General features: G+C 60.2%; 29 protein-coding genes. 23 read left to right on the top strand and 6 right to left on the bottom strand.

Going from position 1 to position 42,074, the window contains the following annotated elements; genetic code table 11:
* Positions 1 to 304: 304 nt before the first annotated feature.
* From yaaA to KGB28_RS21400, 13 genes are all read left to right on the top strand, one after another.
* Positions 305 to 1,084 (top strand): peroxide stress protein YaaA, encoded by a 780-nt coding sequence (gene yaaA / locus KGB28_RS21465; RefSeq protein ID WP_057713390.1) that lies wholly within the window; start codon positions 305 to 307, stop codon positions 1,082 to 1,084.
* A gap of 803 nt (positions 1,085 to 1,887) precedes the next feature.
* Positions 1,888 to 3,204, top strand: coding sequence for a nucleotide sugar dehydrogenase (locus KGB28_RS21460; protein ID WP_046041959.1), 1,317 nt, complete (start codon positions 1,888 to 1,890; stop codon positions 3,202 to 3,204).
* Positions 3,205 to 3,299: 95 nt separating this feature from the next.
* Positions 3,300 to 4,781 carry a mannuronan synthase gene (gene alg8 / locus KGB28_RS21455; protein ID WP_150726835.1) on the top strand — a complete coding sequence of 494 codons (1,482 nt, stop codon included), beginning with the start codon at positions 3,300 to 3,302 and terminating at the stop codon, positions 4,779 to 4,781.
* Positions 4,782 to 4,817: 36 nt separating this feature from the next.
* On the top strand, positions 4,818 to 5,987 hold the full coding sequence (locus KGB28_RS21450) for an alginate biosynthesis protein Alg44 (RefSeq protein WP_223447783.1): 1,170 nt from the start codon (positions 4,818 to 4,820) through the stop codon (positions 5,985 to 5,987).
* Positions 5,988 to 5,996: 9 nt separating this feature from the next.
* Positions 5,997 to 7,508 (top strand): alginate biosynthesis TPR repeat lipoprotein AlgK, encoded by a 1,512-nt coding sequence (gene algK, locus KGB28_RS21445; RefSeq protein WP_411740595.1) that lies wholly within the window; start codon positions 5,997 to 5,999, stop codon positions 7,506 to 7,508.
* A complete protein-coding gene (locus tag KGB28_RS21440; protein ID WP_223447781.1) occupies positions 7,505 to 8,989 on the top strand; it encodes an alginate export family protein in 1,485 nt (494 codons plus the stop codon). Before algK ends, KGB28_RS21440 begins: the two co-directional genes overlap by 4 nt.
* A gap of 26 nt (positions 8,990 to 9,015) precedes the next feature.
* Positions 9,016 to 10,605: a mannuronan 5-epimerase AlgG gene (gene algG, locus KGB28_RS21435; protein WP_223447780.1), complete on the top strand. Its 1,590-nt coding sequence runs from the start codon at positions 9,016 to 9,018 to the stop codon at positions 10,603 to 10,605.
* Positions 10,606 to 10,615: 10 nt separating this feature from the next.
* Complete coding sequence (locus tag KGB28_RS21430) at positions 10,616 to 12,067, top strand: alginate O-acetyltransferase (protein WP_223447779.1); 1,452 nt, start codon at positions 10,616 to 10,618, stop codon at positions 12,065 to 12,067.
* Between the two features lie 8 nt (positions 12,068 to 12,075).
* Positions 12,076 to 13,200 (top strand): mannuronate-specific alginate lyase, encoded by a 1,125-nt coding sequence (locus KGB28_RS21425; RefSeq protein WP_223447778.1) that lies wholly within the window; start codon positions 12,076 to 12,078, stop codon positions 13,198 to 13,200.
* Between the two features lie 215 nt (positions 13,201 to 13,415).
* Positions 13,416 to 14,981, top strand: coding sequence for an MBOAT family O-acyltransferase (locus KGB28_RS21420; RefSeq protein WP_223447777.1), 1,566 nt, complete (start codon positions 13,416 to 13,418; stop codon positions 14,979 to 14,981).
* An 11-nt stretch (positions 14,982 to 14,992) separates the two neighbouring features.
* Positions 14,993 to 16,168 (top strand): alginate O-acetyltransferase, encoded by a 1,176-nt coding sequence (locus KGB28_RS21415; protein WP_223447776.1) that lies wholly within the window; start codon positions 14,993 to 14,995, stop codon positions 16,166 to 16,168.
* Positions 16,169 to 16,182: 14 nt separating this feature from the next.
* Positions 16,183 to 16,839, top strand: a complete 657-nt coding sequence (locus KGB28_RS21410) for an alginate O-acetyltransferase AlgF (protein WP_150726844.1) — start codon at positions 16,183 to 16,185, stop codon at positions 16,837 to 16,839.
* A 214-nt stretch (positions 16,840 to 17,053) separates the two neighbouring features.
* Entirely contained in the window at positions 17,054 to 18,505 is a 1,452-nt protein-coding gene (locus KGB28_RS21400; RefSeq protein ID WP_223447775.1) for a mannose-1-phosphate guanylyltransferase/mannose-6-phosphate isomerase, read from the top strand.
* 83 nt (positions 18,506 to 18,588) lie between these two features.
* On the opposite strand, the gene KGB28_RS21395 is transcribed toward KGB28_RS21400, so the two are convergent.
* A complete protein-coding gene (locus tag KGB28_RS21395) occupies positions 18,589 to 21,354 on the bottom strand; it encodes an RHS repeat-associated core domain-containing protein (protein ID WP_223447774.1) in 2,766 nt (921 codons plus the stop codon).
* Positions 21,355 to 21,369: 15 nt separating this feature from the next.
* Positions 21,370 to 24,126: an RHS repeat-associated core domain-containing protein gene (locus tag KGB28_RS21390; protein WP_223447773.1), complete on the bottom strand. Its 2,757-nt coding sequence runs from the start codon at positions 24,124 to 24,126 to the stop codon at positions 21,370 to 21,372.
* Positions 24,127 to 24,377: 251 nt separating this feature from the next.
* Here KGB28_RS21390 and KGB28_RS21385 point away from each other — a divergent pair, with 251 nt between their 5' ends.
* The 3 genes from KGB28_RS21385 (at position 24,378) to KGB28_RS21375 (ending at position 26,263) form a co-directional block, all read left to right on the top strand.
* Entirely contained in the window at positions 24,378 to 24,842 is a 465-nt protein-coding gene (locus tag KGB28_RS21385; protein ID WP_150754563.1) for a multidrug transporter, read from the top strand.
* Positions 24,843 to 24,875: 33 nt separating this feature from the next.
* Positions 24,876 to 25,700 (top strand): SDR family oxidoreductase, encoded by an 825-nt coding sequence (locus KGB28_RS21380; protein ID WP_223447772.1) that lies wholly within the window; start codon positions 24,876 to 24,878, stop codon positions 25,698 to 25,700.
* A gap of 164 nt (positions 25,701 to 25,864) precedes the next feature.
* Positions 25,865 to 26,263: a DUF4440 domain-containing protein gene (locus KGB28_RS21375; protein WP_223447771.1), complete on the top strand. Its 399-nt coding sequence runs from the start codon at positions 25,865 to 25,867 to the stop codon at positions 26,261 to 26,263.
* A gap of 165 nt (positions 26,264 to 26,428) precedes the next feature.
* Here KGB28_RS21375 and KGB28_RS21370 read toward each other — a convergent pair whose 3' ends face one another.
* From KGB28_RS21370 to KGB28_RS21355, 4 genes are all read right to left on the bottom strand, one after another.
* Entirely contained in the window at positions 26,429 to 27,292 is an 864-nt protein-coding gene (locus KGB28_RS21370; protein ID WP_057395860.1) for an HlyD family secretion protein, read from the bottom strand.
* Positions 27,293 to 27,331: 39 nt separating this feature from the next.
* Positions 27,332 to 27,532, bottom strand: a complete 201-nt coding sequence (locus KGB28_RS21365) for a DUF1656 domain-containing protein (RefSeq protein WP_007896379.1) — start codon at positions 27,530 to 27,532, stop codon at positions 27,332 to 27,334.
* The gene (locus tag KGB28_RS21360; RefSeq protein WP_223447770.1) at positions 27,522 to 29,714 is read right to left on the bottom strand and encodes an FUSC family protein; all 2,193 of its coding nucleotides are present in this window, start codon (positions 29,712 to 29,714) and stop codon (positions 27,522 to 27,524) included. The genes KGB28_RS21365 and KGB28_RS21360 overlap by 11 nt, the downstream gene beginning before the upstream one ends.
* 138 nt (positions 29,715 to 29,852) lie before the next feature.
* On the bottom strand, positions 29,853 to 31,352 hold the full coding sequence (locus KGB28_RS21355; protein WP_223447769.1) for an efflux transporter outer membrane subunit: 1,500 nt from the start codon (positions 31,350 to 31,352) through the stop codon (positions 29,853 to 29,855).
* A 345-nt stretch (positions 31,353 to 31,697) separates the two neighbouring features.
* Between KGB28_RS21355 and KGB28_RS21350 the strand changes: the two genes are divergently transcribed.
* The 7 genes from KGB28_RS21350 (at position 31,698) to KGB28_RS21320 (ending at position 41,829) form a co-directional block, all read left to right on the top strand.
* Positions 31,698 to 32,666, top strand: a complete 969-nt coding sequence (locus KGB28_RS21350) for a LysR family transcriptional regulator (protein ID WP_008050110.1) — start codon at positions 31,698 to 31,700, stop codon at positions 32,664 to 32,666.
* Between the two features lie 638 nt (positions 32,667 to 33,304).
* Complete coding sequence (locus tag KGB28_RS21345; protein WP_223447768.1) at positions 33,305 to 34,465, top strand: efflux RND transporter periplasmic adaptor subunit; 1,161 nt, start codon at positions 33,305 to 33,307, stop codon at positions 34,463 to 34,465.
* A complete protein-coding gene (locus tag KGB28_RS21340; protein WP_223447767.1) occupies positions 34,462 to 37,563 on the top strand; it encodes a multidrug efflux RND transporter permease subunit in 3,102 nt (1,033 codons plus the stop codon). The genes KGB28_RS21345 and KGB28_RS21340 overlap by 4 nt, the downstream gene beginning before the upstream one ends.
* Positions 37,564 to 37,572: 9 nt before the next feature.
* Positions 37,573 to 38,250 (top strand): heavy metal response regulator transcription factor, encoded by a 678-nt coding sequence (locus KGB28_RS21335; protein ID WP_223447766.1) that lies wholly within the window; start codon positions 37,573 to 37,575, stop codon positions 38,248 to 38,250.
* Positions 38,240 to 39,604 carry a heavy metal sensor histidine kinase gene (locus KGB28_RS21330; RefSeq protein WP_223447765.1) on the top strand — a complete coding sequence of 455 codons (1,365 nt, stop codon included), beginning with the start codon at positions 38,240 to 38,242 and terminating at the stop codon, positions 39,602 to 39,604. The genes KGB28_RS21335 and KGB28_RS21330 overlap by 11 nt, the downstream gene beginning before the upstream one ends.
* A gap of 250 nt (positions 39,605 to 39,854) precedes the next feature.
* The gene (locus tag KGB28_RS21325; RefSeq protein ID WP_150727948.1) at positions 39,855 to 40,079 is read left to right on the top strand and encodes a hypothetical protein; all 225 of its coding nucleotides are present in this window, start codon (positions 39,855 to 39,857) and stop codon (positions 40,077 to 40,079) included.
* Between the two features lie 247 nt (positions 40,080 to 40,326).
* On the top strand, positions 40,327 to 41,829 hold the full coding sequence (locus tag KGB28_RS21320; RefSeq protein WP_223447760.1) for a sensor domain-containing diguanylate cyclase: 1,503 nt from the start codon (positions 40,327 to 40,329) through the stop codon (positions 41,827 to 41,829).
* The last annotated feature ends 245 nt before the right edge of the window (positions 41,830 to 42,074 follow it).

Genomic DNA, 42,074 nt, shown 5'->3' with positions numbered 1-42,074 from the left:
TGGGCATCGATTCTCATCGAGGCGCGGGGCGACAACCCCAACTCAGACGCCGGATAGATGAAAGCAAGCCAAACACGACATCAACAACAGTATTGCAGAAAAGGGGGTAACCATAGATGTGGGAGCGGGCTTGCTCGCGAATGCGGTATGACATTCACCGAAAATGTCGACTGATACACCGCCTTCGCGAGCAAGCCCGCTCCCACAGGTTTGTGGCGAACCGCTGATCACCTATGCCCCTGATAGCTGGAGTCAACACCGACAACCCCCTAGAATCGCCGCCACGATTAAAGGAGACGACTTCATGCTGATGGTGATTTCACCCGCCAAGACCCTCGACTATGAAACACCGCCGGCGACCCAGCGCTTCACCCAGCCGCAGTACCTCGACCATTCCCAGGAGTTGATCCTGCAATTGCGCGAGCTGACGCCCGCACAAATCAGCGAGTTGATGCACGTCTCCGACAAGATCGGCGGGCTCAACGCCGCGCGTTTCGGCAGCTGGACGCCTGCGTTCACCCCGGAAAACGCCAAGCAGGCGCTGCTGGCCTTCAAGGGCGATGTGTACACCGGCATGAATGCGCAAACCCTCAGCGAAGCCGATTTCGATTACGCCCAAAAACACCTGCGCATGCTCTCGGGCCTCTATGGCCTGCTGCGCCCGCTGGACCTGATGCAACCCTACCGCCTGGAAATGGGCACCAAACTGGCCAACGCCCGGGGCAAGGATTTGTATGCCTTCTGGGGCACGCGCATCAGCGAATGGCTGAACGAAGCCCTGGTCGATCAAGGCGATGACGTGCTGCTCAACCTGGCGTCCAACGAGTACTTCTCGGCGGTCAAGCGCAACGCCTTGAACGCGCGCATCATCAATACCGAATTCAAGGACCTGAAGAACGGCCAGTACAAGATCATCAGCTTCTACGCGAAAAAGGCCCGCGGCCTGATGAGCCGCTTCGTCATCGAAGAACGCATCAACGACCCGGCCACCCTCAAGCAGTTCGACGTTCAAGGCTATCGCTACAGCGCCGAACAATCCAAACCGGACAATCTGGTGTTTCTGCGCGATCACGCACCAGAGTGATGCATCCGGTCGGCGCACGACCTCCACAACCCTCGTGCGCCGACCCTAGATTCACTTCAGCCTTCCCCGCCTTTTCGCCATATTTATGGCGCCAAAAATTCATCACCAAATTTTCTAACTTTAGTTTCACTCGACTTCGAACATTTTTTTGCGTAGTGGCACTGACTTTTTTTTAACAGTAGTGGCAAAAAAATATCCCGCCCAATGATCCGCCTATATATAAAGGGCGAAACGGCAAGTGCTATCAATTTGAGAGCAGTGCCATCTTTCTCAATATTTCAAGAAATTTCAGATTTGACGATGAGCGGACTGGAACTATGTCCAAACGCGCCGCTCATACCACCGGTAACGATTCTCGCCGAGCGTGTACGAGATAACTTACGCCGATAAGCGATTCATGTAGCGAAGTTGTAACACTCACCTGATCGCTGATTTGGACAACACCAGACTGACAGGAGATAACGCAATATGACTATCCCCTACAAGGCCACGACAGCGCCCCTATAAACGTGCTCACCCGAGCACCCAACCGCTTGATCCACGGGCTTTCGGCCTGACATCAAGCGTGCAAGGCCGTTGCACCTGCATCTTTCTGAAAGGAGGATCGGCTGCATAACAGGGCAAATCATAACAACAAGGCCTAGTTGCGCACACCTTGAGTGCATTTATTTAGACACTCGTAACTTATATGCCAGCACACGGCATTGTTGCGCCTGTAAGGCGCACTTGCGAGTGCACTAAAACACGCTGAACACCATTAACTCCGGCCATCTAATGGCCTGATCAATACAGAGGTAATTGCGATGCGCATCAGCATTTTTGGTTTGGGTTACGTCGGCGCAGTATGTGCCGGTTGCCTGTCTGCACGGGGCCATGACGTCGTTGGCGTCGATGTGGCCAAAGACAAGATCGATATGATCAATGCCGGCAAATCGCCGATCGTTGAACCAGGCCTGGGCGAACTTCTGGCACAGGGCATCCAGACCGGTCGTCTGCGTGGCACCACCAACTTCGCCGAGGCGATTCGCGACACCGACCTGTCGATGATCTGCGTGGGCACGCCGAGCAAGAAGAACGGCGATCTGGAACTGAACTACATCGAGGCAGTGTGCCGCGAAATCGGTTTTGTCCTGCGTGACAAGACCACCCGCCACACCATCGTCGTGCGCAGCACCGTGCTGCCGGGTACCGTGGCCAACGTAGTCATCCCGATTCTCGAAGACTGCTCCGGCAAGAAGGCCGGCGTTGATTTCGGCGTGGCCGTGAACCCTGAGTTCCTGCGCGAAAGCACCGCGATCGCCGACTACGACCAGCCGCCAATGACCGTCATCGGCGAATTCGACAAGGCTTCCGGCGACGTTCTGCAATCGCTGTACGAAGAGCTCGACGCACCGATCATCCGCAAGGACATCGCGGTCGCCGAGATGATCAAGTACACCTGCAACGTGTGGCACGCCACCAAGGTCACCTTCGCCAACGAAATCGGCAACATCGCCAAGGCGGTCGGCGTCGACGGTCGCGAAGTGATGGACGTGGTCTGCCAGGACAAGACCCTCAACCTGTCCCAGTACTACATGCGCCCAGGCTTCGCTTTCGGCGGCTCGTGCCTGCCAAAAGACGTGCGTGCCCTGACCTATCGCGCCGGTTCCCTGGACGTGGAAGCGCCGTTGCTCAACTCGCTGATGCGCAGCAACGAATCCCAGGTGCAGAACGCTTTCGATATCGTTTCCAGCCACGACAAACGCAAAGTCGCCCTGCTGGGCTTGAGCTTCAAGGCCGGCACCGACGACCTGCGCGAAAGCCCGCTGGTCGACCTGGCGGAAATGCTGATCGGCAAGGGTTACGACCTGAGCATCTACGACAGCAACGTCGAGTACGCCCGCGTTCACGGTGCGAACAAGGACTACATCGAGTCGAAGATCCCTCACGTCTCGTCCTTGCTCAACTCCGATTTCGACGCGGTGATCAACAACTCCGACGTGATCATCCTCGGCAACCGTGACGAGAAATTCCGCGCCCTGGTGCAGGACGTTCCACACGGCAAGCAGGTGATCGACCTGGTTGGTTTCATGTCCAAGGCCACCAGCACGAATAGCCGGGCCGAAGGTATCTGCTGGTAAAGCAGCCGCAAGCTTCAAGCTCCAAGCCGCAAGTTCAAAGCTCCTCGCTTGGGGCTTGAAGCTTGGGGCTTGCAACTGACTTTAGGATTCCGATTATGCACAGGCTAAAGCACGGCCTACTCCAGGCCGCCGGTTGGCTGTTCTACCTGAGTTTACTGATGGGCCTCGCCATGGCGTTGCCCGTGTCCACGTTCGACTCCGAGTCGAAGGACTTCATTTTCCTGATCGGTATCGTCGGTATCTGGCGCTACTCGATGGGTGCCACGCACTTTGTGCGCGGCATGATTTTTCTGTACATCGTCTACCCGTACCTGCGGCGCAAAGTGCGCAAGCTGGGCAAAGCGGCTGACCCGTCCCACGTGTTCCTGATGGTCACCAGCTTCCGCATCGATGCCCTGACCACCGCGCAGGTCTACAGCTCGGTGATCCGCGAAGCCATCGACTGTGGCCTGCCGACCACCGTGGTCTGCTCCATCGTGGAAATGTCCGATGAGCTGCTGGTCAAAAGCCTGTGGAACCGGATGAACCCGCCGTCCCGGGTCAAGCTCGACTTCGTGCGCATTCCCGGCACCGGCAAGCGCGATGGCCTGGCCTACGGCTTCCGCGCCATCTCCCGACACCTGCCGGATGACCGCGCCGTGGTGGCCGTGATCGATGGCGACACCGTGCTCGGCGAAGGCGTGGTGCGCAAGACCGTGCCGTGGTTCCAGCTGTTCGGCAACGTCGGCGGCCTGACCACCAACGAGTTCTGCGAAGTGCGCGGCGGCTACATCATGAGCGAATGGCACAAGCTGCGTTTCGCCCAGCGTCACATCAACATGTGCTCGATGGCTCTGTCCAAGCGCGTGCTGACCATGACCGGGCGGATGTCGGTGTTCCGTGCCACCGTGGTCACCAACCCGGAATTCATCGCCGACGTGGAAAGCGACTCGCTGCAACACTGGCGCCTGGGTCGTTTCAAGTTCCTTACCGGCGACGACAAGTCGAGCTGGTTCAGCCTGATGCGCCTGGGCTACGACACCTTCTACGTGCCCGACGCCGCGATCAACACCGTGGAGCATCCGCCGGAAAAGAGCTTCATCAAGGCCAGTCGCAAGCTGATGTTCCGCTGGTACGGCAACAACCTGCGGCAGAACTCCCGCGCCTTGGGCCTGGGAATCAAACGCCTCGGTGCGTTCACTTCGGTGGTGCTGTTCGACCAGCGCGTGTCGATGTGGACCTCGCTGCTGGGCCTGACCGTGGCGCTGATCGCCAGCTTCAAGTACGGCACCGCGTTCATCCTGGTGTACCTGCTGTGGATCGGCATCACCCGGTTCATCCTGACCTTGTTGCTGTCGTGCTCCGGACACCGGATCGGCCCGGCCTACCCGGCGATTCTCTATTACAACCAGATCGTCGGCGCGCTGGTGAAGATCTACGTGTTCTTCCGCCTCGACCAACAGTCCTGGACTCGCCAACCCACGTCTCTGACCCGTGATCTCGCCAGCTTTCAACGTTGGTTCAACACCTGGTCGTCTCGGACCATGACCTTCTCTGCCGGCAGCATTTTTGTCGCCGTGCTGCTGTTGATGGTCTGACCGAACTCGCCTGAATTAACTAGGAAAACGCCCCCTATGAATACCGCCGTCAACGCCAACGTAGTGCATGAATCCGAAGCCCAGCGCCAACACGCCCGAGTGAAAATCCCGGCCAAGTTGCGTTTCTTCGGCCCTGACCGGACGCCGGTCGAAGCCCGGGTGATCGACCTGTCCGCCGGTGGCCTGGCGTTCAACGCCGGTCAATTGCCACTGAAGATCGGTGACGTGTACAAGGCCCGCCTGCAATTCCTCATCGACAACCTCGGCCTGGCCATGGACGTCGAGTTGCAGGTCCGCTCCTTCGACCGCGAGACTGGACGCGCCGGCTGCCAGTTCCAGAACCTGGAACCACGGGACATCTCGACCCTGCGCCACCTGATCACTTCGCACCTGGCTGGCGACATCGTCAGCGTGGGTGAAATGCTGGCGACCCTGCAGCGCGACAACTTCACCAAGGCGCGCAAGATGAAGGACGGCGGCCACGGCATGACCGCGTTCGGCCGCATGAAAGCCGTGACCTTCAGCCTGGGGGTCTTCGTTGTCGGCGTGGCTGCATTCGGCTTTGTTTTCAAATCGGTGTACGGCATGTACTTCGTCAGCCACGCCCAGGCCGGTCTGGTCAGCGTGCCGGGCGTGAACATCACCATGCCCCGCGACGGCACCGTGCAGAGCCTGGTGAAAGCCGACGGCGTGGCCACCAAGGGCGCACCGCTGGCGACCTTCAGCACTAGCATGCTCGACGTGCTCAAGGGCCATCTGGACGAAGACCAACTGCAACCGGCCAAGGTTGCAGAACTGTTCGGCAAGCAGATGACCGGCACCCTGACCTCGCCTTGCGACTGCACCGTGGCCCAGCAAATGGTTGCCAACGGTCAGTACGCCAGCAAGGGCGACGTGATCTTCCAACTGGTCCCGCGGGGCAGCGAAGCCAATGTTGAAGCGCGCTTCTCCTATCGCCAGTTCGGCGACGTGCGCCCGGGTACTTCGGTGCGCTTCCAGATCGCCGGCGAGGACAAGAGCCGCACCGGCAAGATCGTCAGCAGCACTAGCCTGAAAAGCGCCGATCTGTCTTCGGACATCCGCGTGCTGATCCAGCCGGACGAATCCCTGGACAGCTCCCTCGCCGGCCGCCCGGTGGAAGTGAACAGCGACCGTGGCCCGAACCTGAACTGGCTGATCGACAAAGCCATGGCTGTCGGTCTTTAAGTCGAGGACATGCCTGTGACTATCACAAAAACTCAAAACACGCCGCAGCCCCTGTGGGAGCGGGCTTGCTCGCGAATGCGGTTTAATATTCAACATCAATGTGGGATGACACACCGCTTTCGCGAGCAAGCCCGCTCCCACATGGGGTCTCTGTGTGCAGTGGCATTGGCGGTGAGCCTGGCCGGTTGCGCCGGCCTGCCTGACCAGCGTCTGGCCAACGAAGCGCTCAAGCGCGGTGATACCACCACTGCCGCGGCGAACTACCGGCAACTGGCAGACCTGGGCTACAGCGAAGCGCAGGTCGGCCTGGCCGATATCCAGGTCGACAGCCGTGACCCGGCGCAGATGAAACAGGCCGAGGCGACTTACCGCGCCGCGGCCAGCGTTTCGCCGCGTGCCCAGGCACGCCTCGGTCGTCTGCTGGTGGCCAAGCCCGGTTCCACCGAAGCGGAACAACACGAAGCCGAAACCCTGTTGAAAAAAGCCGCTGCGGCAGGCGAAGGCAACACGCTGATCCCGTTGGCGATGCTGTACCTGCAATACCCGCACAGCTTCCCCAACGTGAACGCGCAGCAGCAGATCAGCCAATGGCGTGCCGAGAACAAACCGGAAGCAGGTCTGGCGCAGGTGCTGCTCTATCGCACCCAGGGCACCTACGACCAGCATCTGGATGACGTGGAAAAAATCTGCAAGGCCGCGCTCAACATCAGCGATATCTGCTACGTAGAACTGGCCACGGTCTATCAGAAACAGGCCAAGCCAGAGCAACAGGCCGAGCTGATCAAGCAGATGCAGGCGGCTCATGCCCAAGGCAGCGTTTCGGCGCAGCGCGTCGACAGCGTCGCCCGCGTGCTTGCCGATGCGTCCCTGGGCAAGACCGACGAGAAGACCGCACAGTCGCTGCTCGAACCGATCGCACCGGGCTACCCGGCGTCGTGGGTCACCCTGGCGCAATTGCTCTACGACTTCCCGGAACTGGGCGACGTCGACCAGATGATGAAGTACCTGGACAACGGTCGCGCCGCCGACCAGCCCCGCGCCGAGCTGTTGCTGGGCAAGCTCTACTTCGAAGGCAAGCTGGTACCGGCCGACGCCAAGGTCGCCGAAGCGCATTTCCAGAAAGCCGTCGGCCGTGAAGTCGCTGCCGATTACTACCTCGGCCAGATCTATCGCCGTGGCTATTTGGGCAAGGTCTATCCACAGAAGGCCCTCGACCATCTGTTGACCGCTGCGCGTAACGGCCAGAACAGCGCCGACTTCGCCATTGCCCAACTGTTTTCCCAAGGCAAGGGCACCAAGCCTGATCCGCTGAACGCCTACGTTTTCAGCCAACTGGCCCTGGCCCAGAACACTCCGCAAGCCACCGAGCTTGCGCAAACAATCCAAACGCAACTGCCGCCCGACCGGTTGGCTGAAGCCCAACGCCTGTTGAAACAAGAACAGGCCGTGCGCGGTGCCCTGAGCCCGAACACGCCGGAACTGCATGCCCTGCAAGAAGAAGATGGCGAGGAATCCCAATGAAGTTGAATCCATTCATGAAGGCCGGCATTGGCCTGACATTCGCGCTGATCTGGTCTTGCCCGACGCTTGCTGCGATGACTGAAGAAACCAAGAACTTCGGCCTGGACGTGAAAATCACCGGCCAGTCCGAAGACGACCGTGACCTCGGCACCGCCGACGGCGGCGACGTCAACGGCGTCGGCCTCGACCTGCGTCCGTGGGTCTACGGCGAAAGCGGCGCGTGGAGCGCCTACGCCATGGGTCAGGCGGTGACGTCCACCGACATCATCGAGACCGACACCCTGCAACAATCCGATGGCGCCGAGAACACCGATAACGGTGATCGCGAAACCAAGAAGAACTACCTGGCCATGCGTGAGTTCTGGGTCGGCTACAGCGGCTTCACGCCTTACCCCGGCGAGATCCTGAAGTTCGGTCGCCAGCGCCTGCGCAATGACGACGGCCAATGGCGCGACACCAACATCGAAGCCCTGAACTGGACCTTCGATACCACCCTGCTGCGCGCCAACGTCGGTATCGCCGAACGCTTCAGCGAGTACCGCACCGACCTCAAGGAACTCGCGCCAGAGGATAAGGATCGCCTGCACGCTTACGCCGATGCTGCGTACCAGTGGACACCGGGCAACTGGGTCGGCATTCGCGGCCACCACACCCACGACGACGGCAAACTCGACTACCCACAACCGGGCGTGCCGAGCGATTCGCTGGACAAGAAACAGAACGGCGACATCAGCTGGCTCGGCCTCACCGCCGACAGTGACGCCTACAACTGGCGCAACACCAACACCGTCAACTACTGGGGCAGCATCACCGGCATGAGCGGCGACCGCGACACGGTCAACCCGCTGAACGCCGATGGCACCGCTCCCGCACAAGCCAAGCGCAGCGGCGATGTCGATGGCTGGGCCACCGACCTGGGTGTTCGCCTGCGCCTCGATCCACAATGGCAAGTCGGTGCGGCCTACGCCCGCGCCAGCGAAGACTATGAACAGAACGGCCTGGAAAGTAACCGCTCGAACTACACCGGTACCCGCTCGCGCGTGCACCGTTTCGGCGAGGCCTTCCGTGGCGAAATGAACAACCTGCAGAGCGCCACCCTGTTCGGTTCGTGGATGCTCAACGACGAATACGACGCCAGCCTGATCTACCACAAATTCTGGCGCGTCGACGGCAACAAGCCGGTCGGCAGCAACGGCATCGACGCCGTGCAGAACAACACCGACGACGTGACCGGTGCGATCCTCTCCAGCACTTCCTTGCCACTGAACGATGGCGAGAAAGACCTCGGTCAGGAAATGGACCTGGTGGTCACCAAGTACTTCAAGCAAGGCTTGTTGCCGGCGTCGATGAGTCAGGCGATCGATGAGCCTTCGGCCCTGGTGCGCTTGCGTGGCGGCGTGTTCAAGCCGGGCGATGCGTACGGCAAGGAAGTCGATTCGTACATGCACCGCGCGTTCGTAGACGTGATCTGGCGCTTCTGATGCAAACCGCGAAGGGAGTCTCCCAGATGAATCATCCAGCCCGAAAAGGCTCGATCAGCCTGTTGGCCGGCGCGATGCTGCTGGCCAGTGCGACTGGCTTCGCCAATGTAGAGCCGGCCAATGTGGAACCGGCGAAGCCGGCAACCGTGGCCAAGGAACTGCAACAGGCCAAGACCTATACCGTCAGCAGCGCACCGACCGCGCCGCTGGAACTGGCCAAGCCGAAACTGCCGGACGTTTCCGGCTACACAGCCGAGGCTATCGCCGCGAAAATCGTGCGCAGCAAGGCCGGCAAGATCAGCGTGCGCCGGATGATGCAGGAAGACGCCCTCAAGGACTTCATCGGTGGCGACAACAAGATGGCCGAGTGGGTGGTGCGTCAGCACGGCATCCCCCAGGCGATCTTCGTCGACGACGGCTACATGAACCTCAAGGATCTGGCGAAGAAGCTGCCCAAGCAGTACTTCAGCGAAACCTCGCCAGGTGTGTTCCTCTCCCGGTTGCCGATCGTGGTCGGTCGTCACGGCATCCTGGAAATCGACAAGCAGACCCAGGAACTGCGCCTGTCCCAGGAGGCCGGTGCGTTCCTGGTCAACGACGGCCAGCTGTTCGTTCGCGATACCAAAATCACTGGCTGGCGCGAGAAGGACAACGGCCCGGCGACGTTCACTTCGCCCAAGGAATTCCGTCCGTTCCTGCTGTCCTGGGGCGGCACCGAGACCTACATCGCCAACAGCAAGATCGCCAGCTTCGGCTACGCCAACAGTAAGTCCTACGGCGTGAGTATTTCCCAGTACACGCCGAACATGGCCAAGGTGCTCAAGCGTCCTGAGCCGACCGGCTGGATCGTCGGCTCCGAATTCTCGGACATGTGGTACGGCTTCTACTGCTATGAAACCCGCGACTTCGTGGTCAAGGGCAACACCTACAAAGACAACATCGTCTACGGCATCGACCCACACGACCGTTCCCACGGTCTGATCATTGCCGACAACACGGTGTTTGGTACGAAGAAGAAGCACGGGATCATTATTTCCCGTGAGGTCAACGACAGCTTCATCTTCAACAACCGCAGCTACGACAACAAGTTGTCGGGCCTGGTGATCGACCGTAACAGCGTCAACAACCTGATCGCCCACAACGAGATCTACCAGAACCACACCGACGGCATCACCCTCTACGAGAGTGCCGACAACCTGCTGTGGGGCAACAAAGTCGTCAGCAACCGCCGCCACGGCATCCGCATTCGTAACAGCGTGAACATTCGCCTGTACGAAAACGTTTCCATGGCCAACGGCCTGACCGGTGTCTACGGGCACATCAAGGACCTGAGCAACACCGACCGTGACATCAAGCTCGACCCGTTCGACGCCCAGGTGTCGCTGATCGTGGTCGGCGGTGAGCTGGCGGCCAACGGCAGTGGCCCGCTGTCCATCGACTCGCCGCTGAGTGTCGAGTTGTATCGCGTGTCCATGCTCGCACCGACCAAATCCAGCGGCATCAGCTTCACCGGCATTCTTGGCGAGCGCCAGGATGAAATTCTCGACCTGCTGGTGCGCCAGCAGAAAGCCGTGCTGATCGACCCCGTCGAACGCCAGACCGAAATGCGGGACTGAGGATAATCTTATGCACCCACACTTGATCAAATTACTCAGCCTGTCGGCCCTGACCGCCGGCATTCTCGCGGCCAGCGGTGGCGCGCGTGCCGATGCAGTCCAGGCTCCAAAATTCACCGCCGAACCGTGCTGCAGCCTGTGCCCGGCCGCCCACGACGCGAAGAACTACACCACCCGTTATCAGCAGAACTTCACCACGCTGGTACAGGCTCAAGGCGACTGGCTGTTCCGTACGCAAGAAGACTTGCGCACCGAATTCGACACCACGCCCGCCGGCTACAAACGCATGAAACAACTGCACGATGCGTTCAAGAGTAAAGGTGTGGAACTGGTTGTCGTGTACCAGCCGACCCGTGGCCTGGTGAACCGCAACAAGCTCAACCCGGCGGAGAAAGCCAGCTTCGACTTCGACAAGGCGCTGAGGAACTACAAGTCCATGCTCGGTCGTTTCGCGCAGATGGGCTACGTCGTTCCGGACCTGTCGCCGCTGACCAACGAGTCGTTGCCCGACACCCTGCCCGCCCACGATTTCTACTTCCGTGGCGACCAGCACTGGACTCCGTATGGTGCCCAACGTACGGCGAAAATCGTCGCCGAGAAGGTCAAGCAATTGCCTGAATTCGCCGACATTCCCAAGCGCGAATTCGAGACCAAAAAGTCGGGTCGCATGGGCAAGACCGGAACATTGCACAACATGGCCGGTCAACTCTGTGGCACCAGCTACGCGATCCAGTACATGGATCAGTTCACCACCGAGCCGAAGGGCGAAGCGGGCGATGGCGATTTGTTCGGCGATTCCGGCAACCCGCAAATCACCCTCGTGGGTACTTCCCACAGCGGCAAGAACTACAACTTCTCCGGTTTCCTCGAAGAGGCCATCGGCGCCGACATTCTCAACGTGGCGTTCCCCGGCGGCGGCCTGGAAGGTTCGATGCTGCAGTACCTGGGCAGCGACGAGTTCCAGAAGAACCCGCCGAAGATTCTCATCTGGGAATTCTCGCCGCTGTACCGCCTCGACCAGGAAACCATCTACCGCCAGATGATGGCGCTGCTGGACAACGGTTGCGAAGGCAAGGATGCACAGATGTCCGGCAGCGCCACGCTCAAGCCGGGCAAAAACGAGTTGATGGTCAACAGCAAGAACATGGACCTGCGCAACGGCAGCCACCAGGTCGACATCCGTTTCGCCGACACTTCGGTGAAAACCCTGCAAGCCACCCTCTGGTACATGAACGGTCGCCACGAGGACATCAAGATCGACAAACCGGAAACCTCCGACACCGACGGGCGTTTCGCCTTCGAGTTGCGCACGGACGAAGACTGGGCCTCGCAGAACCTGCTGGCCGTTGAAGTCCAGGGCCCGGAACAAGCGGGTGCCGCGCCACAGAAAGTCGAAGCGAAAATCTGCAAACGCAACGTATTCCCGGGCGCTGAGCAACGTACCGCTTCAGCCGGGCAATGAGGTCTGCTATGCGAAATCCGAAACTGAAGCATCTGTTGGCACCGACGCTGTTGAGCCTGGCGATGTTTGCTGGCGCCACACAAGCGGCGGCGCCATTGCGTCCGCCACAGGGCTATTTTGCGCCGATCGAGAAAGTGAAAACCGGCGACAAGAGCGAAGGCTGCGATGCAATGCCGACGCCCTACACCGGCTCGTTGCAGTTTCGCAGCAAGTACGAAGGCTCGGACAAGGCCCGCGCGACCCTGAACGAGCAGTCGGAGAAAGCCTTCCGCGAAAGTACCGCCGACATCACCAAGATCGAGCGCGGCATCAGCAAGCACGTAATGCAGTTCATGCGTGACGGCCGCCCGGAACAGCTTGACTGTACGTTGAGTTGGCTGACGGCCTGGGCCCAGGCTGACGCGCTGATGTCCAAGGACTTCAACCACACCGGCAAGTCGATGCGTAAATGGGCGTTGGGCAGCATGGCGTCTTCATACATTCGCCTGAAGTTTTCCGACTCCCGTCCGCTGGCCAACCATCAGCAAGAGTCGCAGCTGATCGAAGCCTGGTTCAGCAAGATGGCCGACCAGGTGGTCAGCGACTGGGACAACCTGCCGCTCGAGCAAACCAACAACCACTCGTACTGGGCCGCCTGGTCGGTGATGGCCACCTCCATCGCCACCAACCGCCGCGACCTGTTCGACTGGGCCGTGAAGGAATACAAGGTCGGCGCCAACCAGGTCGATGCCGACGGTTATCTGCCCAACGAACTCAAGCGTGAACAACGGGCGCTGGCCTACCACAACTACGCCCTGCCGCCGCTGGCCATGATCGCCAGTTTCGCCCAGGTCAACGGCGTGGACTTGCGCAAGGAAAACAATGGCGCATTGAAACGCCTCGGTGATCGCGTGCTCGCCGGGGTGAAAGACCCGGATGAGTTCGAGGAAAAGAACGGCAAGGAACAGGACATGACCGACTTGAAGGTCGACTCGAAATTCGCCTGGCTCGAACCGTTCTGTTCGCTCTACACCTGCTCGCCGGATGTGCTGAAGAAGAAACATGACATGCAACCGTTCAAGACCTTCCGCCTCGGCGGCGACCTGACCAGGGTCTACGACCCGGCCAATGAAAAGGGCAGCAAGGGTTCCTAGGACAAACTCAGATCCCCTGTGGGAGCGGGCTTGCTCGCGAATGCGGTCTGACATCCACCAAAGATGTCGACTGGCGCACCGCTTTCGCGAGCAAGCCCGCTCCCACACTGGGTCAGTGCAAGACGTTAGTTATGTGTGATACCCCCCGGTTTTCCATGGGGGGTTTGGGGGGGCCGTTGGCCCTTGACTGTTGATTCAAACAAGGAGAGATCGGGATGGTTTTTTCGTCCAACGTGTTCCTGTTTTTGTTCTTGCCGATCTTTCTCGGCTTGTACTACCTGAGCGGGCAACGCTATCGCAATCTGCTGCTGCTGATTGCCAGTTACGTGTTCTACGCCTGGTGGCGTGTGGACTTCCTCGCGCTGTTCGCCGGCGTCACGCTGTGGAACTACTGGATCGGCCTGAAAGTCGGGGCCGCCGGGGTCAGGACCAAACCGGCGCAGCGCTGGCTGCTGCTCGGCGTGGCCGTCGACCTGTGCATCCTCGGCTACTTCAAGTACGCCAACTTCGGCGTCGACAGCATCAACGCAATGATGACGTCGGTGGGCCTGGAGCCGTTCATCCTGACCCACGTGCTGCTGCCGATCGGGATCTCGTTCTACGTCTTCGAGTCCATCAGCTACATCATCGACGTCTACCGTGGTGACACCCCGGCGACCCGCAACCTGATCGACTTCGCGGCGTTCGTGGCGATCTTCCCGCACTTGATCGCCGGCCCCGTGTTGCGTTTCCGCGACCTGGCCGACCAGTTCAATAACCGCACCCACACCCTCGACAAGTTCTCCGAGGGCTGCACGCGGTTCATGCAGGGTTTCATCAAGAAAGTCTTCATCGCCGATACCCTGGCGGTGGTGGCCGACCATTGCTTCGCCCTGCAAAACCCGACCACGGGCGATGCCTGGCTCGGCGCCCTGGCGTACACCGCGCAGCTGTATTTCGACTTCTCCGGTTACAGCGACATGGCCATCGGCCTGGGCCTGATGATGGGTTTCCGCTTCATGGAAAACTTCAAGCAGCCGTATGTCAGCCAGTCGATCACCGAGTTCTGGCGGCGCTGGCACATCAGCCTGTCGACCTGGCTGCGTGACTATCTGTACATCACCCTCGGCGGTAACCGCAAAGGCACGCTGATGACCTATCGCAACCTGTTCCTGACCATGCTGCTCGGTGGTCTGTGGCACGGCGCGAACATCACCTACATCGTCTGGGGTGCGTGGCACGGCATGTGGCTGGCGATTGAAAAAGCCATCGGCCTGAACACTTCTCCACGCAGCTTCAACCCGATCCGCTGGGTACTGACCTTCCTGCTGGTGGTGATGGGCTGGGTGATCTTCCGCGCGGAAAACCTGCACGTCGCCGGGCGCATGTACGGCGCGATGTTCAGCTTCAGCGACTGGTCGCTGTCAGAACTCAACCAGGCCAGCCTCACAGGCCTGCAAGTGGCAACGCTGATCGTGGCTTACGTGACCCTGGCGTTCTTCGGCCTGCGGGATTTCTACACCAATCAGCCTCCGGTCAAGACCAAGCCTGCCGTGAACGTCGATGCCGACGGCCCGGCCGCTGCGACACCGGGAACGATCAAGGCCGTGCCTGGGGATAACCCGGCAAGCATCCACCAGCCTGGCTACACCGTCGGCGTCGAAGCCCAGGTGCAACCGGCCTACTGGACCGCTGACTGGTCGCGTTACGTGATGCGCGCGCTGGTGCTGCTGCTGTTCATCGCCTCGATTCTCAAACTCTCGGCGCAAAGCTTCTCGCCGTTCCTTTACTTCCAGTTCTGAGGGATCTGACCATGACCCGCTCATTACGTATCTTCTACATCGCGCTGTTCCTGGTGACCCTGCTGGTGCTCGGCCTGTGGTCGGTGCGCAGCTTCTTCGGCTTCAGCACCAACGCCGATGCGACGGTGCTCAACGGTCGCTGGACCAAGGCCGTGGAAACGCACTACGACGACGAGTTCCCGATCAAGCGCCTGGGCACCAACCTCTGGGCCGCTCTGGATTTCAAACTGTTCAACGAAGGTCGTCCGGGCGTGGTGCTCGGTCGCGACCAGTGGTTGTACAGCGATGAAGAATTCCACCCGGTGGTCAACGAAGAGCTGAACCTGCAAGGCAACTACGCGCTGGTCGAAGGCGTGCGCCAGACCTTGAAGGAAAAAGGCGTGCAACTGGTGATGGCAGTGGTGCCGGCCAAGGTGCGCCTGTACCCGGAACACCTCGGTGAAGTGAAACCTTCGAGCATCCACGCCAACCTCTACAAGGACTTCCACCAGCGCCTGGCCGCCGACCGGATTCCGGCCCCTGACCTGCTCGGCCCGCTGCAACAGGCCAAGCAGGATGGCCAGCAAGTGTTCCTGCGCACCGACACCCACTGGACGCCGCAAGGCGCCGAGATCGCCGCCAACCGTCTGGCCAGGACCATTGCCGACAAGTACCCGCTGAGCGGCGAGCCGCAGCGTTTTGTCACTGAACCTGCGGAGACCATTACGCACAAGGGCGACCTGCGTCTGTTCCTGCCACTGGATCCGCTGTTCGAAAACCTGATGCCTAAACAGGAGCAATTGCAAAAGCGCAATACGGTCGCGGCGCAAGATCAGCCCGCCGGTGACGACGCGCTGTTCGCCAACACCGAAGTGCCAGTGGCCCTGATCGGCACCAGCTACAGCGCCAACCCCAGCTGGAATTTTGTGGGTGCGCTCAAGCAAGCGCTGAACAGCGACGTGGTCAATTACGCCGAAGACGGCCACGGCCCGATTCTGCCGATGCTCAGCTACCTCAAAAGCGATGCCTTCAAGAACAGCCCGCCACAGGTGCTGATCTGGGAGTTCCCTGAACGATATCTGCCTGTTAACAACGAAATCGGCGACGCCGACCCGCAGTGGGTCGCAGAGCTTAAACAAGCCGGCGCCCGCCAACAAAACGTAGCTGCAAACACTAAATCCGAGACGCCCGACCGGGCGCAAAACTGAAAGAGAGGTACACCATGACTTTCACTACAACTCCTCGTCGTCTCGCTAAAAGCTTTGCCCTGGTTGCCGGCCTCAGCGTGCTGTCGGTACAGGCTTTCGCCGCTGGCGACGCCGCCCTGTACGGCCCGGTCGCGCCGAAAGGCTCGACCTTCGTGCGCATCTACAACGCGAGCAATGCCGAAGTCAGCGCCACTGTTGGCAGTACCAACCTGAGCGACGTCGCGCCACTGGCGAGCAGTGATTTCAGCTTCATGCCGGGCGGCGACTACAGCGCCAAGGTCGGCAGCCAGAGCCTGCCGGTGAAACTGGCCGGCGACCACTATTACACCCTGGTCAACAACGCCAGCGGCGCACCGCAACTGATCGAAGAGCCGCCGTTCAAGAACAAGCAGAAGTCCCTGGTACGCGTGCAAAACCTCAGCGACAAGGCGCTGACCCTGAAGACCGCCGACGGCAAGACCGACGTAGTCCCGAACGTTGCGCCCAAGGGTCGCGGCGAGCGTGAAATCAACCCGGTGAAGGTCAGCCTGGCCTTGTACGACGGCACCACCAAAGTCGGCGACGTGAAACCGGTCGCCCTGGAACGCGGTGAAGCCGCGGTGCTGTACGTCACCGGCAGCGGCAGCAGCCTGTCGCCGGTCTGGGTTAAACGCCCGGTATCGACGCGCTAATGAATTTGCCGGATTGACCCCGATCCCCTTGTGGGAGCGGGCTTGCTCGCGAATACGGATTCACATTCAACGATGATGTTGACTGACCCACCGCTTTCGCGAGCAAGCCCGCTCCCACACTGGACCGAGGCGCCAATCCGGACACGAGACAAAAACAAGAGTGAAACGACAGAACGCAGTAGCTCTAACCAATCGATATTCAAGGAGTAACAACATGATTCCGGTGATCTTGTCAGGTGGTAGTGGCTCACGTCTTTGGCCGCTTTCCCGTAAACAATTCCCTAAGCAGTTCCTGGCCCTGACCGGCGAACACACCCTGTTCCAGCAAACCCTGGAACGCCTGGTGTTCGAAGGCATGGACTCGCCAATCGTGGTCTGCAACAAGGACCACCGCTTCATCGTCAACGAGCAATTGGCGGCGCGCAAGCTGGAGTCCCAGCGCATCCTGATGGAACCATTCGGCCGTAACACCGCGCCGGCCGTGGCCCTGACTGCGATGATGCTGGTCAGTGAAGGTCGCGACGAGCTGATGCTGGTGCTGCCGGCCGACCACGTGCTGGAAGACCAGAAAGCCCTGCAACGCGCCCTGGCCCTGGCCACTGTCGCCGCCGAAAACGGTGAAATGGTGCTGTTCGGCGTGCCGGCCACCAAGCCGGAAACCGGTTATGGCTACATCAAGTCGACCAACGACTCGCTGCTGCCTGAAGGCGTCAGCCGTGTCTCGCACTTCGTCGAAAAACCCGACGTGAAGCGCGCCACCGAGTTCGTCCAGTCCGGCGGTTACTTCTGGAACAGCGGCATGTTCCTGTTCCGCGCCAGCCGCTTCCTCGAAGAGCTGAAGAAGCACGATCCGGACATCTACGACACCTGCCTGCTGACCCTGGAACGCAGCCATCAGGATGCCGACACCATCACCTTCGACGAAGCCACCTTCGCCTGCTGCCCGGACAATTCCATCGACTACTCGGTGATGGAAAAAACCCAACGCGCCTGCGTCGTGCCGCTGACCGCGGGCTGGAGCGATGTCGGCTGCTGGTCGTCGCTGTGGGAAGTCAATGCAAAGGACGCCAACGGCAACGTCACCAAAGGCGACGTGGTGATCCAGGACAGCAAAAACTGCATGATCCACGGCAACGGCAAGCTGGTGTCGGTGATCGGCCTGGAAAACATCGTCGTGGTCGAAACCAAGGACGCCATGATGATCGCCCACAAGGACAAGGTCCAAGGCGTGAAACAGATGGTCAACACCCTCAACGAACAGGGCCGCACTGAAACCCAGAACCACTGTGAGGTCTACCGTCCGTGGGGCTCCTACGACTCGGTGGACATGGGCGGGCGTTTCCAGGTCAAGCACATCTCGGTCAAACCGGGCGCGTGCCTGTCGCTGCAGATGCACCACCACCGCGCCGAGCACTGGATCGTGGTCAGCGGCACCGCTGAGGTAACCTGTGATGAAAACGTGTTCCTGCTGACCGAGAACCAGTCGACCTACATTCCGATCGCTTCGGTACATCGCCTGCGTAACCCGGGGAAGATCCCGTTGGAGATCATCGAGGTGCAGTCGGGGAGCTATCTCGGTGAGGACGATATCGAGCGGTTTGAGGATATCTACGGGCGCTCGACGCCGGTTGAGCGTGGGGTTGCGGTGAAGACTATCGCGCAATGATCGACCGATAAAAACGCCCCCCTCACTCGGTTCACTGCGTTCCCTATCCGTAGTGAGTTGAGTGAGGGACCTTCTTCTGGTTGCTATGTCATCACCTGTCTCCCAGGCAGCAAAGCATTACTGGACACGCTTTTGGGGGTGTATCGACTCCACCCTGCCCGGTCCGTGCGCCAAGGCGCATCTACCAGCATATTGTTTCTATAAAACAAAACTTTATCTGCGAGCTTTTCACGATTTCTAAACAGATAACGCAATTCCGACGAAGTAGCAGACGGGCGTGTTTTCATCACGACTTGCTCCATGTCCAACCCGTCAAGGGTGAAATGAATAACATCAGTGCGCCCAGAATTCAGTATCGTTGACAACCCTGCCTTACTCGCTCGAGCAATAAGTTTTTGACCAAACTTGTCATCGGCATCGACATATTTTTCAAAGGTTTTTCGTACAGAGTAATGACCACTGGAAAGCTCATCCGCATAACTTTCTGAAAACTGTTTGTTGGCGGCGGTCGATGCCCGCCCCTCGTAACGCGCTTTTATATTTGCGTAATATTTTTCCTCCTTCCTGAAAACCAATGCTTCGACCGATGAATATTGCCCCTCCCAGAACCGATTGTTGATGCCTACTTTCGCCACCGGAGAGTACAAAGCCAACCTTCTGGTCGAATCTCGGATTGAGCTATAGCTATGGCGTAATGGATCCAGGTCTTTTTCCAAGCGGGCGATATCATCTCCGTTTAAATACTTCGCCAGATAATCACCACGACCGGTCAGCGCTGCCCACCAACTCAGGTATCCCTGATCCAGTACTTTCGCCAAACCAAAAATCAGATCACCCTGCTCAGGTTTATAAAATTTACTAAAGTCACTTTGTCTTCCGTCGTCATCCTTAAAACTGACTGGATTGTTTTGGACCATGCAGTAAAAATTCAAACCATCAACATCCCCCGCCGGATCCGGATTCAACCACCGCTGCCACCCCGCCACGTAATACCTGAACCCGTAGTAATACAGCCCCGTCGCATCCCGTTCCTTCCCCGAATAACGCACCGTCCGGTAACTCGCCTCCACCTCCCCGCGCCCGGCGAACCACGCGGTGGTGCCAAACGGGTGATAACGCTCCTGGCTGATCACTTCACCGGCGTCGTCGAGTTCCAGGGTGCAGGAACCCAGATGGTCATTCAGATGGTAGCGATACTGGTCATTGGCGCTGTCCTTCGGCGGCGCCGATTCCCAGTGCAACACCCGCACACTGCTGCGCCCGGTCTGCACGTTGATCACCTGCAACACTTCGCCCGTGCCACTGTGGTTACGCAGCTCCAGGTTCGGCAGATAGCGGGTTTCGGCGATCAGTGTCCGGGCATTGATGTGGGCCTCGTGGACTTTGCGCAGGCGCATCCCGTCGGCGCCGTAGACATAATGTTCACGGTCGTTGAGACCCGAATCGCGTACCACCGGCCGTACTTCACCCAACTGGTTGCGCAGGTCCCATGCCAAGGTCTGCCCCGGTTGCAGGTTGAGCAGGTTGCCGTTGCCGTCGAAGCCTCGGCGGAAGTCCTCTTCATCCGGTTCCACGCCTTCCAGCACCGGCAGGCAACGGTTGCTGTGTGTCGCCGCGACCAGTCGATGGCCATGACTTTGCGGACCTTCGTGGGTCAGTTCCAGCAGATTACTGCCCGCGTCGTAGCGGTAGGTCTGGCGGTAATTGGCGCGGGGCGCGGGGTCGTCGAGAGTGGAAAACTGCGGCCCTTTGTTGGCGCCTCCTGCTTCCCAGCCGGTGGCTTCGATCAATTGCGACAGGCTGTCGTAGACGTAGCGATTGACTGGTTCAATGCGCTGGTTGGCGAAGTAGCGAATCGGCTGCGCGGCATCCTCGGTGCTCAGCACATTGCCTACCGGATCGTAGGCGTAGCGCAGGTCTTGCCGGGATTCGTTGCCGCGTTGCGCCAGGAGGCGAGTCAGTCGGCCATTTTGAGCGTCGTACTCCAGCGTGGTGATCACGCCATTGCAGGCGACCTCCCGTTCGGTCTGGCCATGGGCGTTGTAGGTGATGGCGCTGACCAGCGTTTTCGGAGTGGATGCGCCGTTGAGTTGCAGGCTGACCGCGCGCAATTGGCCGTCGAGGGTCTGGCTGAATAACTGACGGTGACCCTTGGCATCGGTTTGATTGATCGTTTCACCCAATGCGTTGATGTGCGATCGGGTGATCGCACCCTCATCCGGTTCCAGCAGCAACTCACGCTCCGCTACCGGCTCGGGCCAGTCCGGTAATGACAACGCTTGCAGAAAATGCCGCGCCTGCGCCAATGCCGCGCCGTGCAAGCCGAACTCGGTAAACCGCTGCGTGCCCGCCGGGTCATCATGGCGAATCAGTTGGCCGCATTGGTTGTGCTCGGCAAAAGTCGGACCGCTCGCGCCGTAACTCAAGCGCTCCGTGCAGAACGCGTCGCCGTCCAGCGCCTGCTCGAACACCGCTAGCGGACGTTGCTGGGTGTCGTATTGCACCCAACGCTCAGAACCACGGCCATCCCAGTGATGGAGCGGTTGCCCCGCCTCACCCGACAGCGCCACACGCCACCCGGCATCGACGCTGCTGGTACTCAACACCGCACCAGACAAGGCGTAAATCGTTTGCAGATTGGCCGGTGCCGAAGCGTCCAGAAACAACCGCGGGTCCCACTGCGCAGTCGCGCGCCCTGCCCAATCATGGACGGTGTGATTGGTCCGTGGTGCTGCTGCATTTTTTTCTTCGGCGCAGTAGTAATCCACTGAGCGTACTACCAAGCCATTCGGGTCAGTGGCAATTAGCTTAGGGGTGAAACGGTCAATCGTGGGCATGGACGACTGCATATTGATCTCCGACACTCACTTTCCCCCTGCTTTCAGGTATTGCTGGTAATGTCCAAGTCGCTCTTTCACAAAACTTTCTGACAAAGTGGAAAACACCCCTTTGGATTGTGCTTTGTAATCTATACCCACCACGTGATCCTTTAAAGAGAACCATTCTGTATGAGCAAGATCATCTTCACGGACATATTTTAACAACTTACCCAGCTGTTTTTTGTCGCCAAACTCCAATGGAAAACTTATTTGGCTAGCGCGTTCAAGGAGCCGATCATCCACGACATAATCTGGTAATGCGGGGCCCGGGCCGAGGCTTTCAAGAACATCACCTACTCGATAACTGCCATGAAACGCCAAATGCGCTTGCGGAAAGGTTGGCCATGCGTCCGCGAATACCACCTCACTCCGAATGCGGCTATCACCAATAACAACAAAGGCATGATCTTCCCCTTCGGCAGCAACCCGAAATATCGGATCATTACGTGACGTGCTCGCCAACAAGCTAAAATTCAACATGGAAAACTCTCCACAATTACCGGAGCCAGCGTGAAGAGCATGTGGAAGACTTAACTCTCCAGTTGGACGGGCCAAATTTATTTGGGCATAAGCATGCCCTCGAGTGCGCCATAAATCGGCTTTTTGATTTCTAGACCCAAAAGGTAGTAATGCCTTGCTAAACCTATTGGCTACATCAGCGAGAACCAGATTATTCCAGATACGCTGATCGATACTCTCTACATATGCGACAGGTGCCGAGGGCGGACCATTGCTTTTCCAAGAAATGCCCATCTCGTACATTGCTTGGGCAGGAGATAGCTGTGGGCCATTGAGCCCCAAAATCTCCTTCTGTCGTGGAGTAATGTTCAGAATATCTATGCCGTTCAAGCCTTGTAAGTCTTTGAAGGAAACAGGGTTGCCATTCACAAACGTAAAAATATTCAGCCCATCTTGCGTACCCGCCGGATCCGGATTCAACCACCGCTGCCATCCCGCCACGTAATACCTGAACCCGTAGTAATAAAGCCCCGTCGCATCCCGCTCCTTCCCCGAATAACGCACCGTTCTGTAACTCGCCTCCACCTCCCCGCGTCCGGCGAACCACGCGGTGGTGCCAAACGGGTGATAACGCTCCTGGCTGATCACTTCACCGTCGTCGTCGAGTTCCAGGGTGCAGGAACCCAGATGATCATTCAGGTAGTAACGGTATTGATCATTGGCGCTGTCCTTCGGCGGCGCCGATTGCCAATGCAACACCCGCACACTGCTGCGCCCGGTCTGCACGCTGATCACCTGCAGCACTTCGCCCGTGCCGCTGTCATTGCGCAGTTCCAGGTTCGGCAGATAACGGGTTTCGGCGATCAGTGTCCGGGCATTGGTGTGGGCCTCACGGACTTTGCGCAGGCGCATGCCGTCGGCGCCGTAGACATAGCGCTCGCGGTCGCTGAGACCTGAGTCACGTTCCACTGGCCGCACTTCGCCCAACTGGTTGTGCAGGTCCCATGCCAAGGCCTGCCCCGGTTGCAGGTTGAGCAGGTTGCCGTTGCCGTCGAAGCCTCGGCGGAAGTCCTCTTCGTCCGGTTCCACGCCTTCCAGCACCGGCAGGCAACGGTTGCTGTGCGCCGCCGCAACCAGTCGATGTCCATGACTTTGCGGACCTTCGTGGGTCAGCTCCAACAGGTTACTGCCCGTATCGTAGCGATAGGTCTGGCGGTAGTTCGCGCGGGGTGCGGGATCATCAAACGTCGAAAACTGTGGACCTTTGTTGGCACTACCCGCCTCCCAACCCGTGGCTTCGATCAGTTGAGAGAGTGTGTCGTAACCATAACGATTAACTGGCTCAATGCGCTGGTTGGCGAAGTAGCGAATCGGCAGCGCGCCATCCTCGATACTCAACACATTGCCCACCGGATCGTAGGCGTAGCGCAGGTCTTGCAGGGTTTCGTTGCCGCGTTGCGCCAGGAGGCGAGTCAGTCGGCCATTTTGCGCGTCGTATTCCAACGTGGTGATCACGCCATTGCCGGCGACCTCCCGTTTGGTCTGGCCATGGGCGTTGTAGGTGATGTCGCTGACCAGCGTTTTCGGAGTTGATGCGCCGTTGAGTTGCAGGCGAACCGCGCGCCATTGGCCGTCGAGGGTCTGACTGAATAACTGGCGGTGACCCTTGGCATCGGTTTGATAGATCGTTTCGCCCAATGCGTTGAAGCGCAAACGGGTGATCGCACCTTCGCCCGGCTCCAGCAGCAACTCACGCTCCGCTTCCGGCTCGGGCCAGTCCGGCAGCGTCAACGCTTGCAGAAAATGCCGCGTCTGCTCCAGCACCGCGCCGTGCAAGCCGAACTCGGTAAACCGCTGCGTGCCCGCCGGGTCATCATGGCGAATCAGTTGGCCGCATTGGTTGTGCTCGGCAGCGACCGGATCGCTCGCGCCGTAACTCAAGCGCTCCATGCAAAACGCTTCGCCGTCCACGGCTTGCTCGAACACCGATTCCGGGCGCAGCTGAGTGTCGTACCGCAGCCAGCGTTGCGAGCCCCGCCCATCCCAGTGATGGAGCGGCTGCCCCGCCTCACCCGACAGCGCCACACGCCAGCCGGCATCGACGCTGCTGGTACTCAACACCGCACCGGACAGGGCGTAATCCGTTTGCAGATTAGGCGGCGCCGAAGCGTCCAGAAACAACCGCGGGTCCCACTGCGCAGTCGCGCGCCCCGCCCCATCATGGGCCGTGCGGTTGACCCGTGCCTGAGGAGGCACGCCGTCAATGTCACGCCAGTAACCCACGGCGCGTACCGGCAACCCCCGAGGGTCACCTATAGTCAGGCTCGGGGTGTGGCGGTGGATTGAAAGGGATGCTGTCACTGTAGCCGCTCCGGAATCACTCCCCTCATCTAAGCCTGTCGATCAAGTGCCTGGCTACTGTCAGAAATTACAGGGTCGACAGACGGCCTTCTGTACCATCGCCACGCCCCGCCCATCGCCAACCCCACCTGCGCTTAGGTAGGATGACCCTCTCTATTCCCGAGATTTACGTCATGTTCATCGGCGCCCTGCTGGTCATCACCTGGCTGATCCTGTTGCTGCGCTATCCAGCCAAGGCCTTGCCCGTATCCCTGGCGGCTGCCGTGGGGCTGGGTATCGTCGCCACCTGGGTCATCTGGATGGACCAGCACGAGCTCAAGCAACTGCAACGCCTGGAGTTGCGCATCAGTTACGCACCACAACAATGTCCTGCTGACCGCCCATTGCAATTGACCCTGAACAACGGCAATGACGTGCCGCTGACGGAATTGCGCTGGCGGGTCGCGGCTTATGCACCGGGCGATACGGTGAACCTGGCCGACAATCAATATTCCGCCCCGCGTTATCGTGGCCCCGGCGAATTGCAGGCCGGTGGCAACTGGGAAGACTGTTTGCCGCTGCCGCCACTGCGCCCTGGCTACCGTCCGGAAACCCTGGAGTTTCGCGCCGAGCGATTGCAGGGTAGTTTTTCCGACTGATCCCTCCCCCATTTTTTGCACAAGGAAAGCGCCATGCCCGTTGCGTTGATTACCGGTTGTTCCAGTGGCATTGGCCGTGCCCTTGCCGATGCGTTCAAGGTCGCCGGCTATGAAGTCTGGGCCAGTGCGCGCAAGGCCGAAGATGTCGCCATGCTGAGCGCTGCCGGATTTACCGCCGTGCAACTTGACGTAAACGACGGTGTTGCCCTTGAGCAATTGAGCGACCGCATCAACCAGGAACGCGGTGGTCTCGACGTGCTGATCAACAACGCGGGTTATGGCGCCATGGGGCCGCTGCTCGATGGCGGCGTACCGGCCATGCAGCGCCAGTTCGAAACCAATGTGTTCGCTGTCGTTGGCGTCACTCGCGCGATGTTTCCCGTGCTGCGCCGGACCAAAGGATTGGTCGTGAATATCGGCAGCGTTTCGGGTGTGTTGGTCACGCCATTCGCCGGTGCTTACTGCGCCTCGAAAGCCGCCGTGCATGCCTTGAGCGATGCCTTGCGCATGGAACTGGCGCCGTTCGGCGTGCGGGTGATGGAAGTCCAGCCGGGGGCCATCGCTTCCAGTTTCGCCAGGAATGCCGGGCACGAAGCCGAGCAACTGATCAGCGAACAGTCGCCATGGTTTGCGCTGCGCGAAGGCATACGCGCTCGGGCCAAAGCCTCTCAGGACAACCCGACCCCGGCCAATGAATTCGCCGCCGGTTTGCTCAAGGCTGTGCAGCAGGACAAGCCGCCGCGACTGATTCGTCTCGGCAATGGCAGTCGCGCGTTGCCGCTGCTAGCGGGATTGTTGCCCAAGGGGCTGCTGGAATCGGGGTTGATGAAGCGGTTCGGGTTGCGTGGGCAGCTCTGAGACCGCATCGCTGCCTTCGCGAGCAAGCCCGCTCCCACACTGGATCTTTAGTGAATTCAAAGATTGCACACGATGAAGATCAAAAGTGGGAGCGGCGGTGCGGCGATCCGGCTTGCTCGCGAAGAGGCCCGCACAGTCCCTACAAAACTTCAGGTAACAGCACAATGACCGACTACACCGAATACTTCGACGAAGTGATCCAGGCCCACGTGGCCATCGAACAATGGCTGGCCGAAGAGCGTGACGCATCCGAACTCGAAAAACTGCTGACACGTTTTTCGCCGCAGTTCTCCATGGTCTCGCCGCTCGGCCGGGTGCTGGATTTTGACGCGCTGAGCGAATTGTTCACGCTGGCGGGCGGCAAGAAGCTCGGGTTCCGCATCGAGCTCAGCGAGTTACGCGGGATAGCGCTGTACGACGGCGGCGCGACCGTGAGTTACCGCGAGCAACAGACCGATGCCACCGGGCTGCACTCGGATCGGCGCTCCACGGTCGTATTCGAGAAGCAGGCGGATGGCCGGGTGATCTGGCGGCATTTGCATGAGACGTTTTGCAAGGAGTGAACGCCCGACGCCTGTCTGACTGACCGCGTTGCACCCTTCGCGAGCAAGCCCGCTCCCACAATGGATCTTCAGTGAACCCAACATTTGCGTACGAATGAGATCACATGTGGGAGCGGCGGTGCGGCGATCCGACTTGCTCGCGAAGCAGGCAACTCGGTCTTTCGGTTATGCACCATCACCTTGCTTGACCACCACCGTACAAGTAATCCCCGCCGCCAACAGCACACCCTCCGGCACTTCATCGATGTGAATCCGCACCGGCACCCGCTGCGCCAGGCGTACCCAGTTGAAGGTCGGGTTCACATCGGCGATCAGTTCGCGGCTCTCCGGGTTGTCGCGGTCGTAGATGCCGCGAGAAATGCTTTCCACGTGGCCCTTGAGCACTTCGCCGCTCATCAGTTGCATGTCGGCCTTATCACCAACGCGCACATGGGGCAGCTTGGTTTCTTCGAAGAAGCCGTAGACCCAGAACGAGTTCATGTCGACCACGGCCATTTTCGCCTCGCCGATGCGCGCGTAGTCGCCACGATGCACGTTGAGGTTGGTGACGTAGCCATCCACCGCCGCACGCACTTCAGTACGCTTGAGGTTGAGTTCGGCCGCTTCCAGTTGCGCCTGGGCCTGCTGGTAATCGGCCAGGGCCGAGTCGGCGAGGTTACTGGCATCGTCACGGTTTTCCCGGGAGATCACCAGGTTGTCCATATCGGCGCGACGATGGGCGTTGACCTTGCGCATCTCCCACGTCGCCTTGCGCGAGGCCACCAGACTTTGTGCCTGCTTGACCGCCAGACGGTAGTGCTCGGGATCGATCTGCATCAGCAAATCGCCCTTCTTCACCAGTTGGTTGTCGCGCACCGGCACGTCCACCACTTCGCCGGTGACGTCAGCGGCGACGTTGATGATGTCGGCGCGCACGCGGCCGTCACGGGTCCACGGCGTGTTCATGTAGTGCTCCCACAAGGAGCGGCCGATCCACAGCGCCAGGGCCAGCACCAGCAAGGTCGCGAGCAGGCTGAAAAACTTTTTCATCGGGGCATTCTTCAGAGATAGAGAGTCAGTGATAGAGAGTCAACGGTAGACAGTCAGCGCCAACGCGCCGAACAGACAGGTAAACAGGCTCAGGCGCAGCAACGCCGGGTGCCAGAAAAAACGGTACAGGTCGAACCCGGACAGGAACCGGTCCAGCGCCCAGGCAAGCGCCGCGGCGATGAAAAACATCAGGGTCATGGTCGGCATGTACACGCCGTGGAAGGCGATTTCACGAGGCATGTTCAAGTCCTTGTGGCTGGCTGCCTGCGAAGGCCGCGAGCGGTGATTGCGGATCGAGCAGCGAGGTGCGGATGAAGTGCAGGTAGCTCTTCACCCGGCGCAACGCCGAGGTATCGAAGTGCGGGGCGAAGGGTTCGTCAGTGGACTGCACACGGCTGATCGCGTGATCGACGGCAATCAGCGCGCGTTCGAGGTTGCTGCTGTTCGGTTGCAGGAACAGCCGCACCAGCGCCCGCCCCATCCCCCGGATCGCCTGGCGCCACGGCTGGGATTCGGCATAGGCCGGATGCACCGGCAGAATCGCCTGCTCCTTGCGCAACTCGATGATCGCGTGACCGACTTCCAGCACCACGAACATCCAGCGCAGCAAGTCGCTCTGCACTTGCGGTTGACCCGCTGCGAAGCCGTAGGCCTGGTGCACCAGATCGCGGGTACGGCTTTCGAAACTCGACGCCAGGCCCTTGAGCTTGCCGCTGATGGCGTAAACCACCTGACCACGCAAGTCCTGCTCCAGCCGACGCCACAGCCAGCGGCTGTTGGGCGGCAGAATGATCGCCCCGGCCGCTGCGCACACCAGCATGCCGAGCACCATGGCGATGTAGTCGTTGATGAAGGTGTAGGGGTTGTAGATCGTGAGGTTGTCCGGCACCGAACCGGTACTGAAGAAGATCAGCAAGCCCAGGCCGACACCGACGTATTGCGGCCGCGAGGTCAGGAACGAGCCGAGTACGATCACCGGTGCGAGCATCACGCACAGCAACGCAAATCCGTCGATCCACGGGAAAATGAAAAACATCTCGACGAAGCCGATCAGTGCCCCGAGCAATGTCCCGCACGCCATCTGAAAGGCCATGCGCTTGGGGTTCGGGGTGGCGGCGGACAGACCCACGGTCGCGGCGGCAATCAGGGTCATGGTCGCGCCGCTCGGCCAGGCGGTTGCCACCCAGTAGCTGCCCAATACCACCAGAATGAACGCTGCGCGAATCCCTGATGCGGCTGCTGCCATCCAGTTGGTTTGCGGAGTGAACGGCTCGTCCCAGCGCTCCCGCTCGTGACTGTGATCGGCCAGTGAAGCGTGGGTCTGTGCATAACTGTGCAGGTCGTCGACGAAGCGATAGAGCAGCTCGTACGCCGTGTGGAAGTCCAGCAGTTCGTCGTCGCTCGGTTCGCTCTCCTGAAAGACCGCCCGCAGGCTGCGCACCCGCGCCGGCAACCCTGCCTTGTAGGCGCTCAGCACCGTAACCAGACGCGCCGCATCGGCGTTGGTCAGGGCACGACCGCTGAAGCCGTCGAGCAATTCGACGAGGTCTTGCAAGCCCGGTTTTATCGCCGCCACGGCATGATCCGTATTGTTGCTGCGCAAGCGTTCGAGCAACTGATGCAGGGCATTGAAGCGCGTGGTGATGCCCATGAACTCACTGTTCAGGCGGCTGAGGCGACCATTGCGCCGACGCATGTGCGGGTCTTCGAACACGGTGACGCTGCGCAGCCCTTCGAGTCCGACTGCCTCGGCAATGAAGCGCACATTGCCGGCCTCGAACGCCTCGCGTTGACTGCGGCCACGCAAGCCGTCGGTGACGAACTGGGCAAACACGCCGAAGCGCTGATACAGGGCGTTGCGCATGGCGGCGCTGGCGGTTTGCGGCAGGATTGCAGCGCTGATCAGGGTCGAACAGAGAATGCCCAACGAGATTTCCAGCACCCGCCAGACCGCCGCCATGAACGCGCCGTCCGGGTGGGCCAGCGCGGGCAAGCCGACCATCGCCGCGGTGTATCCGGCGAGTACGAAACCGTAGGCGCGGAAGTTGCGGCAGCGGGCGGCGCCGGCCGTGCAGATACCCACCCAGATCGCCAGCGAACCGAGGAACAGTTCAGTGTTCTGCGCAAACAGGGCGATCAGCGCGACCATCACCGCCGACCCGGCCAGCGTGCCGAGAAAACGATAGAAACTCTTGGCGAACACCTGGCCGCTTTGCGGCTGCATGACGATGAACACGGTGATCATCGCCGTGCGCGGTTGCGGCAGCTCCAGGCGCATGGCCAGCCACAGCGTCAGGAATGCTGCGATCAGCACCTTGAAGATGTAGACCCAGGTCACGCCGTCGCTGCGTGCCCAGTCGAAGAACCCCCGGCGCCATTCCAGGGAGTACAGCCAGCGCAAGGGTGCGGGCAATGGAGTCATCAAATCCTGCTCAATAAATTCCAGTGAAAACCGGAACCTGTGGGAGCGAGCTTGCTCGCGATAGCGGAGTATCAGTCGGCATCAATGTTGGATGTGCCGCCCTCATCGCGAGCAAGCTCGCTCCCACAGGTTTTGTGTTCAACGCAAAAGGCTCGGGGTTTTCGGCGCCTGGGTCTGGCTGTCTTTTGGCACGTCGTTACCGGCTCCGAGACCACCGCCCAACGCCGTCACCAGTTCGGCATGGGCGCTCAAACGCGCCGCCTGAACCTGCTGCTGCACTTGCTGCTGCTTGAACAACAAGGTCTGGGCATTGAGCACGTTGAGGTAATCGGTCAGCCCACGCTGGTAGGCGATCATCGCGATGTCGTAGGTCTTCTGCGCCGTGGCCACCGACTCGGCGGCGAAAGCCTGTTGCTTGTCCATGGACTCGCGACGGATCAACTGGTCGGAGATGTTTTTCAGCGCGTTGACCAGGGTCTGGTTGTACTTGGCCACGGCGATGTCATACCCGGCCGAGGCTTCGCCCAACTCCGCGCGCAAGCGTCCGCCCTCGAAGATCGGCAACGAAATCGCCGGCCCCGCGCTGTAGTTGAGCTTCTTGCCGGTCAAGAACTCCAGGGCCCCGCCGCCGGTGGCCATGTAGCCAAGGCTGCCGACCAGATCGACGTTCGGGTAGAAACCGGCATGGGCGACATCGATGCCCCGCGCCTGCGCCGCCACTTGCCAGCGGCTGGCGACCACGTCCGGGCGTTGGCCGAGCAATTGCGCCGGCAGCGACGACGGCAGTTTCAGCGGCGCACCCAGCGACAGCGTTGGCCGCTGCAACTGTGCGCCCTCCCCCGGCCCCTTGCCGGCGAGAGCGGCGAGCTGGTTGCGTTTCAAGGCAATTTCTTCGTCGAGGGCATCGATCTGGCGATGGGTTTCCGGCAGCGGCGTCTCGGCCTGGCTGACTTCGAAATGAGTGCCGATGCCACCGCTCAGACGCTTTTTCGCCAACTCAAGGATCTGCTGTTGCTGCTTCAATGTCGCCTCGACGATGTCCCGCTGGGCGTAATGCAACGACAACTCGATGTAGACCCGTACGATGTTGTCCTGCAATTCGAGTTGGGCCTGACGCGCCTCGGCGACGCTCATGTGCGCCATGTCCACGGCGCGCTCGGTGGCATTGCTTTCGCGACCCCAGAGGTCGAGGGCATAACTGAAGCCCAGCGCCGCGTTATTGTCCCAGGTGGTGCTGTTGGCCAGCTCGCCGGGGCCATAGAACTGGTCGGTAGGCCAGTTGTGGCGCTTGAGGGTGGCATCGCCATTGATCTGCAGCGACTCGGCGGCTTCGGCCATGCCGGCCATGGACCGGGCCTGACGCACCCGGGCGGCGGCCATGGCCAGGGTCGGGCTGCCTTGCAGGGCGAGGTCGATCCAGCGATTCAGATGCGGGTCGCCATAGGCTTGCCACCATTGCGCGGTGGGCCAGTGCGCATCCTGCGCGGCGCTCTGGATCGCTTCGTCGGTGGCCAGTGAATTAGCCTCCAGCGCCTTGCCCTGTGGGGCAATACCTCCGGTTCCGATGCAGCCGCTGATTGCCAGGGTTAAAGCCAAAACACTGAGCGGCTGAAGCGCTCTGCTGATGCGACGCGGCACTGCTGCGATTTCCTGAAATAGGGGGAGGTACAAGATTTTTTGGAAACTGGAGTTCCGCTTTTGTGGGAGCGGGCTTGCTCGCGAAAGCGGTACATCAGTCGACATTGAGGGTGAATGTCAGACCGTCTTCGCGAGCAAGTCGGATCGCCGCACCGCCGCTCCCACAGGTTATGCGGTGGGTCGAACCCCGGTTACCCAAGTTGCGCAATTCTATGGGGCGGCCGGAAGGGCGATAAGCTGGGATTCCTGTGAATCTTTGTTACCGTTAACGAGATAATCCCTTGGTCGGGGTCTCAGATCCTGAAACTTCGTGTCACAATTTGCCATCGCACCCGAGAGCACCCCATGGACACTTTGCAAAACATGCGCGCCTTCAGTTACGTGGCCGAAGCCGGCAGCTTCACCGCCGCCGCCGTGCAACTGGACACCACCACGGCCAACGTCTCGCGCGCGGTCTCCAACCTGGAAGCCCACCTGCAAACCCGCCTGCTCAACCGAACGACCCGCCGCATCGCCCTGACCGAAGCCGGCAAGCGTTACCTGCTGCGCTGCGAACAGATCCTGGCCTACGTCGAAGAAGCCGAAGCCGAAGCCAGCGACGCCCACGCGCGCCCGGCCGGGCAACTGAAAGTGCACACCATGACCGGCATCGGCCAGCACTTCGTGATCGATGCCATCGCCCGCTATCGCAAGACGCACCCGGACGTGACCTTCGACCTGACCATGGCCAACCGCGTGCCGGACCTGCTCGACGAGGGTTACGACGTGTCCATCGTCCTCGCCAGCGAACTGCCGGACTCGGGTTTCGTCTCCCAGCGACTGGGCATCACCTACAGCATCGTTTGCGCCTCGCCGGCCTACGTCAAAACCAACGGCTGCGCACAAAAACCCAGCGACCTGCTCAACCACGCCTGCCTGCGCCTGGTCAGCCCGGTGATTCCGCTGGAGAAATGGGCCTTCGACGGCCCTGATGGCCAGGAAATGGTCACCATCAACAGCTCACCCTTCCTGGTGAACTCCGCCGACGCGATGAAATCCGCGATCATCAGCGGCATGGGCGTTGGCGTCCTGCCGCTGTACGCCGCGATAGAAGGCCTGCGCAACGGCACGCTGGTGCGCGTGATGCCCAACTACCGCTCCCAGGAACTGAACCTGTATGCGATCTACCCGTCGCGCCAGTACCTGGATGCGAAGATCAAGACCTGGGTCGAGTATTTGCGTGGATCGCTGCCGGAATTGCTGGCGGCGCATCAGGCGGAATTGGCGGCGTATGAATTGAGCGGGAGTCTGGGTGGGGTTCGGGTGGCGAACTGATGATCTCTCGGCTAATGGATTGATTCTTTGTGGGAGCGAGCCTGCTCGCGATGGCGTTCTCACATTCAACATCTCTGTGAGCAGATGCACCGCCATCGCGAGCAAGCTCGCTCCCACAGAAGAGCAAAAGCAGATCGGCGTACACCCACTGCTTTTCACCACTCATCAGGCCGAGCGTTAGCTCGCCTGCAGCTTTTGATCTTGATCCACCCGCCCCCTCGGGAGGCTGAGTGGAGGCGTTCATCCGGGGATTGGCGCGCAGCGCCGTTCGACGCAGTCGAACTCATTGCATGTAGGTCGAAGCGAAGCCGACCGGAGGGCAATGCCCCCGGATGAATGCCGGAGCGAAGGAACGCCGAGCCCCAGCGAGGGGCCGGACGTTCGGGGCGAGCGCTTTTTTTGCTTACTTTTTTTGAGGCGCTTGTTAAAAAAAGTGAGTCGCCGTAAGGGCGAAACCATAGGTGGCCGTTACCGAAGAAACGGATATGTACACGGTCAACCAAGAACATGGTCGGCCCATAGGCCGCCAAGACAACCCAAACTGACAGCGCCGTCAGTTAGCCGTCACCCTCCTGACCGGCAAACAGGTTTATAAAGGAAAATACCAACCGTCTACCCAGCCCCGGCGCCCCACTCGCATGCGAATCCAGAAAAAATCCGCCCTGCTCGTCGCCCTTCTGATCGTCCTGGCAGCGCTGGGCCTGTGGTATGCCACCAAACCCGCCAAGGCAAAACTCGCCGCCCCCAGCGCCATCCCCGTACGCGTGGTCAGCGTCGCCGAAAAAGACGTGCCGCGCTACGTCAGTGGCATCGGCTCGGTGTTGTCCCTGCACAGCGTCGTGGTCCGCCCGCAAATTGACGGCATTCTCACCAAAATCATGGTCAAGGAAGGCCAACTGGTGAAAAAAGACGACCTGCTGGCCACCATCGACGACCGGTCGATCCGCGCCAGCCTCGACCAGGCCCGGGCACAACTGGGTGAAAGCCAGGCGCAACTGCAAGTGGCACTGGTCAACCTCAAGCGCTACAAGCTGTTGAGTGTCGATGACGGCGTGTCCAAGCAGACCTACGACCAGCAACAAGCCCTGGTCAACCAGCTCAAGGCCACCGCCCAAGGTAACCAGGCCTCGATTGACTCCGCCGAGGTACAACTTTCCTACACACAAATTCGCTCCCCGGTCAGCGGTCGTGTCGGCATCCGTACCGTCGACGAAGGCAACTTCCTGCGCATGACCGACACCCAAGGCCTGTTCACGGTGACCCAGATCGACCCGATCGCCGTGGAATTTTCCCTGCCGCAGCAAATGCTGCCGACCCTGCAAGGCCTGATCAACGACCCACAGCACGCCCGGGTCAAGGCCTACATCGGTGCCGACACCGACGGCGAAACCGGCAACCTGCTCGGTGAAGGTCACCTGACCCTGATCGACAACCAGATCAACGCCAACACCGGCACCATCCGCGCCAAAGCCGAATTCGACAACGACGCACAAAAACTCTGGCCGGGCCTGCTGGTGACGGTAAAGATTCAGACAGCCCTGGATAAAGATGCGCTGGTGGTGCCGCCGACAGTCGTACAACGCGGCCTCGACCAGCACTTCGTGTACCGGGTCAATGGCGACAAGGTCGAAGCCGTGCAGGTGCAGATGGTCTATCAAGGCAGCGGCCAGGACATCATCAAGGGTGTGAAGCCGGGTGATGTACTGGTCAGCGATGGTCAGTCGCGGCTCAAGCCCGGCGCTACTGTGCAAGTGCTGACCGAGCCGCCTCAAGTGGTGCGATCGGAGGCGGCGCAATGAAGGGCCATGGTTCGGTTTCAGCCTGGTGCATCGACCACCCGGTGGCCACGGTCCTGCTGACGTTCGCCTTGGTGCTGCTGGGTGTCATCGCGTTTCCGCGCCTGCCGGTAGCGCCGTTGCCGGAGGCAGAATTCCCGACCATCCAGGTGGCCGCGCAACTTCCCGGCGCCAGCCCGGAAACCATGGCTTCCTCGGTGGCCACGCCTCTTGAAGTGCAATTCAGTGCCATTCCCGGCGTAACCCAGATGACCTCGAGCAGTGCACTGGGCTCGACCAACCTGACCCTGCAATTCACCCTCGACAAGAGCATCGACACCGCCGCCCAGGAAGTGCAGGCGGCGATCAATACTGCCGCGGGCAAACTGCCCAAGGACATGCCGAACCTGCCGACCTGGCGCAAGGTCAACCCGGCCGACAGCCCGGTGCTGATCCTCAGCGTCAACTCGTCGCTGATGCCAGGCCCTGAGCTCAGCGACCTGACGGAAACCCTGTTGTCCCGTCAGCTCAGTCAGGTCGACGGTGTAGGCCAGGTCGTCATCACCGGTCAGCAGCGTCCGGCGATTCGCGTCCAGGTTTCGGCGGACAAGCTCGCGGCCATCGGCCTGACCCTCGCCGACATCCGCCTGGCGATCCAGCAGACCAGCCTCAATCTGGCCAAAGGGGCGCTGTACGGCGAATCGAGCATCTCGACCCTGTCCACCAACGACCAGTTATTCCACCCCGATGAATACAGCCAGCTGATCGTTTCCTACAAGGACGGTGCACCGGTTCATCTGCGCGATGTCGCCAAAGTCGTCAACGGTTCGGAAGATGCCTACATCCAGGCTTGGGCGGGCTCGCAACCGGGGGTCAACCTGGTGATCTTCCGCCAACCAGGCGCCAACATCGTCGAGACCGTGGACCGCATCCAGGCCGCCTTGCCGGCACTGGAGGCGATGCTCCCCGCCTCGGTGCAGGTCAAGACGCTGATCGACCGCACCCAGACCATCCGTGCCTCGCTGCATGAAGTAGAAATCACCCTGCTGATTGCAATCATGCTGGTGGTGGCGGTGATGGCGCTGTTCCTGCGCCAACTGTCGGCCACGCTGATCGTGTCGGCAGTGCTCGGCGTGTCACTGATCGCCAGTTTCGCGCTGATGTATGTGATGGGCTTCAGCCTGAACAACCTGACCCTGGTGGCGATCGTGGTCGCCGTGGGCTTTGTGGTGGACGATGCGATCGTGGTGGTGGAGAACATCCACCGGCATCTCGAGGCCGGTGACGGCATGCGCGAGGCGGCGATCAAAGGCGCTGGCGAGATCGGATTTACCGTGGTTTCGATCAGTTTTTCGCTGGTGGCGGCGTTCATTCCGCTGCTGTTCATGGGCGGTGTGGTCGGCCGGCTGTTCAAGGAGTTCGCCCTGACCGCCACCTCGACCATCATGATTTCGGTGGTGGTCTCGCTGACATTGGCGCCAACGCTGGCAGCGCTGTTCATGCGCGCGCCGGTGCATCACGCCCACGACAAACCGGGCTTCGGTGAACGCCTGTTGGCGTGGTACGAAAAAGGCCTGCGCCGCGCCCTCGCCCACCAGAAAGCGATGATCGGTGTGTTCGCTTTATCGCTGGCTCTGGCCGTCGCCGGTTACATCTTCATTCCTAAAGGTTTCTTCCCGATACAGGACACCGGTTTCGTCTTCGGCACCACCGAAGCTGCTGCCGATATTTCCTATGGCGACATGGTGAAAAAACACCTGGCGATGGCCGAAATCGTCGCTGCCGATCCCGCAGTCGAAACGTTTTCACATTCCGTCGGCGTCTCGGGCAGCAACCAGACCATTGCCAACGGCCGCTTCTGGATCACCCTGAAAAAACGCGGGGATCGCGACGTCTCGGCCAGCCAGTTCATCGACCGGATTCGCCCGCAACTGATGAAAGTCCCGGGCATCGTGCTCTACCTGCGTGCAGGGCAAGACATCAACCTCAGCTCCGGCCCGAGCCGCGCCCAGTACCAATACGTGCTCAAGAGCAACGACGGTGCGACCCTCAGCACCTGGACCCAACGCCTGACGGAAAAACTGCGCGCCAACCCGGCCTTCCGCGACATTTCCAACGACCTGCAACTGGGCGGCAGCATCACCCACATCAGCATCGATCGCAGCGCCGCGGCACGTTTCGGCCTCACCGCCAGCGACGTCGACGAAGCCCTGTACGATGCCTTCGGCCAGCGCCAGGTCAATGAATTCCAGACCCAGATCAACCAGTACAACGTGATTCTGGAACTGGATACCAAACAGCGCGGCAAGGCCGAAAGCCTCAACTATTTCTACCTGCGCTCGCCCCTGAGCGGGGAAATGGTGCCGTTGTCGGCCCTTGCCCGCTTCGATGCGCCGACCATCGGCCCGCTGTCCATCGCCCATGACGGGATGTTTCCCGCCGCCAACCTGTCGTTCAACCTGGCCCCCGGCGTGGCGTTGGGCGATGCGGTGATCATGCTCAACCAGGCCAAGGCCGACATCGGCATGCCGACCGCCATCAGCGGCAACTTCCAGGGCGCGGCCCAGGCGTTCCAGAGTTCGCTGGCCAGCCAGCCGTGGCTGATCCTGGCGGCGCTGTTGGCGGTGTACATCATCCTCGGCGTGCTCTACGAGAGCTTCGTGCACCCGCTGACGATCATTTCCACCTTGCCTTCGGCGGGCCTCGGCGCAGTGATCATGCTGTGGATCTGCGGCCAGGACTTTTCGATCATGGCCTTGATCGGGCTGGTGTTGTTGATCGGTATCGTCAAGAAAAACGGCATCCTGATGATCGACTTCGCCCTCGAAGCGCAGCGCAATGGCGGACTGTCGCCAGAGGAAGCGATCTTCAAGGCCTGCATCACGCGGTTCCGGCCGATCATCATGACCACCCTCGCCGCCCTACTCGGCGCCCTGCCGCTGATGCTCGGTTACGGCACCGGCGCCGAGTTGCGCCAGCCCCTGGGGATCGCCGTTGTCGGCGGCTTGCTGGTGAGCCAGGCGCTGACGCTGTTCACCACGCCGGTCATATACTTGTGGCTGGAGCGGCTATTCCATCGACCTAAACCTGCGCCAGAACCGGTGCTGGCGACCACAGACTGAGGCGGGGTCATGCGCGTTCTGATTATCGAAGACGAAGAAAAAACCGCGGACTACCTGCATCGCGGCCTGACGGAACAGGGTTTCACCGTGGATCTGGCCCGCGATGGTGTGGAAGGCCTGCATCTGGCGCTGGAGAGCGACTACGCGGTGATCGTCCTCGACGTGATGCTGCCGGGCCTCGACGGCTTCGGTGTGTTGCGCGCCCTGCGTGCGCGCAAGCAAACCCCGGTGATCATGCTCACCGCCCGCGAGCGTGTCGAAGACCGCATCAAGGGCCTGCGTGAAGGCGCCGATGACTATCTGGGCAAACCGTTTTCCTTCCTTGAACTGGTGGCACGCCTGCAAGCGCTGACCCGGCGCAGCGGCGGTCATGAACCAGTGCAGGTGAGCATCGCTGACCTGTGGATAGATTTGATCAGCCGCAAGGCCACCCGCGCCGGTACACGTCTGGAGCTGACCGCCAAGGAGTTCTCGCTGCTCAGCGTACTGGCCCGGCGCCAGGGCGAAATCCTCTCGAAAACCGCCATTGCCGAGATGGTCTGGGACATCAATTTCGACAGCGACGCCAACGTCGTCGAAGTCGCGATCAAACGCCTGCGGGCCAAGCTCGACGGACCATTCGAAGAAAAACTGCTGCACACCATTCGCGGCATGGGTTATGTGCTGGAGAGCCGTGGTGTCCAGTAACTCGATCGCGCTGCGTTTAAGCGGGATGTTTACGCTGGTGGCGCTGCTGGTGTTCCTGTTGATCGGCTGGGCTTTGTACCAACAGGTCGACAAAGGCCTGGGCCTGTTGCCCGATGCCGAACTGGATGCACGCTACAGCGTGCTCGAATCCACGGTCGGCCGTTACGGCACGCCCGAGCACTGGGTGAAGATCAACAACAAGCTCAATCTGCTGAGCGAAGAAGACAAGCGCATCAGTTTCTGGATCATCAGTGGCGATCCGCACTACGAATACGGCAACCTGACCCCGCAGATCCGCGCCTTTGCCCAAGGGCCGCTGGGCACGCGCGACATGCATCTGCCGGAGCACCCGTATCCGCTGAAAGTGCTGGTCAGCGAATTCCCGGCCAAGGATCAGCGCCCAGCGCTGCGCTTCATGATCGCCATCGACACCGAAACGTTTTTCCATACCCAGCATCACCTGCTGGTCGCGCTGATCAGCTTGGCGATTGTCGGTGTGCTGCTGGCCTCGGCACTGGGTTATTGGGTGGCGCGGATCGGGCTCAAGCCGCTGATCAAACTGTCCCAGGAAGCCCAGCGCCTGGCTCCGCCGTTACGCTCGGGGCGCTTGCGATTGTCACCATTGCCGCCGGAGCTCGATCAATTCGTCAGCTCGTTCAACTCGACCCTGGAACGGGTCGAGCAGGCCTACTCGCGCCTTGAGTCATTCAACGCCGATGTCGCCCACGAACTGCGCTCGCCATTGACCAACCTGATCGGCCAGACCCAGGTCGCATTGACCCGCGGGCGCTCCGCCGAGCATTACTTCGAAGTGCTGCAATCGAACCTCGAAGAGCTTGAGCGACTGCGTTCGATCATCAACGACATGCTGTTCCTCGCCAGCGCCGATCAGGGCAGCAAGGCGACCAAACTCACCTCAACCTCGCTGGCCGATGAGGTGGCCACGACCCTGGAATATCTGGACTTCATTCTCGAGGACGCTCAGGTCCAGGTCGAGGTCAGTGGTGACGCGCAAGTGCAGATCGAGATCGCCCATCTGCGCCGGGCGTTGATCAACTTGTTGAATAACGCGGTGCAGCACACCGCGCCCGGGCAGGTGATTCAAGTGCGGATCGAAGCCCAGGAGCATCAAGTCAGCATCGGCGTCGCCAACCCCGGCTCGCCGATTGCCAGTGAGCATCTGCCGCGCCTGTTCGAGCGTTTCTACCGGGTCGATGCGTCACGCAGCAACAGCGGCCACAATCACGGCTTGGGGCTGGCCATCGTCAAGGCGATTGCGTTGATGCATGGCGGGGATGTGTTTGTGCGCAGTGATCATGGGATGAATACGTTCGGCATTCATCTGCCCGTCTGATCCTCTTCTTCCAATGTGGGAGCGAGCCTGCTCGCGATGCAGGCAACGCGGTGCAACTCAAGGACCGAGGTGCTGCTATCGCGAGCAGGCTCGCTCCCACATTGGATTTGGGTTGAACACATATAGGCGGCCAACCAACTATTGCCATAACCGCAACAGTCCTTTCATGAATCCACTCTTTTTCCCCTTGCCTCATATCCTTATCTTTGCCCGCACCAAACAGCACTTGCCAAGCAAGAAGGTTTTAAAGATGTCCAACAGTATGGGTATTGCCAGCGCTTTCGTTTTGTCCTCTTTGTTCCTGTCGCCGTTGGCGATGGCGGAAGAATCGCAGACTTTCGTTGCGCATAACGCCGCACGCGCTGCAACGTTCGAAGAGCATCGGATCGAGATGACAGCCAAGGCTGTGCAAGACGCCCAAGCCCCGCAAGCATCCAGCATCCAGGCCCAGCCACGGGTCGAGAAAGACAGCTGATCTGCACCGATCACTCCCGTTTCCCTCGACACTTTTCATCGGCTCTTCCCTTTGAAAAGTTGTCTTCAAAGCCGCTGCTGTCAGCGGCTTTTTTGATAGTGGCGACTCGACCTTCATTGCAATTTCTGCAACGAAAGTCACTGACGCCCACGCCATTGATCAATCGCACGAGCAACAGGAACGATTCACTCGGCTGCTGCGTTTATGCAACTACGCTTACAGCGTCCCTTTAGCAGACGTCAGCCCTATGACCGCAAGCCGTACCGCACATTTTCAAGGCCCGCCCGGGCGACCCGAGATCATGCTGATCGTCGGCAGCACCCTGACAGTCATCTCAATCCTGTGCATCGTCACTTTCCTGCTGATCCGCGAACACGCCAATGCCCAGCAGACCGCCACACGCAGCGCGACCACCATCGCGCAACTGATCGATGCCGATGTCCTGCGTACGGTCGAGCTCTATGACTTGACCTTGCAGGGCCTGATTGCCGCCGCCCAACGGGACGACCTGAAACAGGTTTCGCCGCAGATCCGCCATCTGGTGCTGTTCGACCGCTCTACCACTGCGCGCTACAAGGGCGACATCCTGCTGCTGGACAAGCACGGCGACGTGCTGGCCGACTCATCATTGATCGAACCGAAACCGGGCAACTTCGCTGACCGCGATTATTTCCTGGCCCATACCTTCAATCGTGACTCCGGCATGTTTATCAGCCGACCGTTCAAGCCGCGCTGCGACTGCGATGACAGCGACGAATGGCGCATCAGTTTCAGTCGGCGCATTTCTTCTCCCACGGGTGAGTTCCTGGGGGTTGCGGTGGCGTCGATGCGCATGAGCTACTTCGACCAGCTGTTCAACAGCCTCGAAATCGGCTCCGGCAGTACGCTGGGCATCATCAACGATGACGGGATTCTCCTGGCGCAGAAACCGTACCGGGAACAAAACGTCATCGGCAAAAGCTTCTCCAGCCGCCCCAACGTCGTACGCATGCTGCGCGAGCGCAGTGGCACCTTTGAAAGTGTGTCGAGTGTCGACCAACAACGGCGCCTGTACACCTTTACCCGGGTCGGCAATCTGCCGCTGACCGTCATCGTGGCCCTTTCCATCGATGAAGTGTTCGCCACCTGGAACCGCACGGCCTATGTGATCAGCGGTGCTACCGGCGTTTTGTGCATCGGCCTGTTGTGGCTGACCTGGCTGCTCTGCCGCGAGCTGCGACTGCGCCAATATGCCGAGCAGGAATTGGCGCAACTGGCGGCTACCGATGCCTTGACCGGCGTGGCCAACCGTCGATCCCTTGATCAGACCCTGCGCCATGAATGGTTTCGCGCGCAGCGCAGTGGCAAGCCGTTGTCGTTGCTGATGATCGATGCCGATCACTTCAAGGCCTTCAATGACCGGCACGGGCATCAGGCCGGCGACGAAGCCTTGCGGGCATTGGCCGAGGTCATCCGCGCCAATGTCCATCGTCCGGCGGACCTGGTGGCTCGCTATGGTGGCGAAGAGTTTTCAGTGGTCCTGGCCGAAACTGGCAGTGAAGGCGCGCAGCAGATCGCCGAACATATCCGCGAGGCGGTGCAAAAACTGTCACTGGTGGACGCCGGTGAGCCGCCGATGAGCGTGAGTATCGGCATTGCCACCTGGACAGCGGCCAGCGATATCAACCTGGAGCAATTGCTGTTCAGTGCGGACAAGGCGTTGTATCAGGCCAAGGAAGGGGGGCGTAACCGGGTGGTGTGCGCCGGCTGAATTCTATGCTGAATCGACTGGCCTCTTCGCGAGCAAGCCCGCTCCCACAGTTGACCGCGTTTCCCTGTGGGAGCGGGCTTGCTCGCGAAGAGGCCGTCACTGCCACCATAGAAATCAGGAATCGGCATAGGGGACGGCCTTCATAGGCCGTACCCCTGCCACACCACCCGGCATGCGGGTCCGCACCGGGCGGTTCGAGAGATTGAGGTTATGAGAGTCGCACCAGACCCAGCCTGTCGAACCAC

The organism is Pseudomonas sp. BF-R-19 (genome assembly GCF_019956445.1).
GTDB classification, from domain to species: Bacteria; Pseudomonadota; Gammaproteobacteria; order Pseudomonadales; family Pseudomonadaceae; genus Aquipseudomonas; species Aquipseudomonas fluorescens_BH.
This window is presented reverse-complemented; position numbering and strand designations above follow the sequence as displayed.

Excerpts from the sequence above, each read along its gene's own strand:
- yaaA (WP_057713390.1), top strand. The coding sequence starts at position 305 with ATGCTGATGGTGATTTCACCCGCCAAGACCCTCGACTATGAAACACCG.
- KGB28_RS21460 (WP_046041959.1), top strand. The coding sequence starts at position 1,888 with ATGCGCATCAGCATTTTTGGTTTGGGTTACGTCGGCGCAGTATGTGCC.
- alg8 (WP_150726835.1), top strand. The coding sequence starts at position 3,300 with ATGCACAGGCTAAAGCACGGCCTACTCCAGGCCGCCGGTTGGCTGTTC.
- KGB28_RS21450 (WP_223447783.1), top strand. The coding sequence starts at position 4,818 with ATGAATACCGCCGTCAACGCCAACGTAGTGCATGAATCCGAAGCCCAG.
- algK (WP_411740595.1), top strand. The coding sequence starts at position 5,997 with ATGCCTGTGACTATCACAAAAACTCAAAACACGCCGCAGCCCCTGTGG.
- KGB28_RS21440 (WP_223447781.1), top strand. The coding sequence starts at position 7,505 with ATGAAGTTGAATCCATTCATGAAGGCCGGCATTGGCCTGACATTCGCG.
- algG (WP_223447780.1), top strand. The coding sequence starts at position 9,016 with ATGAATCATCCAGCCCGAAAAGGCTCGATCAGCCTGTTGGCCGGCGCG.
- KGB28_RS21430 (WP_223447779.1), top strand. The coding sequence starts at position 10,616 with ATGCACCCACACTTGATCAAATTACTCAGCCTGTCGGCCCTGACCGCC.
- KGB28_RS21425 (WP_223447778.1), top strand. The coding sequence starts at position 12,076 with ATGCGAAATCCGAAACTGAAGCATCTGTTGGCACCGACGCTGTTGAGC.
- KGB28_RS21420 (WP_223447777.1), top strand. The coding sequence starts at position 13,416 with ATGGTTTTTTCGTCCAACGTGTTCCTGTTTTTGTTCTTGCCGATCTTT.
- KGB28_RS21415 (WP_223447776.1), top strand. The coding sequence starts at position 14,993 with ATGACCCGCTCATTACGTATCTTCTACATCGCGCTGTTCCTGGTGACC.
- KGB28_RS21410 (WP_150726844.1), top strand. The coding sequence starts at position 16,183 with ATGACTTTCACTACAACTCCTCGTCGTCTCGCTAAAAGCTTTGCCCTG.
- KGB28_RS21400 (WP_223447775.1), top strand. The coding sequence starts at position 17,054 with ATGATTCCGGTGATCTTGTCAGGTGGTAGTGGCTCACGTCTTTGGCCG.
- KGB28_RS21395 (WP_223447774.1), bottom strand. The coding sequence starts at position 21,354 with ATGCAGTCGTCCATGCCCACGATTGACCGTTTCACCCCTAAGCTAATT.
- KGB28_RS21385 (WP_150754563.1), top strand. The coding sequence starts at position 24,378 with ATGTTCATCGGCGCCCTGCTGGTCATCACCTGGCTGATCCTGTTGCTG.
- KGB28_RS21380 (WP_223447772.1), top strand. The coding sequence starts at position 24,876 with ATGCCCGTTGCGTTGATTACCGGTTGTTCCAGTGGCATTGGCCGTGCC.
- KGB28_RS21375 (WP_223447771.1), top strand. The coding sequence starts at position 25,865 with ATGACCGACTACACCGAATACTTCGACGAAGTGATCCAGGCCCACGTG.
- KGB28_RS21370 (WP_057395860.1), bottom strand. The coding sequence starts at position 27,292 with ATGAAAAAGTTTTTCAGCCTGCTCGCGACCTTGCTGGTGCTGGCCCTG.
- KGB28_RS21365 (WP_007896379.1), bottom strand. The coding sequence starts at position 27,532 with ATGCCTCGTGAAATCGCCTTCCACGGCGTGTACATGCCGACCATGACC.
- KGB28_RS21360 (WP_223447770.1), bottom strand. The coding sequence starts at position 29,714 with ATGACTCCATTGCCCGCACCCTTGCGCTGGCTGTACTCCCTGGAATGG.
- KGB28_RS21350 (WP_008050110.1), top strand. The coding sequence starts at position 31,698 with ATGGACACTTTGCAAAACATGCGCGCCTTCAGTTACGTGGCCGAAGCC.
- KGB28_RS21345 (WP_223447768.1), top strand. The coding sequence starts at position 33,305 with ATGCGAATCCAGAAAAAATCCGCCCTGCTCGTCGCCCTTCTGATCGTC.
- KGB28_RS21340 (WP_223447767.1), top strand. The coding sequence starts at position 34,462 with ATGAAGGGCCATGGTTCGGTTTCAGCCTGGTGCATCGACCACCCGGTG.
- KGB28_RS21335 (WP_223447766.1), top strand. The coding sequence starts at position 37,573 with ATGCGCGTTCTGATTATCGAAGACGAAGAAAAAACCGCGGACTACCTG.
- KGB28_RS21325 (WP_150727948.1), top strand. The coding sequence starts at position 39,855 with ATGTCCAACAGTATGGGTATTGCCAGCGCTTTCGTTTTGTCCTCTTTG.
- KGB28_RS21320 (WP_223447760.1), top strand. The coding sequence starts at position 40,327 with ATGACCGCAAGCCGTACCGCACATTTTCAAGGCCCGCCCGGGCGACCC.